Raw genomic sequence first — 57,671 nt, 5'->3', positions numbered from 1 at the left:
GAAATCAATAATTCTGTGGATCATATCCATACAGGAGAAATCAAGCAAGAAGTAATAGATTCTGATGGCAACACAGAAGATGAGCTTGATGGTGAGCCTGTTACAAATCCAGAAGATGAAGAACCATCGGAACTGGATAGTATGAATACTAAGGATTTACGTGCATATGCGAAAAAGAACGGGATTACAATTCCAGCTGCTATCCGATCTAAAGGAGATATCTTACGAACGATTGAAGAAGCAGAGAAATGAAGTACTGTGGATTTGACGGATGTCAGGTCAAGATAGAACGTGGTACCTATTGTAAGGAGCATGCACCAAGGCGAAAGACCAAAGCTAAGAAGAGTGCATACCACCATGAGAACAAGTCATTCTATCGAACACAAGCATGGCGTGATGTTTCTGATTTTGTTTATGAAAGAGAAGGTGGATGCTGTCAAAGGTGTGGTCGCTTTGTATTTGGTAGACAGGCGCATCGACATCACGTAGTACCGATCAAGAAGAACGACATGCTCAAGCTTGATCCAAACAACATCCGATTATTATGTCCAAGTTGTCACGTAATTGAAGAAAATGAAACAGACGAGAAAAAAGTTTTCCCGTCTTATTTTTGATTAACCCCCCCCTATCCTTTTCGAAAAATTTTGTTCGCCGGGAGATAGGTCAGAGGGAGTTACGCGCATCGTTTTTTTTAAATTTTTAAAAAAATAAAAGGGGGGTACGTATAAAAATGACGACGAAGGCGCAACGTAAAGCGATTGTTGATGAAAAAGTAAGTGCAGAAAAAGCACGAATTTTATTGATTATGCGGGAGTCTGATATTTATATGATTACTTTAGACCCCTTGATTGAATCCTACTTGGATATATTTGAAATTTATCAATATAAGTTCTTGGCGTGGAAAGAAAAAGGATTTCCTGAAACTCAAAAATACACCAATAAATCGGGAGCAACTAACCAAACAAAACATCCATTGGCCCAACAAGTTGAATTTTGGTCAGATAAAAAAATGAAGGCTCTTGATTATTTAGGACTGACCAATAAAGCTACAGTTGGTAAAAAAGTCACTGGCGGATCTACTGCAAGACAAAATGAAGAAATCACACGACCGGAAGAAAAGCCAGTGGATGAATTAGCCAAACATCGGAATAAATGGCGAGTAAAAGCAGGTGGTAATTCATGATTGAACCCGGTATAAATTACGCTGACTTATTTGCTAAAGGTGTTCGTAAAAATCCGCACAAGTATCCGAAAACAGTTCGTTTGGCTATTGATCGATGGTATCGATGGAAGAAACGTAAAGACATTTGGTTTGATGTTGATCGTGCGAATGAAATGATGGATTGGGTTGAATCGTTTATTGTGCACACCAAGGGTGATATGGTTGGCAAACCTTTTCTTTTAGAACCTTGGGAAAAATTCATTTACTCATGGATTTACGGTTGGGTGAAGAAAAACGAAAAGGGCCAAACAGTTCGGGTCACTCGTGAAGCTTATGTACAGATTCCCAAAAAGAATGGTAAAACGTTGATTGGTGTGGGTTCTTTAGGATATGCGATGTACGGCGAAGGTGCTTTATCTGTCAATTGCTATGCATGTGCTTCCGATTATGCTCAAGCGCAATACGCCGCACAGCCATTCGCTGACACGATTTTGAATAATGAAGTGCTGCTTGATGGAACGAAAATTTTTAAAGGCCCCAAAGGAACCGTAGCAAGTGTCACTTATCGATATATAGTCGATAATATGGCTTATACAAATAAGTTTATCGTTCAAACCAAAAATATCGAAAACATTGAAGGATCAAATCCCTATTTCATTGTAAACGATGAATTGCATAAGCAAGAAAAAATGGAGCAATACGACAACTTCAAATCCGCTCAAATCTCTTTGCCGCAACCTTTGATGTTTAACATTTCAACCGCTGGTAAAGGATCGTCTTCGGTCGGCATGCGTGTTTACCGTGAAGCCAAAGAAGTGTTGAAAAAAGACGATAACGATTCGAACTTTGTTTTGATTTACGAACCAAACAAAAACTATGATTGGACTGATCGTAAAGTTTGGGAAATGTGCAATCCTAACTGGGGCATATCTGTTGACTTGTCAGCTTTGGAATCAGCTTTTAAAACGGCTCAACGTTCTGCCCATTCAAAAGCTGAGTTTTTGACCAAGCATTTGAATGTGTTCGTCAATGGTGCTGATAATTTCTTTGAACAGGATCAAGTAGAACCTTGCTTAGTATCTAGTAAAGAACTAGGGGATCTTCAAAATGAACCTTGCTATATAGGTTTGGATCTATCGAAAACACGAGATTTAACTTGTGTTTCTCTCAATTTCCCAACATGGGATGAAAATGGAAAATCAATTTTAAAAGTTAAACAGCTCTATTTTATTCCGAGTGAAGATTTAGATTTCCGAGAAAAAGAAGATAACGTACCTTATCGAGAGTTGGAAGAACAAGGGTTTGTTGAATTTTGTGATGGAAAGATGATTGATCAAGAGCAAATACTTCAGTTCATTGAAGATTGTATGGAACTATACGATATCCAGCAGGTCAATTATGATCCGGCGATGAGTGCCAAGCTTATCGATAAGCTGGAGAATCTAGGACTTGAATGTATTGAGGTGCCACAGTATCCCAAATACTTGAACGGTCCATTCGACGATGTCGAGCGACTTTTCTATGAAAAAAGAATTTTATTCGATAATCCACTTATGCTGTACTGTACATTAAATGTCGTGGCAGTAACCAATATGAGTGGACAAAAAGCGCCAAGTAAACGTCAGTCAAAAAAGAAGATTGATGGTTTCGTGGCGTTTTTATGTGCCCACAAGGAAACGATGAATCAAATGACAGATTTTGATGATGGGCAGTTGGCAGATTACTTGGGAAGTATTTACAGATAGGAGAATAGTAGATGAAATTAAAAGACTATATTGATCAAGGATATACAGTCCTGACATTCGGACGACTGTCTCAAAAAATAAAAGAAAAATATCCCAATGCATTAACACATGATCAAGATTTTATAGGATCGGATAAACTTTTAATTGATGATGCTGTAAAAGGAACTCTCGCTTTTAAAGAAATAATTGATGGAGCAAGCGATATATCTTTTAGGAAATTTACGCGTGAATTTTGTGGTGATTTTCCAACTGAAAAACCAAAACCGTCCAAATCACGCATTAGGAAGGCCCAATCCTTGACCCTTGAAGGAAAACAGTTAGATCTTATCGTTGATGTAATATTTGAATTGATAGATGTTTTTTCTAAAAGCTTTGAAACAAACGACGATGCGTGCCATAAAGAAAAAATTCGAAGTGCGGTTGGCGGATCCAAACGAATCGTTTTCTATTTTTGGAGTTATGACGAAGATTTAAAAGAAATAAAAAAGACAATTACAGATGTTTATGATGTACAAATTGTCGAATAAACAATTTATCCGTTTGAAAGGCGGTGAGACTTATTGAGATTAAGAGATAGAATTTCAAATGCAGTTTTTTCATTCATGGAAAAGCGAGGGTATCTTGAAGATATTTTCGGTAAAACCACACGTTATGGTCAAAGGTATGTTACTGACAATTCAATCATGGAATCGTCTGATGTATATGAATTAGTTCAAGATATTTCTAATCAAGTCGCTTTGGCCACTCCAATGGTAATCGGACCAAACGGCCAAGAAGTAAAAGATCATTTCTTGTTGAACATCCTGAACAACCCAAATGATTATCTAACCGGGTTTGAGTTTTCAAAATTGGAAACAAATACACTTTTGATCAATGGAGAAACATTTCCTTTGACGGATCGTGATCAACTCCATTTGGCGTATGGCGTTACTACCAAAATCAATGAAAGGCTGCAAGAAGAATTTAGTATGAATGGTCAGGATATACCTAGTCAAATGATCAGGCATATCAAAAACATTGGTACTGATTCATTAAAAGGTGCTGGAATTATCGACCTAGCCAGAAACACGCTAGAAGGCGTTCTAAGCGCCGAAAAGGTTTTGACAGATAAATACTCAAAAGGTGGATTACTTGCGTTCATGCTCAAACTGGATGCGCACATTAATCCGAATAACAGCGCACAAACTCAAATCGTTGCAAAGATTCTTGACCAGTTAGAAGGAACCCAAGACGACAACAACCACACAGTCAAGATGATTCCTTTGGGGAAAGGATATTCAATTGAGACTTTAAAAAGTCCAGTTGATGATGCAGCAATTTTGAATTACTTGGGTGTGTACAAGAAAGATTTGGGAAAATTTTTGGGGATCAATGTCGATACTTATCAAGCATTGATGAAGTCAGATATTGAAAAAGCAATGATGTACTTGCATAACAAAGCAATCAAACCAATATTGAAGAACAAGGGCGAACATTACACCGCTCTTTTTTTTATGCCTAATTCTGGCTATCGAGTGGAATGGAAAATCAATATTTTGGACTTTGTTCCTTATTCAACTAAAACAAATATTGGTTACAACATTGTTCGTACTGGTATTACAAGCCCAGACAATGTGGCAGATATGCTTGGTTTCCCTAAACAAAACACGCCAGAAACACAAGCAATCTATATTTCTAATGATTTATCGAGGATCGGCCAAAAGAATGCAACAGATGATTCGTTGCCTACTGGTGATGATCTGAAGGGAGGTGATGGAAATGAAAAAGAAGGAAATTCGGACATTTGATATCACCAACTTGAGTACGAGGGATGATACCGAAAACAATAGTCGAATCGTTACTGGTTATGCAGCAGTTTTTAATAGCCGCACACTTTTATGGGAAGGATTGGAAGAAGTGATTTCGCCTGGCGCTTTCTCAAGAGCATTATCCGGTTCTGATGTTCGCTGTTTATTTGATCATGACTGGTCCAAAGTTCTAGGACGTACTAAAAGTGGCACGCTTCGATTAGAAGAAGATGATCGTGGTTTGAAATTCGAAGTTGAATTGCCAAATACCACGGTCGCAAATGATCTGATCGAGTCTATGCAACGCGGCGATATCAATCAATGTAGTTTTGGTTTTATTCCCACAGAAGAAACATGGGATTACAACACTGACCCAGTGCTTCGTACGGTCAATGAAGTGGAATTATTCGAAGTATCAATTGTTTCTCTTCCTGCTTATCAGGATACAGAAGCAGCACTTGCTAGAAGCAAACAGGAAGTCCAGCAAGACATTGCAACACGAAAGAAAATGATCCAAAAAATTAATGGGGCGCTTAACGCATAGGAGGAAACACCATGAAAAACAAAAAATTATTGAAAAAATTACAAGCTCGTCATGAGCAACGCTTGACTGAATTACGTGGGAAAATCGAATCTGGTGAAGTACGTGAAGCTGATCTTGAATCAGTCCAAAGTGAAATTGATACTTTGATTGATGAATTAAAAGATATCAAAGATGAATTGGATGAAGGTACAGACCCAGAACCTGCGGCGGATCCAGATGGTGCAGAAGGTCGTTCTGCAGAAGGAGAAGGGGAAGACGATGTTGATCCAGAACCAGCAACTGATCCAGACCCAGGCACTAATGAAAATCGTGCTGGCATGATCACACAACAACAACGCGATGGCTTGTTGGGTAACATTCGTTCAGGGATGCAAAATCGTAGCAACGCGAACCAAGGACGTAATCAACAACAAATTCGCCGTGCATTTGCAGATTTTGTTGTAGGTAATATTAACGAATCAGAAGCACGTACGTTAGGGTTGGTAACAGGAAATGGATCGGTCACGGTACCTGATTTCTTGAGCCGCGAGATCATTACTTATGCGCAAGAAGAAAACTTCTTACGTCGCTTAGGTACAGGTGTTTCTACTAGTGAAAACATCAAATACCCTATCCTAGTCGAAAAAGCTGATGCGCAAGGGCACAAGTTAGAACGAACCACTGATATGCCAGAAACAGATATCGAATTTGACGAGATTGAACTTTCGCCATCAGAATTCGATGCCTTAGCAACTGTAACAAAAGCTTTGTTGGCGCGTACCGGATTGCCTATTGAACAAATCGTGATTGATGAGTTGAAGAAAGCTTATGTACGCAAAGAAACACAATATATGGTTCACGGCGATGAAACAGACAACGTGAACGAGGGTGCATTGTCTAAGAAAGCTGTTGAATTTACAACAACTGAAACAACTTTATACGATGCCTTGGTGAAAATGAAAAACACACCAGTCAAAGCGGTACGTAAAAATGCACGTTGGGTATTAAACACTGCTGCAGTCACTGCTATTGAATTGATGAAGACAGATGATGGTTTACCGTTATTACGTCCGCTTGATGCACCAGTTGAAGGTTGCAACTACAAGTTGTTGGGTTACCTGGTAGAAGAAGAGGATGCTGTTGATGAAACGGATCCTTCCCAACCTGTATTCTACTTTGGGGACTTCTCTAAATTCTTCATTCAAGATGTTATTGGATCGTTAGAAATCCAAAAACTTGTTGAATTGTTCGCTCGTACAAATCGTGTAGGTTTCCGTATTTGGAATTTAATTGACGGACAATTAATCTATTCGCCATTTGAAGTTCCAGTATACAAATTCTTACCAACAGTGACACCCCCTGCTGGCGGCGGTGAATAATCATGGCCGATGAACCTAAAGAATTATCTTTAGAAGAAAAGTTCAAGGCGCATATTCATTTTGAAGAGGGTATGGATGATTCCATGCTCTCTTTCTATTTGGAGATGGCCAAGGACTACGTGATGACCGCTACTGGTGGTCAAAAAGAGTATTTGATTTTATTGGTGGCTGGTATTGGTTATGAGTATCGTGTTGCTGAAGGTGAGTTGGAAGCAGCGTTGAATGCTATTACACCATTTATTATACAAGGGGTGATTCAAAATGCCGAAGCGACAGACCAACAAACTTAGGTGGAAAGCTAAATTATTGGATATCGTCGAAACAGTTGACGATCGTGATCGCCCTATCACTGAATATCAAGAAAAACGTGACCTTTGGTATCAGGATATTGGCGTGACCGCACAAGAGAAATATCTTTCACAGCAAGCCAAAACTGACGTTGTCAGACGGATTAAGGTCAGGTTGGATAAATCTATCACCGAAAAGCTAAGTGCCGTCAGAATCGATTCTGTGGCGTATAGCATTACTCGTATTTATACGAATGTTGATGATGGTGAAATGGAGTTGAGTTTGACGTATGTTAATTAATTTGGATGACTTAAAAACCGCCCTCAAAGCAACAAAATTGCCAGTTACGCGTGATAAAGCAGTTAAGGGTACGAATTATCCATATATCATTTATTCAAATGTTAGCAAAAGTAAAAAAATGGCTTCTTCAAAAGTCCATAAACGAATGCCTTATTATCAAGTGTCATTATTTACGGCAGGTACAGAACAAGATTTGAGCGTTCTGGAACATGCATTGGAAAACGCAGGTATTCTCTATGCGGATTTTGTAGGTATCCAAGGCGATGAAAATGATGATACAATCACCAATTTTTATACTTATGTGAGGTGTGTTGAAGATGCCTAGTAATAAGAATGGATTTGCTGAAATGTCTGATATATTGGGTGAATTGAGTAGGGTAGATCCTGTAAAAGTTTCTTTGGAATCATTAGAAGAAGCTGCAAATTTCTATGTCGACAAAATGTTGCCACGTATACCTAAAAGCTTAATGAAAAGAAAGCATATGCGAGACCAAATAAAAGTTGTAGTCGAGAAGGACAGAGTAAGAGTTGCTTTCGAAGATACAGCGTACTATTGGCGATTCGCCGAGAATGGGACCACTAATCAAAAAGCGCAGAACTTCGCTAGTGGGACTTACGAACAGAACAAAAATAAAATCGAAGAAATCATGACACAAAAGATCATGGATCTTTGGGGAGGTAATTAATTTGGGCAAAACAGATGTATTGTATTTTGAAGGCCTTGAGGATATCTTGATCGCTATGATGTCTCCCGAGGCACAAGATGGCGTAAACCAAGCACCAGAATATGGTGGAATTGTAAGACTACCTATTGCTACCAAACTTGCTGTGAAAGGTAACGGATCAACGTTGGAAAAATGGGCATCAAGCAAGATGTTCCGCCGTGTATCACGAGAAACAAAACACGAATTAGGAGTGAACCATGTGGGAATTCCTATTGATGTCATGGATGATTTGAAAGGTTTAATCGCTCAGAGCGGTGTAACTTTCTCTAAAAATATCGCACGCGAATATCCGTTTTTTGCATTTGGATTTATCGGCAAAATTGAAGGCGGCGGACGCAAAGCAGTATGGTATCCGAAAACTCAGTTATCTAACGTAATTGATGAAGAGTATGCAACTGAGGAAGATGAAACAAAGATCGATGATGTAACGGCAAACCTAGTAGCAACTGCCTTGAATTACAACAACGTTATGTATTCAAGTTTTGATTCAAATAGAACTACTGGATCAATTGAGTTGTTCGAAAAATTCATTGCTCAACCAATCTATTCTGAACAGCAATGGCAAACTATTGTTGCAGCTACTCCTCCAGTGGGTGGTGGCGAGTAATGGCTAGATTAGTTGACTACGGAATTAATATTGACGACTTAGGCAACTCTCGTGTGGTTAATATTAAAGGGCATGACTTTCCAGTTGTATTTACAATGGAAACGATGGAATATATTGCAGATGTATATGGGGAAGACTACTCGAAATTCGAAAATGACATGAATCTTTTGATCAATAAAAGTGACGGGGAGATCAATTCTCGTAATTTGACGCCTGCAGATTTAAAAATCATGCGTTCGTTGATTTACGGAATGCTGCGCACTGGTGGTTTAGAAGAAGATCCTCAAACTATTTTCAAATTTTTAGGCATGAACGGCGATGTATTACAGGCTTATGGGGCATGCATGGAAATTTTTAGTAATCAGAAGTTTCAGGTTGAAGACTTAAAAAAATCGAAGAAGCCACAAGATTATCAAACTCCTCAAAAGAAAAAAGGAAAAAACAAGAAGAAACACAAGAGATAGGAACTCCATGGAGCTTCTATCTCTATGTTGCCCTCACTCTACTTAATTGGAGTGAGGAGTTTTTTTTAAAAGCAACACCTAACTTGTGGCTTAAATCTTATATCCAGTGGTTGAAAAGTAATACGGAGTTTGAACCGCCGGAAACGAGAACAATGGATCAAAGCCCTTGGTGGTAGGAAAGGAGTGCTAAGATGGCCGTAAGAGAGGTAGACACAGTCTTGAATTTTAAGACAAACGGAGAAGTCAATTACTCTAAAACGATCAAGGAAATCAATCGTGAAATGAACTTAGCAGCTACTGAGTACAAAAACCAAGTGTCTGCTATGGATAAAGATGCAACAGCAACTGAAAAGCTGACTGCTGCGAAAAAGAAACTCGAAAATCAGTTGTCGCTCGCTGAAAAGCGAACAGAACTTTTGCGAGAACAATATGAAAAATCAGTAGAAGAAACTGGTAAGTACTCAGCAGAATCTGAAAAACTTTATAAGAAGATGCTTGAATCCGAAACAGGGCAAAACAAATTAAAAGCCGCCTTGGATGAAACAAATGAAGCATTAAAAGAACAAGGTGATGTATCTATTGATACAGCCAAAAAGTTACAAAAAATCGAAGAAGCTGGCGAAAAAGTTGCGGGCGTTGGCAAGAAAATGACTGTAGGCGTTACAGCGCCAATTATGGCAGTTGGAGCAGCTGGTTTAGCCGCATTTTCAGAAGTTGATGAAGCTATGGACACTATTATACAAAAGACAGGCGCAACAGGCGATGTTGCTGATCGTTTGTCTACCTCGTTTGAAAATGTTGGCTCAAACACTCACTTAGAACTACAAACAGTCGGAGAAGCAATTGGTGAAGTGAATACTCAATTTGGGTTCATGGATAAGAAACTTGAAGATTCGACAGATTACCTATTGAAATATGCCGATATCAATAATACTGATGTCTCGCAAGCAGCAATTTATGCTAGACAATCAATCGAAGCTTATGAACTATCCTACGATGATTTAAACGATGTATTAGATGTTACTACCAAAACTTCCCAGAACACAGGACAATCAGTTGATGACCTTATGAAGAAGGCGATTGATGGTGCACCTCAAATCAAACAATTAGGATTGAGTTTCGATGAAGGGGTGACCTTAATTGGTAAATTTGAGCAAGCTGGGGTTGACTCAAGCACAATGTTAAGCAAGATGTCTAAAGCTTCAGTTGTTTATGCCAAAGACAATCTATCGTTACAAGACGGATTAAAGGGAACAATCGATTCAATACTGAATGCAAAAGATGAAACAGAAGCGCTGAGAATTGCTAATGAAGTATTTGGAAAAGGGTCAGATAAAATGGTTGACGCAATCAAACGAGGAACGTTCACCTTGGATGATTTAGCAAAAGTAGCAAAAGAAAGCGGCGGTACAGTGGCTGATACATTTGCAGAAACGGAAGATCCTATTGACGCGGCTAATCGTGCAATGAATAATGCGAAGTTTGCTTTAGCAGACGTCGGCGAATCCGTTCAAATCAGCTTATTGCCTTTCTTTGAAATGGCGATTGATGCTTTGAAGAGTTTTAAAGGATGGTGGGATTCTCTCGATCAAGGCACTAAGAACTGGATTATTACACTCGCTGGTATAGCTGCAGTAATCGGACCAGCTTTGGTTGTCATAGGAACTCTTATGAGTTCCGTTACTAAGATCACCGCTGGGGTTAAAGATTTGGCCACTGTGTGGAGTGGGCTAGGCAAATTATTCGGATTATCTGGTGGATGGTTTGCCGTAGCTGTAATAGCAATAGCCGCATTAGTCGCTGGGCTAGTTTGGGCTTATAACAATGTTGAATGGTTTAGAAATGGCGTGAATGCATTTTTCCAAGGAGTTTCTGATATAGCGGTAGAAGTGTTTAACTTTATGGGCGGATACATTAGCAATATTTTTGGAGGAATCATTCAAAATTTCCAAAACTTTTTCGATGCAGGCAAGAGAATTTTCACCGGATTTATAGATTTTATAACCGGCATATTTACAGGTGATTGGGAACGAGCCTGGAACGGAGTTGTAAACATTTTCGGTGGTATCTTTGATGGAATTGCAGCCATGGCAAAAGCACCATTCAATGGGATGATTGGATTAATCAATGCTTTTCTAGGTGGTCTTAATAACATTAAAATTCCTAAATGGGTTCCTGGCGTAGGCGGTAAAAGCTTTAGCATTTCCACTTTACCTTATTTGGCAGATGGCGGTCATGTATTGAATGGCCAAGCGATCGTTGGTGAAGCTGGACCCGAATTGCTTACGAATAAAAACGGTAAGACAACTGTTACTCCGTTATCAGATGAAGAAAAACGCAAAGGCATTGGTGGCAAAGTACAGCCTTCCAAAGTGGAACAACATATTCATATTGGGAATGTCGATGCGAATAACCCAAGCGAATTAAACAAAATGAACCGTAAATTTTACCGTGCAAGCAAACAAGCACTTGCCGGTGTGGGAGGTTAGTAGGAATGTTCATGGATGCTGATACACCGAATTTTATATTCAAAGGAATCAACGCAGTTATGGATATGGATTGTATTATCGAAACTGAACTTCCTGAGATCTCTCCAAACAAACGCTACGAAGAAATCACTGTGCTAGGACGAAGCGGATCGTTGCACGAAACCTTTGATGATTACGAACCATATAACCTAGAAGTCGAATCAGTTACAATTCCGTATGATCGGTTACGCGAAGTAAAGCAATGGTTGCAAGGTCGAGGGCAATTGATTACTCATAATGATTACAATACTTATCGTGATGTTATTTGCATGATGGATTCCCCTACTGAGTTTGAAAACGAGTGGGGGTTTTTCTATACCTTCGATTTAACTTTTCGATGCCAACCTTTTAAGCGGAAAGTAAATGAGCAGTCATTGCCATTCGCTACTTCGCTGGTCTTTCATGATCCGGGTGATGAAACAGCAAAACCTTACCTTGAATTGAAACCAACAGGAGGAAACGTCAAACTTACGATCAACAGTACTGCGTTGACGATTACAAACAGCAGTACCGAAGTAATCAAAGTCGATTGCGAACACGGAAAAATTATTCAAGGTTCGAAAACACTTTTCAGCAAAGGAGAATGGCCATTGGTACGTCCGGGAGAAAACAAACTGACTACTACAGGTGTATCTAGCGGCACAATTTTAAGAAGGAGCGTGTATTTGTGAGTTTAGTTTATGTTTATGAAGAAATGCCAGCAGACTTAGAAACGAACGGTCACGCTTTGATCGATTGGGCTGATTTACCTGAAATCAATCGTATTCTGAATGGTGACTATACTTTCTATGGCAACTATTCATTAGATGGTCAAAACGTGGAATATCTCAAAGAAGATAACTTCATTCGTGCAGAAGATGAAGATGGCAAGATGAAATACTTTGAGATAAAAAAAGTAACGAAAAATCTGAATTCTTTCTCTGTTACTGGACGAGCGATCGGTTACATGTTGAGTCGAAATTTCATCGAGAGTAGTTTCACTCAAAATGGCACTGGATCAATTATCATGAGTAGATTAAAGGCTGCCCTAGCATTTGAGCAGCCTTTTTCATTTGAATCAGATATTCAAACTGTCCACCAATTCACTGTAAAACAGACTAATCCAGTTGATGCTGTGATTGGGTCAAACAATGGTAACGAGAATCTAGCGAGTATCACTGCTGGCGAATTGGATATGGACAACTATCGTTTTAGATTGCTATCTCGAATCGGGAAAGACAATGGCTATCGGGTTGATTTAGGAGTGAACCTAGAATCGATTGAGGAAGAGATAGACGGCAACTATTATAATAGCTTGTATTTAATCGGCGGCGTGCCAGAAGGCGATTACGATGAAGATAAAGAGCCAATCACGTACAAATATCTCGAATTGACTGGAGTAACCGATAAAAACCGCCGCATTGGCAAATACGAAAATTCGGAACTAACCACTGTTGCAGATTTGAAAAAATGGGGTCAAACAAAATTTGATGTCGATCGAGTACATGAGCCTTCAATCACTCATACGGTTTCAATGGTCCAACTTGAAAATACATTGGAGTATGGAGATTTATACGATGATATTGCAAGGCTGCATTTCGGTGATACTTGCTACTGTACGGTTGCAAAATTAGGCATTGAAGTAGCCGAACGAATGATTGAGTACACTTGGTACCCAACGCTTGGCAAATACAAGAGCGTGACTTTAGGCAATGATATCGAATTCTACTCCAATGCAACGGCAACCGAGACGGCGAAGCTTCGTCAAAAGGTTGAAAGTCGCACTGAATTGATGGTTGAAGCCGTTCGAAATGCTTCTAGTTGGATCACTGGAACAAAAGGCGGCTACGTTCGTATGCGACCTGAAAAAGCGCCTAGCGAAATCTTAATCATGGATAAACCGTCTGTCGCAGATGCTCAAAAAGTTTGGCGATGGAACTTAGGCGGACTTGGTTACTCGAAAAACGGGGTGAATGGTCCGTATGGTTTGGCAATGACTCAAGACGGAGCGATCGTGGCTGACTTTATCACTGCTGGCATTCTGTCGGGTATCCTCGTTCAAGGGGTGGCTTTAAAGACATTGGATGACAAATCATTCCAAGTAGTCGTTGAAGGCGGTAAAGTTTCGTTTGAAAAGAAAGTTGTTTCTACAGGTTTGGATGATGTTCATGGAGAATCACTAGGGGCTATCACATCTACTTATGGAGCAGATAGAAATATCAACGGATTTGCTATTTGGAAAGAGCCGAATTACATCTTTTCGATTAATACTGGTGATGGTGATGGGAAATCAGTTGCGGTCTTCCAAATTCCTAAAGAAAGCACACCTGATGCACCGATATATAGATTTAACGGTGAAGCGACTTTTCGTAATGGTAAAGCGACGTTCGAAGATGACGTTGCAATGGAAGGGCGTTTGGATGTCAAAGAACTTTATGTAAACGGCGTTAAAATTGATCAAAATGGTGGTGGTTCAGGCGGTAATGGTGGTGGATGGAATGGTCAATATCCTCCAGAAGTGACTAGCGACCGTGACAAACGCTACTGGCAAATCTGGGCAATGTTTATTGGTGCTGGTGGTACACAACAAGCCGCAGCCGCTTTACTAGGTAACGCTCAAGGTGAATCAGATGCGAATCCAACCGCAGATGAAGGTAACGGTGCTGCAGGGTTTGGATATGGTGTATGGCAATGGACTGATGGAACTGGTGCAACAAGCGGTCGTGTATACATGATCAACCTGATGACTAGGGCAGGAATCTCTGGTGATCCAGATACAATCACAACACAGTTTAAATTACTGATGTGGCATGCGCCGAATGGTCAGTGGATTGCAACAAGTGCTTATCCATACACTTGGTCACAGTTCATGAATATGACTGATATCGCTGTTGCTACAAGAGCGTTTGAGGAAAACTTCGAACGCCCGTTGAATGATCATCCAGAACGAATTACGTGGGCTAATGAATGGTATTTAAAATTTAAAGACCTAGATATTCCTCAATCTAGCGGCTATATTGTTCCGATTGATGCGCCAGTGACTGTAACGAGTGAATTTGGCTGGAGAACACACCCAATCACTGGTGAAGCAAATTACCACAATGGCATTGATCTAGTAAATAACAATTCGAATGCACCGATTTATGCATCTGCAGATGGTGAAGTAATTGTTGCAGGTGACGCTAATTATTTTGATTGGTATGGGAATTGGGTTGTTATCAAGCACAGTGATGGCATGTACACTGGATACGCTCACCTTAGCAGCGTAAACGTTTCTAAAGGAAGTACAGTTACACAAGGGCAACAAATCGGCGTAATTGGAACGACAGGTCCAAGTACTGGAATACATTTGCACTTTCAATTTTTCGATGAGATGTATCCAAGTTCTAATGACCACTTTTTCAATCCCCGAGACTATATTGATTTTTAGGAGTGATGAATTTGGCTACAATCACACACAAATTAATGCTATCAACAACAGAAGCAAATTTAGTTGGTGAAGTTAAAGTACGACAAGCTGATGATGAAACACAGTTATTTGAGGTGACTGTGCTAGAAAATGGAACAATTAAAAATTTCGCAGGTTTAAAACCATTTTTCTGTATTATGGCAAGAGAAGTTACTGGACAAGGAGTATCAGAAGAACCTGTAACCGCATATGACGACACTAAAGGAACATTGAAATACACATTATCAGCGAATGCGATGCAGATGGTAGGACGAAATGAAGCTTACTTCAGCTTCAGAAAAGAACTAACAAATGGTTCTTGGGCAGAACAGTTCAGCACTCGTTCATTCTTTTACACCGTCGAGAAATCTATTTACACACAACCATTTAAAGATTCTAATTATTGGTTTACATTTAAAGAATTGTATCGCTTGTTTAATGATTATATCGAATCAGGCAAATTAACTTGGGAAGATTTCATGGATACAGAATCGGATTTATGGAAAAATTTTATTAACCAGAACAGAGAAATTATTGAATCTGTAGATCCGGGCGGGCTGGTATTAACTGAATTAATTGACTCACGAAAATCTGGAGACACTACTTATCCATCACTGGCGGATAGATTAAACAATACCGATCGACAGAACAATCTAGTTAAAAGTCGTTTGTTTTTTGGAGATAATAACGTCTTGATCGGCCATCGTGGATGTAGTGGGTTTGCACCAGAAAGCTCCAAAAAAGCTTTTGAACTGGCCTATTTTCAAGGTATGGCAGGCATCGAAACGGATTTAACAAATACGAGCGATGGTGTGATTTTTTGCTATCACGATGAAACTTTAGATACCAAAACAGACGGCACTGGGAATCCACGGGAGCTAACCTGGGACTATGTAAGCACCGTTAAATTGACTAAAGCAGCTGGTTATGATGCCTATCCAAATACCAAAATAGCGACTTTGGATGATTATCTGTCAGTTGCCAAAAAATATAATTTGATTATTTTTCCGGAAGTAGCTTTATCGACGGAAGATCTGATTCACGAAGCTTTGGATAAAATTTATTTATACGGGTTACAAAGTCAATGTGTCATTTTAGTAAATAAGTGGAATTATCAAATTGTTAAAAGCTATGCGCCAAATTTAATTAGATGCTTGATACCAAGTTGGGGAGTGGCCAACACTGCAGACATTGATTTTTGCGCAACGAACGGAATTGAAATTTGTGGCGCTGCATTTTCTGCTGGATTGACTGCTGTCCCTCAATCTTTTATTGACTACGCCAACGAAAAGGGGATATATCTGTATGGCTACATCATCAATGCCACAAAAGATCTCAGTCGTATTAAAGATTTAGGTATTAAGTTTATTGGTACAGATTTTTTTGGAGGTGAGAAGTAATGTTAAAGACCAATCATTTTTTAATTGATAATGCTATCTTTTTAAAAAAGCTTCTACCAACTTTAGTGGAGACCAGTGGAGAGCCGAGCTCAAATCAATACTTGTTTGACAAAGGCAATACCAATGGACCAACGATTAAAATTAATTCTGCCGCAGGAGTGTTTGGCGCTATTAATTTCCCTGTTTTTAATCTTAAAAAAAGAGATAAAATCCGTGTCATTTGCGAGGTTATATCATATTCTGGCGTTTTACCCAAATTGGCGCTAGATAAATATTCTGGAGGCGCATTGGATAACACGAACAATACAACATACGCCACTGGTGAATGGGTGCAGTTTGATGAGACGTTTAATATCACGACTGATGATAAGGATTTTAAAGTCATGTGTGGTCTTTTTACTACTGATGTAGGTATTTTTGCCATTCGCAATTTAAAGATCATTGTCTACTCAGACACTTGTACGACTTTGCCAGACGAGCGGATTTATGCTTTCAAAAAGACGGGAGATACTTGGGAGATTGATACATCTAAGTGTTATAACAGTGGTTCCTTGACTGTTCTTAATTCTGATACTTTGCAGCTTACATTCGACAAACCGTTTAACTATTTTGGTACTCCGATAGTTTTTGACGGTCAGGAGTATTCTAGTGCGATTAAAGCGGTAACTGGTACGGTGAGTAAAGCAAATTTATTTATAAAATTTAAGGCTGCTGATGGTTCGAATGTAAAGCTCGCTGACATGCCAACTAATTATTGGTTTAATTTACGGATTTTACAGGTATATTAAAACTTTTCAGCTTGTTAAATCGATGGATGTAGAAAAGACGAAAAGCATACTCAAACGAGTGTGCTTTTTATTTTAGGAAAGTAGGTGGCTTATGTTCATTTGGGGGGAATTAGAATGAAAGAATTATGCTTAAATTATAGAAAAGGTGGTATATATGGTGATTATTGACAATGGAGTGTTACTGAATGAATTTCGAGGGTTGCTGACAAATGGATATGTCCAGTTGTTCTTATGGGTAGTAGTAGGTGATATTGTTACAGGTCTGTGTAAAGGGATTTTTGTGAAAGAGGCAAATAGCACAAAAGGGTTGTTAGGAATCGTTAAACACATGTTAGTTGTCTGCTTAGTAATTATTGCTTACCCGTATTTAAAGATTATGAGTCTTGAGACGTTTGCGACCGCATTCGTCTTTTTCTATATCGCGGTTTATGGAATTTCAATCACGGAAAACTTAGGTCAATTAGGTGTGCCAATTCCAAATTGGGTCAAAGAAAGACTGTCAAAGTTACAGGATACAAATACTAATCCAAATGTTAATAGCAAAAGTTCAGAGAAGGATTATGGCGATGGGCAGGAGTTCACTGAGCGAAAGGATGATTAAAATGAGTATTCCAAAACCAGTTATTCTAGATATTAGTGAATGGCAGACGCCAAACTCTATCAACTATGATAAGTTGGCCAGTGCTGTTGACGGTGTAATTGTTCGCATACAGTATGGATCACGGTATATCGACAAGCACTATAAGACTCACATTACAGAATTTCAAAAACGTGGTGTTCCAGTAGCGGTATATGCTTGGATTCGAGGAGTTTCTAATTCGGATATGGAGAAAGAGGCGACAGATTTCTACAATCGTGCGAAAGCGTATAGTCCAACGTTCTGGTGGCTTGACGTAGAAGAAAAGTCAATGAGCGATATGAGAACTGGGATTGAAAAGTACCGAGAAAAATTGAAATCTCTAGGAGCTAAAAAAGTGGGAGCATATATCGCTAATCATTTGTATGCAAGCTTTAATTTAGATACTTCAAAATTTGATGGTATCTGGATTCCCACATACGGTTCAAACAATGGCCAGTATAATGGTTCGAATCCGACAGCTACTTCTAACTATGATATCCATCAGTACACTAGCAACGGTAAACTGAGTGGCTATAACGGGCCGCTTGACTTAAATAGGATTGTTAGGAAAGATTTAGCTTATTTTTTCGGAACTAAAGCGGATGCGCCAACACCAAGTAAGCCAGTGACACCATTGAAACCGACAGGGGGGAAAATCAAGATGAAAACTTTAAAATTGAACACCGCTGTTAAGTTACGGAAATCCGCAAGTACTGGAGCAGGAATCATTGCAACTCTATCTGCCGGAACAAAAATCAAATTTGATGATGTGGTAATCTCAGGTGGGTATATTTGGGCTGTACAGCCAAGAGGTGATAATTTCAAAAAAGGATATATCGCTATCGGTAAAATTGATGCGTATGGATCAGTTTGTTAAGTATTACTAATTTGGAAAAATTTGTGGCAAAAAAATGGAACCCGCTCAAGATTATGAGAGGGTTCCATCAATGCAACCATAGTAATAATTGTTAAAAAGCGAGTTGCAAACATGTCGGGAACTAGGCAAGTACCAACTACAATAATGGCAATTAGCCATGCAAAAATGCTTTTATTTTTAGCTGCGTAAGAGTAAATGAGTAGTTGGTTCAGATAGAGCAAGAATGAATATAAAATTCCGCCGTGAACAGCATATTGCAGAATAGATAAGTGAGGTATTTCAAACCCTAACAAACTTGATATATAATCTCTTGAAAACCCATAGCCAACAAACGGATGTTCAAATAATAGTTGAAGCGCTGCGAGATAACCATTTGTTCGTCCAGAACTTGATAGAGCCTGTGACAAGTCTGTTTGAGGTCGTACTATCATTAATAGTTTAAAAGCCACGGTTATCAGAATTATAAACGCTATAACAGAAACAAACTTACGAACAAAGCCTTTCTGTTTTATTAAAATATACAGGAAGAGAAATACAAATAGTACATATAAACCTGTTCTAGCAGAAGTAACAGCACAACCAATCAAAGAAACCAGCATGAAAAATATATACTTATTTTTTTCCTTACCGTGTAATGTTTTTAAGAAATCGAATGCGCAGAATATAGTAAGCGCAAGGTATAATGTTCCGTGAGAAACATCAGAAAATAGATAATAGAAAAGTTCTCTGTTCAATAGAAAATCTATTTTACCAAATTCAAAACCAACGTATCTATATAAAACAAACTGTATAATCAGCATTAAAGCAGTATAGTAGCCACCTAAGATGAAAACTTTTTTAAAAGTGGTCAGATTTAATTCCGTTAATGATCTATTTCTGAATAAAGCCCCTATAACCATTATAAAATTAAATAATATTACGATAAATTGACTTACAGCCTGTGATCTGTAGGACCAGTTTGATATTACTAAAGGTAAAAATGAGTAAATCAAAGATAGAAAGGCAGTAATAAAAATAGGAAATAATCTTTTCGAGAAGTTCCAATCATGTTTTGAAAAGAATAAGCTAATTATAAACATAAAACCAAAGAGATAAAACCATGAAATTGGTAAGGAACCATAATCACCTCCAAATAAATTTCGCCATGAAAAAGGAAGTGCGTAACACATAAGTATTAGAAATCTACTACTCATTTTTGAAACATGTTTCTTCATCTTTTTGTAAGTAATAAAGAAGAACATAGCACTCACTGCAAAAGTAATGGGGAGCAATGATGGTATATTAAAAATCAATCCATGTAATAAAAAAACTAAAAAGTACATTTTAATCACCCTAACTATTCATTTAAATATGCATTATTCGTTCTTCATTATATCAAAAAAAAGAGCACTTTACAGATTTTTTTGAAAGTATCAGAAGGATATACGTGGATCTACACAAAGGACAAACGTTATATCCCTGTTCGGCCGGTTGGAAAAGCAGCGTGGGGCACATTTAAGTAATCAAAAACCCTCTTACTCAATCGAGTAGGAGGGCTTTTTTTGTTGCTCTAATTTCCACCGGGCTTATAATTAATGCTTGGATCATACTTACGCAATATTTTGTCTTGTGTCCGAACATGATCAAAAATATAGTTTTCGCCTTCGATTTTGAAGACAAACGCTATTTCCTCTGGATAGCCACTGTAGCTTGAGGGAACGGTAAAGTAAGGTTTCCCGAAATTCTCCATAGTTTGTACGAATTGCTCATAAAGAAAGTGCGCTGGTCCCATTCGTTGAATGAACTCGTAGTAGTATCTTTCTAGTGCATACGTCCGTTTATCTGCTAGCGGTATTTGCATGTTGATCACTCCTTAGGCAAAACTATTGATCGCTCTCAAGTGGTGTGTCGATTGTATTTTTTGATTCGTCCAACGGTGTGTTGAAATATAATACTTTGTAGCTATCTTTATCTGTAAATGAGTAAACCATGTCAAAATTATAAATTTTATCCTGATATGTGAAGTTACCTATTGCGCTATAAACATTCTTATATTCTTCGCCTGTTTCGGTATTTTTATCATCAGGCATTCGATATACTTTAAACGAATCGTCGGTGAAGTTAACTTCAAAATTATCGATCATATAGTGTTCTTTCAAAACCTTTTCAACGATAATTGAAGCTTCAGATTTTTCTTCGTCACTTGTATCTTTGACCTCTGAATTTGATTCGCTATAGCTTCTTGAATCCTCTGTTGAAGAAGTACTACCGCAAGCGCCCAAGAATAGAATTGATAATAACAAACCAACTGCTAACTTTTTCATATAATCCCTCTTTTATTTTTCTTTTATTGTATCAGAAAAACATATCGAGATGATATAAGTATATTAACTATATTTCATTGAAATGCTAATCGTCTTACTGATCATCAGTGTATTAGTGTTGTTGTTCGTCCCTAATTTGTCGCGTTATAGGAATCATGTAGACCAAGAAAGTCGTGAAGCGATCATCCAGTTGGTAGACACACAAAAAGAGCTCTATGCGCTTCAAAATAATGGAAGAGTTCCTACTGTGGAGGAATTGTTGAATGAAGGCTATATCAAACGAGAACATGCAGAAATCTATCAGCGGCCTTGAAGGTAAGGTTTTAGCATCAGGATATACGTTGTTTGAATCACTCTTACTGATTTTATTACTTACAACGATCCTTTCTTTTCCAGTTCTCGCATTTTCTGCATGGAAGAATGAATTGGCAGTCTATCAATTTTTCGGCCAATTTGAAAAACGAATCTATTCTACGCAAAAAATCGCTATTGTGAATCAGATCCAAACAGGCTTTTATTGGAATAGTGAAGAGAATCAAATCATTTTTCATGTTCCGAATCCAGATAAAATAAATTGGGAAGTATTAGATATTCCTGATGAGATTACCTTGAAACGCCATGCTTCTATTACTTTTGCTGCTAGAACCGGGAATGAAAGTTCACTAAAAGCTTATCAATTTTATTGGGAAGAAAAAGAGCGGACGATTACGTATCAATTCCAGATAGGGAGTGGTCGCTATACAAAAAGAATTGAATAAAACAGGATTTGTTTTGTTGGAGTCCCTTACAGCGCTTATGATCGCTTCTGTCTGTGTCTACTTAGTGAGCTTTGGCCAGCTGTTTTTGCTTCAGGCAGAAAAGAAAAGTGGGGAGGAACTGCTATTTATTCGAATGATTTATGAAGATATCAAGACGCAGCGGATGTATCACAAAAGACCAGAGCGAAGGGAAGAAATGATCCCATACGATATCCAAATTGTCGATAATAATGGAGTAATCGAAAAAGTGTTTGTCAATATGGAGAAAGAAGCGATCAGTATTGAAAAAACAAGTAATTCCAGCATTTACGCTGATTGAATGTCTAATTGGACTGATGATATTGAGCAGTCTATTGCTCACATTCAATCTTTTGATTCAGCAAACCATCCAAGTAAGTGAATTTTTGCAGCGTAAAGATCAAAAAGAGTGGCTAATATTTTTAGCACAATTAGAAGAAGAACTCAAGAGCAGTCACAATGTCTCTGTGAAAAATCAGCAACTGCACTACACGATCGAGGATAAACAGTATATCATCGAAAGATATCAGGCAATGATACGTAAAAGAAGAACTTCCGGCGGACATCAACCTATGTTAACAAGTATCACTGAGCTTCAATTATTGGAAAAAGAACACACAATTTCTTTTTATGTACACTTTGAAAATGGAGAAGATGGATATGCCATATGGACAAAAAACGATCAGTAGAAAATGTTATAAGGGCTCTATTTTATTTTCTGTCTTGCTTTTATTTCTTTTATGTACGTTTTTATTGATGGCAGCATTAGAAAGCTACCGTTTGTCAATGGATCTTAATATACGAATCAAAAATTATTATATAGCAAAAATAATGAAGCAGATGGCTTTATCGGAACAGTCTACGCTTGCCGAAAGTTCGGAAGGAGTTTTTTACTACACAACTGGATCTGTAACATATCAGTGGGTACAACAGTCCCTATTCTTAGAGGTGGAAGTCTCACCGTTTATCTTTCGGTTCACAGAAGAAGTAAAAAATGATACAGATACTAGTACAGAATGATGGAATGTTCGTGAAAACGCCCTCTTTTCTGTTATAACACTGTTTTTAATAAAAAAATGTTTGCCGTTTCACAAATAAAAAACAGTGAAAACGATTGAAATTTTGTCAATTGTTCGATAGAATTAAACAGGTGAAAAAATTGTTATAATATATCTAGAAATGAGGTGCACCATGTTACCAGAAAAAATGGAACAAGGGTTTAATCAAAACCTGGAAGCTATTCAGCTTTTACAGAATGCATTGGGAACTTCCTTTTTAGAAGCCTATGTCGAAAATGCAGAAAATTTAATAGATGATTATCAAGTACGTGTGGTGGATGGAGTGCCGACAAAAGAGACAACGCAACGGATCACAGCTCTTTATGAAGAGTTGAAGAAACTTTCTTTCGAGCCAGAAGAATGGCGCAGACTGTCTCAATTACTTTTATTGAAGGGCAGCCAGACAGAACATTTGCAGGCGAACCATCAACTCACTCCTGATAGTATCGGTTTTTTATTTGTTTTTCTTATTGAACAACTATACACAAATAAAAAAGCACCGGTTAAGATTCTGGATATTGCGGCAGGAATGGGCAACTTGTTATTAACAGTTCTTTTAAACCTATCGAATGCGGGGTACCAAACAGAAGGAATTGGTGTGGATATTGATGATACATTGTTGGCTGTCGCAGCTTCTACAAGTGATTTGACACAAGCAAATGTTCAATACTTTCATCAAGACGGGTTGCAGGAATTATTAATAGATCCTGTCGATTTTGCAATCAGCGATTTGCCAATCGGTTATTATCCGAATGACGAAAAAGCAAAAGAGTTTTTAACAAGTACCGAAGAAGGCCATAGTTATGCACATCATTTATTGCTAGAGCAATCAATGAAATATGTGAAGCCGGATGGTTTTGGTTTGTTTTTGATGCCGAGTGGATTTTTAGAAACGGATCAAAGTGAAGAAATCAAAAAATGGTTTAAAGAAGAAGGTTATCTTCAAGGAATGATTCAATTGCCAGATGAATTGTTCCGTAATAAACAATCGCAAAAAAGTATTTTGATCTTACAGAAAAAAGGACCACAAGCACAACAAGTAAAAGAAGTCTTGCTTGTGAAACTTGCTTCATTAAAAGAACCAGAGAAGGTGACGGAATTTTTCAACGAGTTTAAAAACTGGAAATCATCTGCTCTGTAATCATTCAACGAGAAGGAGAGTCATATGTCTAAAACAATTGCAATCAATGCTGGGAGTTCAAGTTTGAAATGGCAATTATATCAAATGCCAGAAGAAACCGTAGTTGCGAAAGGGATCGTCGAACGTATCGGTTTACAAGATTCTATTTTTACCATCAAGTACGGCGATAATCAAAAATTCGAACAAATCATGGATATCGAAAACCACGAAGTAGCAGTAAAAATGCTGTTAGATCAGTTGATTGAACTGCAAATTTTAAGCTCTTATGATGAAATCACCGGAGTAGGGCACCGTGTTGTTCACGGAGGAGAAACTTATGGGGATTCAGTAGTGATCGATGAGAAAGTAATGGACCGCATTGCTGAATTAGCAGAATTTGCTCCTTTGCATAATCCTGCAAACTTAATGGGGATCAAAGCGTTTAAAAAGATTTTACCTGACATTTTGAGTGTGGCTGTATTCGATACATCTTTCCACTCAACAATGCCAAAGCAAAATTATTTATATAGCTTACCGGTGTCTTATTATGAAGATTTCAAAGTAAGAAAATATGGCTTCCATGGCACAAGTCATCGTTATGTGTCGGAACGTGCGGCAAAATTATTGAACAAACCGATCGAAGAACTAAAAATCATCACTTGCCACTTAGGAAATGGTGTATCGATCACAGCAGTCGATGGAGGTAAATCCATGGATACTTCTATGGGATTCACACCATTAGCTGGGGTGACAATGGGTACACGTTCAGGTGATATCGATCCAGCTGTTCTCCCATATTTAATGGAAAAATTAGAGATTGATATTGATGAAATGATCAATGTTTTGAACAAGAAATCTGGTCTGCTAGGCCTAACAGGATTGTCTAGTGATATGCGTGATCTTGAAAAGAACTATGAAAAAGAACATATTCGTTTAGCTTATGACATTTTCGTGGACCGCATCCGAAAATACATCGGCGGTTATGTGACAACGATGAATGGTGTTGATGCAATTGTCTTTACTGCTGGTATCGGCGAGAATGACGGACATGTACGTAGTGAAATCATCAAAGGTATGTCTTGGTTTGGTTGTGAAATCGATCCAGCGTTGAATGAATTGCGTGGTGAAGAAGTAGATATCTCTACAAAAGAATCAAAAGTAAGAGTATTAGTGATCCCAACAGATGAGGAACTAATGATTGCCCGTGATGTGGAGCGTCTGCGCGGCTAAGCCAAAGCATTCGTTAGGATAAAAGATGAAACGCATGCAAGAGGGAATTCTTGCATGTGTTTTTTTTGCGGAGAAGACCGCAAAATGGTAATTTAACTTCAATTTCCCTTCTTTTTTACAGGATCTTCTTAGGGAATTTTGCTTGGAAAAGTGGTCAAAAGGGAAAAGACTGGCATTTTATTTATTGATTTTCAGGAAAATCCCAATATTTTATTTTCATTCATCTTTATAAGGGACATTACATATGTAAAAAGAAAAAACATTTTTAGATCAGCCTCGTGGGCTGTCGACTTTATTCTTCGCTTTATGTTTAGCTAGAAAACCGATCCGAAACATTCATTGATCGAATAATAAAAACTTGATTTTCCACCTGTACTTTGCCTGAATCGTGAAAGCACAGGTATGAAAATCAAGTTTTTTGTTGCGAAAAAACGTCCTAGTCAATCAGTTGGCCGAGCGGCTGGCGGCTGATCTGCTCCTGATCAATAACGAGTGCTTCTTGGAAGTGTTGCTGCAAAAAGTAGCGGTCATGGCTGACTGCTAGGAGCGTTCCTTGATAGTCTTGCAGCATTTCTTCAATTTCTTCTCGAGCATAGCTGTCGAGGTGATTGGTTGGTTCATCCAAAATCAGGACGTTGATTTTTTCTAAAAAGAGTTTCAGCAACGCCAAACGGATTTTTTCACCACCGGATAAATCTTTGATCCGTTTACCCACATCGCTTTGATAAAAGCCACTTTTGGCTAATTGCCGTCGAGCGACTTCTTCGTTTCCAGTCAATGTGATGGCGTAAGCCAGCAAACGGCTATCGGGATCGGCAAACTGCAGCTGCTGCGGCAAATAACCGATTTGCAAGCTACTACCTAATTTGATGGTGCCACCGTAAGGCTTTTCCTCACCGAGTAATAATTTGAGTAAGGTTGATTTTCCTGCACCATTGTCGCCGATGATGGCTAAATGATCTCCACGATAGACTGCAAAACTGCTGTCTTTGAATAGTACTTGATCAGCGTACTGCTGGTGCAAGTTTTGAATGATGAAAACTTCTTTGCCAGATTTTCCACCATTAGACAAGCTTTGCAGCCGATTTTTCGGGGGAGGTGGCGGTTTGACGAGTGTCAGTTTCGCCAGGCGGCGTTCCAGTTCTTTGGCTTTTTTGAAGAAGGACTCATTGTCTCCTTCATGTGCCCACTGACGAAAACGACGAATCATGACTTTCAACCGCTGGACTTCTTTTTGCTGCAGTTCGTAATTTTTTGTCAGCTCAGCCAAGCGAGCTTCTTTCAAGACTCGAAAACGGCTGTAGTTTCCGGGATACTCAATCAATGCACCTTCTTCCAGTTCCCATGTTTTTGTGGTGACTTGATCGAGAAATTGCCGATCATGAGAAACGACCAGAACCGATTTTTTTGTATTCTGTAAATAGTTTTCCAACCAGCGAATACTGTTAAGATCTAAATGATTGGTCGGTTCATCGAGTAAAAGTAAATCGGCATCGGCTGCTAAAATTTTGGCTAAAGCGACTTTAACTCGTTCGCCTCCGCTAAGTTCTGTTAACCGTGCTTCCTGACGGTGTGGAATCCCTAAGCCTTGCAAGATCGCTGCAATCCGGTCTTCTAATACGTAACCGCCTAGTTCTTCAAAGCGATGCTGCAGCTCACCGTAACGGGCCAGACACTTCTCTAAGTTTGTATCTGGTTCTGTCATCAATGCTTCGTAGCGACTCATTTGCTGTTTGAGGTCCTGTATCTCAGCGGCAGAATGGAGCAAGTAGTGGTTGACGGTCGCTTCGGAAACTGTAAGTTCTTGTTCGACCGTCCCGATCTTTAAGCCTTTTTTGCGACTGATAACACCGCTGTCGACACCTTCTCTGCCGGTCAAGATTTGTAAAAAGGTTGATTTGCCAGTTCCGTTGATACCGACTAAGGCAATTTTTTCACCAGCTTCAATTTGACAGGATAAATCCTCAAATAATGGATTCCCGCCGATTGTTTTTTTAATAGAAATTGCTTGTATGATCATGATCTCTCTCCTTGAGACCACTCAAAAAGGCCATGGTTATCCATGGCCTGTGTTATTTAAACTCAGATTATCATGAGAAAAATACCTTGAGATGGCCATTGATTTTACGTGAATTCAACTGTTTTGGACAAACTTGTCCCGTCAACAGCAACTGTAAAACCAATTGCATGGCTAAATGCGATATGGTATCGTTGGTAATTTTCATTACTTGTTATTTTAGTCATGCGCATCATAGTATTTTCCCTCCTTCGTGTAGTTGTCTTTTCCAGTGTACCTGAAAGTGTCAGAAAGTTCAACTAGCGCTGACATTTACTTAATATTTATCGATGTGTAATTCTGTCAGAGAGCTTTTTTTATCTGACTGAGGGTAATGTCTCGTGGACCACATCATTGTATTCTGAGCTAAACCAGCGTTCAGGCGAAATCATATGGTGTTTGATAAAAAACTTTGTCTACATGACTTCCTTTTGCCATTTGCTTAATACCGTTGCATTAAACTGCTCTTCTCTTTGGAAATCTCACCAACATCGCGTTCAGGAGTATCGTTGTGGTTGCAATGGCAAGCGGTAGCCTTTCATCAATTCTTGAATGATTTACCGAATGTAGCACTTGCCTTCTCGCGGTACCCGAACCCGAAATAAAATTTTAGTTTGGCGATAAAATCGGTATCCGCCATCGATACTTCATATTTTTTCGTATCAGATTCATCGGAAACTTCCACATTGACGAACCAATAAGCTTTGGCATGCTTAGGTCGTTTTAAACCACACCAGGGCGACTAATCGCCCTGGTGTTCACTTTTTTTTATTTTACTTGAACTCATTGACTGTTTTCCCTTTATTTTAAACATTATAAAGACCGATGAGTGCTTGCCGCGTCTTTTGTTTTTATCACGGTTTTTTGTGCAAAAAAACCTGCCGATAGTTGGCAGGTCGTCTACGTGTTAAGCTTTGGTGTGGTCTTTAGCTGGCAATTGGTTTTCTAAATCAGTTCGGACAACAAGCACATCGCAAGCTGCGTTTCTAATAACATATTCAGAAACAGAACCAATAAATAAACGTTCTACAGCATTCAATCCTGTGGCTCCTAACATAATCAAATCTACTTGATTATCTTCTGGGATTTCTCTGGCAATAATTTGTTTTGGTGAGCCATATTCTACGACAGAGGTTACATTATTCAAGCCAGCTTTCTTCGCATTGCTTTCATAATCTGCCAATGTTTGCTTTGCCATTTCAGTAGCTTGTTCTGCAAGCATTCCATCAAAGGATGAAACGGTTTGGAAAGAACGTGTGTCAATGACATGTGCTAATAGAAGTTCTCCGTTATTTCGGATAGCTACATTGACCGCCTTTTTAAAAGCTAATTCAGCTTCATCAGAACCATCTACGGCAACCATGATTTTTTTGTATTGTTGTAACATAAGCATTCACTCCTCAAGTCAATCGTATTGTACTCTTTTATTGTAGAACACTTTAGGGAAAAAGAGAATTATTTACTGCTTTGGTTCAGCAATTTTTTTTGCAAATCGGATACTGAAGGTGGCAGAAACAATAATTACGATCAGTAAAAAGACCAAGGCAATAAAGCGTTGATTGAAAAAAGCTGTTAAAATACCCATTACGCCTAAAACAGCATATGCAGCTCCGTAAAATTGTAGGAATCCTTGATTTTTATCATTTTTGTTGATCAATACAAAAAAGATATCCTGTTTATTAAATAAATAATAGCTAACGAATAATAATACTAAAGTGGCGATAATCATTAAAATCCTAATCATGAACAAATCCTCCAAAATAAGCAACAAATAGAAAAAGCAATTTGCCAAGAGCAAATTGCTTTATTCTTTAAAAGATGGTAATCTCCGTTAATGCCGTTGTTTGTCCTGTAGTATTGATCCCGCGAATTCAAGCAGGTGGGTCCCATGGTCGTAGCTTCGAACTACCAAATGATAAGGCATGTTACCAGCAGTGACACAAGACGGGTCCCAAGATATCAATAAAAATGTTCGGTCAACACACAAAGAGGACAATTCGAACATCACAGATTTCCCACCTCTATAGTAGCATATGAATTTAAAAAGAGCAATGAGAGAGCTCGCAGAAACAGAACCGTTTTCTTGTCTAGTTTTTTGGAGGATGCTTTTTCCACTCTTTTATACGGTAATACTGTTGACCCAGAGCCTGTTCATATTTCCCTGTATCTTTTGGCTGATAATACTGAGCATTCTTCAGTTTATCTGGTAAATATTGCTGATTGACCCAAGCCTGATCAAAATGATGAGGATACTGATAACCCACGCCACGGTTGAGTGATTTCGCACCTTTGTAATGGCTATCTCTCAAATGATCAGGAACATCTCCAGCTTTGCCCTCTCGAATATCAGCAAGTGCTGCATCTAATGCCATGTAGGCAGAATTGGATTTTGGCGACAAGCAAAGATCGACGACGACGTCTGCTAGTGGGATACGTGCCTCAGGCAATCCCAATTTTTCAGCAGCTAATACAGCGTTCACTGTACGAGCCGCAGCAGCAGGATTACCTAAACCTATATCTTCATAACCGATAACCATCAGACGCCGGCAAATACTTGCCAGATCACCTGCCTCAACTAAACGGGCGAGATAATGAAGTGCAGCATCCACATCACTTCCACGAATCGATTTTTGAAAAGCCGAAATAACGTCATAATGAGCATCTCCATTTTTGTCATGGGTAAGAGCTTTTCTTTGGACACATTCTTCAATGATCGACAGTGTAAGATGAATCCTTCCTTCTTTATCTGAAGGAGTCGATAGTGTAGCCAGTTCCAGCCCATTCAATGCACTCCGCAAATCGCCGTTCGTTGCACGCGAAAGGTGAAGAAGAGCATCTTCGTCTAACTGGATTGCTTGTTGTCCAAGGCCGCGTTCTTTATCCCTTAAAGCATGTTCGACTGCCAACTGGATGTCTTGTTCTGTTAATGGTTTGACTTCAAAGATCTGTGTACGGCTGCGGATCGCTGGATTGATGGTAATATAAGGATTCTCAGTAGTCGCTCCGATCAAGATGATTCGGCCACTTTCTAAATGAGGAAGCAGAAAATCCTGTTTTGTTTTATCTAATCGGTGTACTTCATCCAATAAGAGGATCACTGTACCACTCATTTTTGCTTCTTCCGCTACAACTTGTAGATCCTTTTTTGAATCTATAGCGGCGTTTAGCATGCGAAATGCATAATTAGTAGAGCCGGCGATCGCACTTGCGATACTCGTTTTTCCAGTACCAGGAGGTCCATATAGAATCATGGAAGAGAGCATGCGAGCATCGACCATGCGGCGTATGATTTTTCCTTCCCCGACTAGATGCTGCTGACCAACGACTTCATCGATCGTTCGAGGTCTCATGCGATAAGCCAATGGCTGTTGCATAGGATTTTCCTCCTTCTTGTTTTTACGTCCCTTAATTATATCATATTTAGCAAGATGCCTAGAAAGAACAGCCTTCTGTTGTTTTGTTTTCATAGCTTATCCAACTAATATTGTGTATGATAAAGTAGGTGAGAAAAATGACGGATAAACAAAAGATAGATGAATTTTTTTGGAATAAAACGACGCCAGAAGTGGCACGGGATTTATTGGGGATGTATTTGGAGCATGACACACCAGAAGGAAGATTAGCTGGATATATTGTAGACGCGGAAGCATACCTAGGTCCAGAAGACGAGGCCGCCCATAGCTATGGTTTAAGAAGAACACCGCGTGTGCGGGCAATGTATGAAAAACCAGGTACGATCTACCTTTACACGATGCATACTCATCGGATTTTGAACATCATTACTCAGCCAGAAGGGATTCCTCAAGGAGTAATGATACGTGCAATCGAACCCGCCGCAATGATTGATCAAATGAGTAAAAATCGTGGCGGAAAAACTGGTCCAGATATCAGCAACGGTCCGGGAAAATTAGTGGAAGCATTAGCAATTCCTCAAGAACTTTATGGTCAGTCTATAGCAGATAGTTCGTTACGCTTAGTTTTTGAGAAAAAAAAGACACCAAAAAAGATCAATGCTTTGCCTAGAATCGGTATCCCAAACAAAGGTGTATGGACAGAAAAGCCGTTGCGTTTTGTTGTGTCGGGAAATCCTTATATCTCTTTACAAAGAAAAAACCAAATCGAGAAAGATTGGGGTTGGAGGAAAGAAAATGAAAAAGAAGGATCTATTAACATATTTAGATGAAATAATTGAAAAACAAGTGACAGACTATGATGTAGCTTTAGATTGGGATACAAAAAATCATACGATCGAGATCGTTGTTCGCTTGTTTGCAGAAAATAAAGCACAATTTGAGATTGATGATGCAGAAGGGATCGTTTCGCAAGAACCAATTATCGAATTTGAAGACGGCGTACTTCTTTTTAATCCTCAGAAATCTGTTTTTGATGAACGCAATTATCTAGCAGTAATCCCTTATGAAGGAAAAAAAGGGTTGGCAAAATCAGTAGCTGATTCTTTAGTGGAATATCTAAATGAAGTATTAGCTCAAGGGCAAAGCGATTTGCTTGATTTTTTGGATGAAGACGATGACGAAGCTGTATTCGAGCTTCACTGGGATAATCAGCAACTAGCAGAATTAGTAGAAGTAAAACAGCAAAATGAAGCAGATACTTATTTACCGTACCCAAGTTATTAAGGAGTGACAGATATGAAATGGAATGAAGTAAAAGTAGAAACTGAAAGTGAAGCAGTCGAAGCAGTTGCTAATATTTTGATGGAGGCAGGGGCGAGTGGTGTCGCGATTGAAGATTCTTTAGATGTTGAACATTTTCAGTCGGATCAATATGGTGAGATTTTAGATAAAAATGATTTTACATCGCTGAAAGAAGGCGCACTAGTCATGGCTTATTTTCCGGAAACGACTTTCTTACCGGAAATCTTGCCTTTTATCAAAGATCGTATCACACAATTACCTGAGTTTGGTCTAGCTATTGGAAAAAATAAAGTAACAGTTAGTGAAGTAGAGGAAAGCAACTGGGCAACAGCCTGGAAGAAATACTATCATCCGGTGCGTATTACGCGAATGCTGACGGTTGCGCCAAGCTGGGAAAACTACCAGACAGAAGATCCTCTAGAAAAAATTATCACACTAGATCCTGGTATGGCATTTGGCACAGGCACTCATCCCACGACTTCCTTGACATTGACAGCACTAGAAACAGTCTTGCGTGGTGGTGAAACATTGCTAGATGTGGGAACTGGGTCGGGCGTGCTAAGTATTGCAGCAAAATATCTTGGTGCAAAAGATGTCTATGCCTTTGATTTAGACGAAGTAGCCGTTCGTTCGGCGAAAGAAAATATGGATATGAATGAAATAGCCAAAGATGTCCATGTATCAGCTAACGATCTTTTGACAGGAATCGAGATTGAAAGTGATGTAATCGTTGCGAACATTTTAGCAGATATCATCTTATTGATGATCCCAGATGCTTGGCGTTTACTGAAGCAAACAGGCACGCTGATCGTTTCAGGAATCATTGAAGAGAAGAAGCAAATAGTTCTGGATGCCATGTTAGAACAAGGGTTTATCGTGGATCAAATTTTCCAGCAAAAAGACTGGTATGCAATTATTTTGAAAAAACCAGAGGTGGAATAGATGCAGCGGTATTTTTTAAAAGAATCATATGAATCAAAAGACTATTTTGTTTTAGAAGGGGAAAACTATCACCACATTGTACGGGTTATGAGGATGGAACCCGAGGATGAAGTTTTTTTGGCATTCAATGATCAAATAGCCATTGTTGCAGAAATCACGGAGATTACTGAAGAGGCTGTTTATCTGAAAGAAATTAAAAAAGAAGAAAATCAAAAGGAACTGCCAAGTTCGATTACCATAGCGAGTGGCTATCCTAAAGGGGAAAAGCTGGATTGGATCGTTCAGAAATCCACTGAATTAGGAGCGCAAGCTTTTCTTGGTTTCCCGGCATCAGCCTCTGTCGTTAAATGGGATGCAAAAAAACGTATGAAACGACAACAACGGCTTGAAAAGATTGCTCAAGAGGCAGCGGAACAATCCCATCGGCAGATCGTGCCATCAGTAGAGTTATTGGAAACGAAACAAGATTTATTTGAGCGGCTAGATGATTATGACGTGGTCTTGGTTGCTTATGAGGAATCAGCAAAGCAAGGCGAAAAATCAAATGCAGCCAAAATTCTTAGTGAAACAAAACCAGATAGTCGAATCTTAGCTGTCTTTGGACCAGAAGGTGGATTATCCCGCGATGAAGTCGATTATTTTGTAGAACACAAAGGGATACTTTGTGGATTAGGACCAAGAATCCTTCGTACAGAAACAGCACCTCTTTATTTATTAAGTGCTGCTAGCTATCAATGGGAATTAATGAATCCTTCTTTCAGCTAACGTTCTTCATTAATAAAAGAGTATCGACGGAAAGAATTGAAAAAATAGTCAACAATTTGTATAATAGAAACAATTATTTATACAATGGATACGAAAAATCGTTTGAAAAAGCTTTTAAAAAGCGAACATTTCCGTAAAAAAACGTATAACTGCACGGATTTTGGGACAATTATCAAACAGATATTTGTCCCGATTCCCGTTTTACCGAAAAAAGAAAGGGGGATCGATTCCTGTGACAAAAGAAGAAATTTTAACGGGACCCGGTGTCATAAAGCTCGTTAGTCAATACATGGGTCCCGAACATGTAGCATTTGTTGAGAAAGCATGCGAATACGCGACTGCTGCACATGACGGACAGTTTAGAAAATCAGGCGAACCCTACATTATTCATCCTATCCAAGTCGCAGGTATATTAGCAGATTTAAAAATGGATCCCCATACAGTGGCTACAGGCTTCTTACATGATGTTGTTGAAGATACAGAAATCACTTTAGAAGATCTGAGAGAAGAATTTGGCGATGACGTTGCTATGTTAGTGGACGGCGTAACCAAATTAGGGAAAATAAAATATAAATCCCACGAAGAGCAGCTAGCAGAAAACCACCGAAAGATGCTGCTAGCAATGGCTCAAGATTTACGAGTTATCATGGTCAAATTAGCTGATAGACTACATAACATGCGTACGTTGAAGCACCTGCGAGAAGATAAGCAAAGAAGGATCGCTCAGGAAACTTTAGAAATCTATGCGCCTCTTGCACATCGTCTAGGGATCAGCCGGATCAAATGGGAATTAGAAGATACAGCACTTCGTTATCTAAATCCAAAACAGTATTACCGTATCGTCCACTTGATGCAGACGAAGAGAGAAGAACGTGAAAAATACGTAAGTGGTACTGTTGAAGATATTCGAATAGCAACAGAAGAGCTGGGGATTTTTGCAGAAATCTATGGACGGCCAAAACACATTTATTCAATCTATCGTAAAATGAAAGATCAGAAAAAGCAGTTCAACGAAATTTATGACTTGCTAGCTATTCGAGTGATCGTAGATTCAATCAAGGATTGTTATGCTGTATTAGGAGCAATCCACACAAAATGGAAACCAATGCCCGGCAGATTTAAGGATTATATTGCCATGCCAAAAGCTAATATGTACCAATCTTTGCATACTACCGTGATCGGTCCGGCAGGAAATCCGGTAGAAATTCAAATCCGAACACAGGAAATGCATGAAATCGCTGAATTCGGGGTTGCTGCACACTGGGCCTATAAAGAAGGAAAAAATGAAAAAGTAGAACCAGATGGTATGACGAAACAATTAAGCTGGTTCCATGAGATACTCGAACTTCAAGACGAAAGCTATGATGCTTCTGAATTTATGGAAGGCGTAAAAGGAGATATCTTTAGTGATAAAGTCTACGTCTTCACACCAAAGGGAGACGTTACTGAGTTACCAAAAGGATCCGGACCATTGGACTTTGCATACAGTATCCATACAGATATCGGTAACAAAACCACTGGTGCAAAAGTAAATGGCAAAATGGTGCAGCTTGATTACAAATTGAAAAACGGCGATATCATTGAGATCATGACTTCTCCAAATTCATTTGGCCCAAGTCGCGACTGGTTGAAATTAGTTGCTACTAGCAAAGCAAGAAATAAGATCAAACGTTTCTTCAAAGCCCAAGATCGAGAAGAAAATGTGATCAAAGGCCACGAATCCGTGGTCAAATGTATTACAGATCTAGGATTTACGCCTAAAGATATTTTGACGAAGAACAAACTGCAAGAAGCACTCGATCGTTTTAATTATCAAACAGAAGATGATCTCTATGCAGCTGTAGGGTATGGAGAAGTTAGCCCCTTGACGATGGCCAATCGTCTGACTGAAAAAGAACGTAAAGAACAAAAAATCGAGCAGCAAAAGCAAGAAGCAGAAGAAATCATGAATCAGCCGAAAAAAGAACCTGACAAAATGAAAGTACGTCATGAAGGTGGCGTTGTCATTCAAGGGGTAGAAAACTTACTAATTCGTATCAGTCGCTGCTGTAATCCGATTCCTGGTGATGATATCGTTGGTTATATCACTAAAGGCAGAGGGATATCCATTCATCGTCGAGATTGTCCGAATGTTCAGCCTGACAAACCAAATGTAGCAGAACGTTTGATTGAAGTCGAATGGGAAGATACATCGAATACACGAAAAGAGTATGATGCAGATTTGGAAATTTACGGCTATAATCGTTCAGGCTTATTGAATGATGTACTTCAAACAGTCAATGCGCTAACGAAAAATCTCAACAGCGTTGAAGCACGGACGAATAAAGATAAAATGGCGACGATCCATTTGACGGTTGGTATCCAGAATTTATCCCACCTAAAGAGTATCGTGGATAAAATCAAAGCAGTACCTGATGTCTACAGTGTACGCCGGACGAATGGATAGGAGGACAGATATGAGAGCAGTTGTTCAACGGGTAAGTAAAGCTGCTGTGTCAGTCGATCAGCAAGAAATTGGAAAAATTGGCTACGGCCTACTTGTTTTATTAGGCATTCATGAAACCGATACGCAAAAAGATGTGGACTATCTGGTAAAAAAAATTGCACAAATGCGTATTTTTGAAGATGAACAAGGAAAAATGAATATTAGTGTAGAAGATGTGGGAGGACAAATTTTAAGTATCTCTCAATTCACACTGTTTGCGGATACGAAAAAAGGAAATCGACCAAGCTTTGTGGAAGCCGCACGACCAGAAACAGCTATTCCTTTATACGAATCATTCAATGAAGGAATCAGAATTCGCGGCATCACAGTCGCTACCGGACAATTCGGAGCAGATATGTCGGTTTCTCTCGTCAATGATGGACCTGTAACGATCATTATTGATTCTAAAAACAAATAAAGTAATCTGGTTTTCACTAGTAAAAACTATGAAACACGTCGCTTAAGTTAGACTGAAAAACTCTAACTTAAGTGGCTTTTTTGTCTGCAAAAAGCGCTTCTTTTGTCAGCAGTCGGAAAAAAAGTTAAGCTTAAATTATACAAGTTATTTTTTATAGGAGGTTGCTGAAGATGAAAGAAGTACCAGTAGTAGATATCAAAATCACAGATTTAAAAAAATTGTATCAAAAAGGATACAACATGTTGGAGGAGTTACGCCATGAAGCGGACGCTCCCGTCGTCAAAGCAAAGATTTTCAATAAAGAAGCTATCACGATCTACGGATCATCAGCAGCAAAAGTATTTTATGATCCAAGGAATTTCAAACGAAAAGGTGCTATGCCAAAATTAGTATTGAAGACACTTTTTGGTCAAGGTGGAGTACAGACTTTGGATGGAGCTGCTCATCACCATCGGAAAAATATTTTTATGGATCTAATGACACCGGAAAGAATGGAAGATTATCATCGTATCTTAGATAAGAATCTGACACAAGCACTTGAAGCACAGCATGGTCAATTTGAACTATTTGATTTAAGTAAGATGGTTTTCTTTACATCTATTTGCGAGTGGGCAGGTATCAATTTATCAGCGATTTCTAAAGATGAGGTCGAAAAATTAGCAGAATATCAAATCTCTATGATCAGCGGAACGTTTACTTCTCCGATTGATCACATAAAAGGTGTCGAAAATCGCAAAAAATCAGAAAAATGGGCGCAAGGCTTGATTGAAGAAGCTCGACAAAATCCTGTGGCTGGAAAAGAAAATGTGGCATTATATGCTTTTGCCAATGCCACAGATTTAGATGGTCAGCTTTTACCTCTGGAAGTGGCAGCTGTTGAATTATTGAACATCATCCGTCCAACGGTTGCTCTAACTGTGTGGGCGGCATTGATGGGACATGCACTTTTCAGTAGACCAGATTTGTATCAGCAATTAAAAAATGACTTTTCGACGTTGCAAGATCCGTTTATTCAAGAAATGAGACGCTATTATCCTTTCTTCCCAATGCTACCTGCGATTTCGCTGAAAGAAGTAGAAGTAGATGGTTATCGTATACCAGAAGGCAGTTGGGTTATTTTAGATTTATATGGAACAGACCATGATGAACGAACAGTTGAAGCGCCAGATTCCTTTATGATCAAACGGTATGTAGGGAAAGCAAAAGATATTTCCTATAAAGAAGAATATGAGATGATTGCACAAGGCGGGGGAGATTTTCGACAAATGCATCGCTGTGCAGGAGAATGGATCACTCTTCATAGTCTACGTGTGTTTTCCGATCAGCTAGTAAATAAGTTTGAGTTCTCTGTACCTGAACAAGATTGGACGATTCCATTCAATCAGTTTCCGACTTATCCGAATAGCCGAGCGCTACTTTACAAGAATTAGATTAGCATAAACTTATCGAAAAAAGGAAGATCAAACAGTGCTGATCTTCCTTTTTTCATATTACTATAAATTGATAAGGTCAATTGATCAAAATCCACGAAATGCTTCATCAATGGTTTGATAATCTTCATTGGATAAATGCAAATCTAAAGCTTGGACATTGTCAGATACTTGCTCTGGACGCTTAGCTCCAGGTATAACTACAGACACTCGTGGATTCTTCATGTACCAAGCTAAAACAAGTTGCGCAGGAGTGGCTTGGTATCTTTTAGCAATGGGGCGAAGTACATCGACAGCGGTTAAAATTTCTCTGAAACGTTCTCCTTGGAAATCTGGATTTCTTTTTCGATGATCTCCTTCACCAAATTGTTTTTCCTCACCAAGTTCATATTTTCCTGTCAGCAAACCGGAAGCAAGAGGAAAATAGGGAACAAAACTGATTTTGTTTTTTTCAAGATAAGGGAATAATTCTTTTTCAGCCTGCCGATGGATCAAACTGTATTTATCTTCTACTACATCGACATATCCATCTGCATTCGCTTCTTTCAATTGTTCTAACGTGAAGTTTGACACACCGACTGCTCGGATTTTTCCTGCTTCTTTTAATTCATGCAATGTAGCAACTGATTCATTTTTTGGTGTGCTTTCATCCGGAAAGTGGATATAAAAAATGTCGATGTAATCAGTTTGCAGACGTTTTAGTGCATCTTCCACCGATTGTTTGAGAAACTCAGGAGAATTATCAAATGTTCGCCCTTTATTTGGTACATGAGCAGCTTTTGTAGCGATGACGACACGTGAGCGATCATATTCTTTTTCCTTCAGTACCTCGCCAATCAGTTCTTCGGAACGGCCGTTTCCGTAAGCATAAGCGGTATCGATCAAATTGATCCCGCTATTCAAAGCTGTACGAACTACTTGTTTTCCTGTCTCATCTTCCAAACCGTCAAAAAGATTATGTCCTCCAACGGCATTTGCTCCTAATCCAAGCTGTTCTGCGTAGACTTGTGAATGTCCGATTCTTATTTCTGCCATAGCTGATTCCTCCTTTTTGTCTAGTCTAAAACAAAATACCAAAAAGCTGAACTAAAACGTTTTTGTGAGGGGAAATAGTCAGATATCTCTTGACTTTGAGACTGGTTTTTAGTAGGTTATAAGTAATATCGAATGTCAATGAAAGAGCGAGTAAGTTTTTGAAACTTTACAAGAGAGGATCATCTAGGCTGAAAATGATCTAAAGTTTCATTAGCCTAAAGACACTCTGGAGATGGACGAGTGAAAAGCCGTCCCGCGTACGAGCGTTATTCGTAAGAGGAAAGAGAAATCTTTCAAAATTAGGTGGTACCGTGTATGAATTTCATTCACCCTTGTTCATGATGAACAAGGGTGATTTTTTTATTTACATAGCTAAGAAAGGGAGAGAAAACTATGAGTTTCCAAAGACCAAAAGGAACAAATGATATTTTGCCAGGCGAATCAGAAAAATGGCAGTTTGTCGAAGAAACAGCACGTTTATTATTCAGAGATTATCAGTATAATGAAATGCGTACACCGATTTTTGAACACTATGAAGTGATATCCCGAAGTGTAGGGGATACAACGGATATCGTTTCAAAAGAGATGTATGATTTTTATGACAAAGGGGAACGCCATGTGACGCTTCGACCAGAAGGTACAGCACCAATCGTTCGTTCTTTTGTTGAGCATAAATTGTTCGGCCCAGAGTATGCGAAACCGTTCAAAACTTTTTATATGGGACCAATGTTTCGCTACGAACGCCCTCAAAAAGGACGGTTACGTCAATTCCATCAAATCGGAGTAGAAGCATTTGGATCAGAAAACCCTGCAACTGATGTGGAGAGCATGGTGATGGCACTTGATTTCTTCAAACAGTTGGGGATCACGCAAATCCGGCTAGTCATCAATTCATTAGGTGATAAAGAAACGCGTCAAGCCTATCGTCAAGCATTGATCGACTATCTTTTACCTTTTGAATCAGAGCTGAGTGAAGACTCTAAACGCCGCCTTCATGAAAATCCATTACGCGTATTGGACAGTAAAGACAAACGAGATCAAAAATTTGTGGCAGAAGCTCCATCTATCTTAGATTATCTAAGCGAGCCTGCTCAAAAACATTTTGATACCGTTGTTTCCATGCTGGATGCATTGGCTGTTCCTTATGAAATCGACAGTAATATGGTTCGCGGACTAGATTATTACACACATACGATTTTTGAAATCATGAGTGACGCACCAAAAATGGGGGCACAAGCAACGATTTGCGCAGGCGGACGTTATGACAATCTAGTGGAAGAACTAGGTGGTCCTTCAACACCTGGCTTCGGATTTGCAATGGGTATCGAGCGATTACTCTTGACTATGGAGGCAGAGGAAGTAGTTATCCCTGCATTTAATGAGTTGGATGCTTACGTGGTCGCACTCGGAGACGAAACAAATATCGAAGCATTGAAAGTGGTCCAAGCGATTCGAAACTTTGGTTTTTCAGCTGACCGCGACTTCATGAACCGTAAAGCAAAAGCGCAATTTAAGACAGCAGATAAAGCGAATGCCAAATTAGTATTGGTGATCGGTGAAGATGAGCTTGCTAGTCAAACGATTAATGTCAAAGCAATGGCAAGCCGAAAAGAAAAAAGTTTTCCATTAGAAGAGATATATGAACATTTTGATGAAGTCTATGATGAAATGACTTTATTCGAGTAGGAGGAAAAAAATAAATGGCACAAAGAACGATCTATTGCGGATTAGTTTCCGAACAACAATTAGAACAAACAGTTACATTAAAAGGATGGGTACAAAAAAGACGAGACCTTGGGGGAGTAATCTTTATCGACCTACGTGATCGTGAAGGAATCGTTCAAATCGTCTTTAATCCTGAAATCAACAAAGAAGCATGGGAAATCGCGGATAAATGTCGCAGTGAATACGTGATCGAAGTGACTGGGGAAGTTAGAAGACGCGGAGAAAATGCAGTAAATCCTAAAATGGCCACTGGTGAATTCGAAGTGATTGCAAGTGAAATCGTGATTTTGAATCAAGCAAAAACCCCGCCATTTCAAATTGAAGATGATCAAGCAATCAGTGACGAAATACGTTTGAAATATCGTTATTTGGATCTGCGTCGTCCAAAAATGACTAAAAACATCAAATTAAGAAATGCGACAACAAAAGCGATTCGTCATTATTTAGATGATAATGACTTTCTCGATATCGAAACACCTTACCTAGGGAAATCTACACCAGAAGGCGCAAGAGACTACCTAGTTCCTTCACGTGTCCATGCTGGACATTTCTATGCGTTGCCGCAATCTCCTCAATTGTTTAAACAATTGCTGATGAATGCTGGATTCGACCGTTATTATCAAATCGTTCGTTGTTTCCGCGATGAAGATTTACGTGGAGACCGTCAGCCTGAATTTACGCAAGTAGATATTGAAACAACGTTCTTAACAGCAGAAGAAATCCAAACTTACACAGAGGGATTGATTGCGAAGGTAATGAAAGAAGTTCGCGGTATCGAAGTCACATTGCCATTTCCTCGTATGACCTATGATGAAGCAATAGCTCGCTACGGCAGCGACAAACCGGATACACGTTTTGACATGGAATTGATCGATCTAAGCGATACAGTCAAAGAAGTAGAATTCAAAGTCTTCCAAATGGCTCTTGAAAACGGCGGTGTCGTGAAAGCATTGAATGCTAAAGGCGCTGCAGATCGCTACTCACGAAAAGACATGGATCAGTTAGGTCAATATGTAGGACAATTCGGAGCTAAGGGGCTTGCATGGCTGAAAGTAGAAGAAGACGGATTGAAAGGTCCAATTGCTAAATTCATGGGAGAAGCAACAGAAGCAATCATTAAAGCAACAGATGCAAAACCAGGTGACTTGCTGATGTTTGGCGCAGATAAAAGTGAAATCGTCGCTGCTGCATTAGGTGCTATCCGGACACGTTTAGGAAAAGAATTAGGACTAATTGATGAATCGAAATTCAATTTCTTATGGGTAACTGATTGGCCACAATTTGAATTTTCAGAAGAAGAAGGTCGATATGTCTCTGCTCACCATCCATTCACGATGCCAAAAGAAGAAGATATCCCGTTATTGGCTGAAGACCCTGCAAAAGTCTATGCAGAAGCTTATGATATCGTCTTGAACGGTTATGAACTAGGCGGAGGTTCTATCCGTATTCATACTCGTGAGCTTCAAGAAAAAGTACTAGAAACTCTAGGCTTTACAAAAGAACAAATGGAAGAACAATTTGGTTTCTTGTTAACAGCTTTAGATTACGGATTCCCTCCACATGGCGGTATTGCATTAGGATTGGACCGTTTTGCAATGTTATTAGCCGGAGAAGATAATATTCGTGAAGTCATTGCCTTTCCTAAAAACGGAAAAGCAGCCGATGTGATGAGTGATGCACCAAGTATGGTTTCGCCTTTACAATTGTTCGAATTGAATATTGATGTAACGAATATAGAAGAATAGCCGATAAAAAGGTAAAAAGGATTTGTCGAATACGCTTCTTTTGACAACCTTGATTTAATTGAAAAACACTTTATAATGAAGCCATAACATATAAAGCGGGGCTTTTCCATGAAAAAAACATTCGAAAATTGGGCTTATCATGATTACACGACCAAGCTTTCGGTATCTATCGTTTATGCGTTGATCGCATCAGTCGCATTGAATTTCTTTTATCAGCCAGGACATATTTATTCAAGTGGTATTACTGGTCTAGCTCAGATTTTGACGACTTTGTCAAAATCACTGATAGGATTCGAAGTACCGGTATCAACAACTTTGTATTTACTGAATATACCTTTGTTTGTATTGGCGTGGTTAAAAATCGGGAAGAAGTTTACAATTTTCACTTTTATCACAGTCACTTTGACCTCCCTTTGTATCCATATTTTACCGGAAACAGTCCTATCTACCGATCCAATCATCTGTGCGTTGTTTGGGGGGGCTGTGATGGGACTAGGTATTGGGCTAGCGTTGAGAAACGGCCTATCATCGGGCGGTCTAGATATCGTGAGTATCACGATTCGTAAAAAAACAGGAAAGTCGATTGGTTCTATTTCGATCTACTTCAATGCATTGATCGTTTTTGTTGCCGGAATTCTATTTGGCTGGCAATATATGTTTTACAGTACGTTGTCTATTTTCGTCAGTGGAAAAGTAACTGATGTCGTTTATACAAAACAAAAGAAGATGCAGGTAATGATCGTAACGAAACATCCAGAAAAAGTAGTAAATGAAATCCAAAACTGTATGCGTAGAGGGATCACGATCATCAATGAAGCAGAAGGTGCTTATAAGCATGATAAGCAGACAGTATTGATGACGATCGTTACACGATACGAACTGCCTCTACTTAGAGAAGCAATGAAAGCTTCTGATCCACAAGCTTTTGTAAGTATTGCAGAAAACGTCCAGATACTTGGTCGTTTCTATGAGGATGGCATTTAGATCGAGTTTGACAAAAATTCATGAAATACTGCTGTAGACAGACGTTCGTTTGTCTGCAGTTTTTTTCTACCATAGTAGAATCAGCAAAGAAAAACTGCTTTTTTATTTGAAATTTTCTTAAAGTTGAAAAAAAGCATGTTTATTTTTTTAAATTTATGGGATGATAGAAAAAAATAGTAGAGAAAGGACACGATTCTACTTGCTATTTTCACTTAATACCCGTATATTACGAATGAAAAAAGTTTATGAAAAGTTGGAATATTGAATGGAAAAACAAAAAAGGTTAAAAAACAGCCGCTACATCACTGGGTTTGATGGGCTCCGTTCATTAGCTGTGGTGGGTGTTATCTTATATCACCTTCTGCCAACTAGTATGAAAGGCGGCTATTTGGGCGTTCCGATTTTTTTCGTCGTATCTGGTTATTTGATCACGGATCTGCTGCGGCAGGAATGGGAACAAAATGGAAAAATCAATATTTGGCAATTTTATGTCAGAAGAATGAAGAGACTCTATCCGGCACTTGTTTTTATGCTTGTGACAGCTTCGGCTTATATTACTTTGTTTCAGCGAGGGCTGTTAAACAATCTTCGAGGAGTTGTGGTCAGCAGCTTACTGTATGTCAACAACTGGTGGCAAATCAATAACGGTTTATCTTATTTCGATCGATTTGCTAATGAGTCACCGTTTACGCATATCTGGTCTTTAGCAGTAGAAGGTCAAAACTATTTGGTTTGGCCGATCTTATTTGTATTGTTGATGGTATTTGTTCGTAAAAGAAAATGGATCTTTTATACTGTGTTAGGTACATCCTTCCTCTCCGCCATCTTGATGATGATCTTGTATACACCAGGAGGCGATCCAACCCGTGTTTATTACGGTACCGACACTCGTCTGTTTTCTATATGGTTGGGAAGTGCGCTTGCGTTTGTATGGCCAAGTACGCGTTTAAAGAAAAACATCCCGAAACAAGCGAAAAATATTCTGAATATCGCTGGAGGAATCTCACTTTTGGCACTGATTCTTTGTTTCTTCTTTTTAGATGATCATTACAATTTCATCTATTACGGAGGAATGCTCCTAGTGAGTCTGTTATGTGTAGTGCTAGTTGCAGTGACAGCACACCCTGGAGCAAGTTTGAATCGATGGCTGACAAATCCAGTATTTACTTGGATTGGCAAACGAAGCTATGGCATTTATCTGTATCAGTTTCCAGTTATGATTTTTTATGAAGCAAAGGTGACTGATATTGCCGATCATGTTTTGTTGCATACTTTAGTGGAAATCACATTGATTCTAATCATCAGTGAACTTTCTTATCGATATGTGGAGCGTCCGCTAGCACGTTTTGATTATGGTCGTACATTCCAAGTGATGAAAGGATGGTTCAGCAAACCGATCATCAGTAAGAGCAAACCATGGGTTGTTCCAGGCACATTACTTGTAGCAATTGCACTCGTTGGTTTCGTTACGGCACCGAAAAACGCTGTAACAGCCGATCAAAAACAACTGCAGGCAAAAATCGCTGAAAGTAAAAAACTAGCAGAAGAAACCAGAAACAATTCAGAAAACACCACTAGTTCGGTTGACCAAGCGATCCTTGATAAGTACGAGTTGTCCAAGGCACAAGGGAATAAGGCACAAAAATTAGAACTAACGGCATTTGGTGATTCAGTTATGTTGGATGCTGCAACGGATCTACAAGAACTTTATCCAAAAGTAGTGGTAGATGGAGATGTCGGACGACAATTATATGCCAGTGTACCGTACATTGAAAAATTAAAGGAGCAAGATTTGTTGAAAGACACTGTTCTGATTGGACTAGGAACGAATGGCTCATTCTCGGAAGCTCAGTTTGATAGTGTGATGGATGCAATCGGTGATCGAAAAGTATACTGGGTCAATGTCCGAGTACCGACGAAGCGCTGGCAAAATGACGTGAATGCGATGCTTGAACAGATGACGAAAAAATACGACAATATGACGCTGATTGATTGGTACAGCTACAGTAATGACCATAGTGACTGGTTTTATGATGATCAAGTCCATCCAAATCCTGAAGGGATGACACATTACATTCACTTAGTCAGCGAAGCCTTGCTAGGAGGAAGTTCAAGTACGAACAGCAGTGAGACAAACGTGACAGAATGATAGCTACAAAAAACTTCAGGCAAAAACATTTGTTTTTGCCTGAAGTTTTTTTATATTTATCGTGTTTTTAACATTCCTATAGATTCAGGAAGCAAAACGGTTGAGTGTGTCTGTAAATAACGTTCTTTTTGTTTTCGGGTGAGTTTTTTGAATGCAGCTTCTGCTTTTGTTGCTTCGCTTCTTGAAGAAAATACTTCTGCATGGATCATCTTAACAGGTCTTCTTTTTTGAAGACGAGTATATTTAGCACCAGTACCATTGTTATGTTCCTCTAATCGTCTAGAAAGATCGGTTGTATATCCACCATAAAATGTCTGATCTTTACAGAATAATACGTAAAAATAATGTTCATTTGCCATAGAGCATCTCACGAATCTCTACAGTGTATTCTCCATCCATATTGTAAGTGATCAATGGTGGAGCGACTTTGAATCCGTCTAATTTGCCTTCTTTGATTCCTTCAACTAACAAAATATTTGCCTCTTTTCCAGGTTTTGGGTAAACAAATTGGATCCTTTTAGGTGCAATTCGATAGTCTTCCATGACCTGAATGATTTCTAAGAACCGATCAGGACGATGGACCATAGTAAAGCGTCCATTTGTTTTTAGTAGCTTACTTGAAATATCGATCACTTCTTCTAACGTCGTATGAATCTCATGACGGGCGATTGCCAGGTGTTTATTAGGGTTCGTTTTATTTGTTGGCAGCCCTTTGAAATAAGGTGGATTACAGACGACTAAGTCACAAGAATTATGTCGAACGACAGATAAGCTGTCTTTCAGATCGATGGTGTGGACAGTCATTTGTTCATTTAAATGGTTAAGCGCGATACTACGTCTTGCCATGTCTGCTAGACGAGGTTGAAGTTCGATAGCGTCGATAGCCGCCTGGGTTCGTTTACTTAAAAAAAGTCCAACTGCGCCATTTCCTGCACAAAGGTCAACAATCTTCCCTTTTTTAGGTACACGGGAAAAGTGAGCAAGCAGCACAGCATCTAAAGAAAAAGAAAACACTTTGGAACTTTGGATAATCTTGATATCTTCTGCGTATAATTGGTCGATTCGTTCGTCTTCGTGAAGCATGGATTCCCTCCAAAATGAAAAAAATAGTCGTCTGTATTATACTATTTTTATTAAAAAGAACCAAGGTGGCTTGTCAAACCTCTATTTTTTATGCATACTATGACCATAAGAAGGGAAAGGAAGAGACTATGTTTTATCGATTTATGCGCGGGGTAGTTCGAGTACTATTAGCCTTAGTTAATGGAAATGCCCGCTATGAGAATAAAGAAGTTTTACCGCAAGATGAGAATTACATACTAGTTGCTCCCCATCGTACTTGGTGGGACCCATTATATCTGGCGGTAGCTGCAGCACCCAAGGAATTCAGCTTTATGGCAAAAGAAGAACTGTTCAAAAATCCAGTTCTGCGATTTATATTAACTCGATCCAATGCTTTTCCAGTTAAAAGAGAAAATCCAGGACCAAGCGTCATTAAAACACCTGTAAAGATTTTGAAATCGACAAATTTGAGTTTGATCATGTTTCCCAGTGGGACAAGACATGCTACAGAACTTAAAGGCGGAATGGCATTGATTTCCAGAATGTCTAAAGCGAAAATCGTGCCAGCTGTATATCAAGGTCCGTTGACACTTGGGGATCTGTTCAAGCGTCAGAGAGTGACAGTGCGTTTCGGTGAACCAATCGACTTATCAGATATCAAGAAAACGGATAAAGAAGGTATGGCGGAGATCGAACGACGAACACAAGCAGCTTTTGACAAATTGGACAAAGAAGTGAACCCTGATTTCAAATATGAAGTCAAAAAAAAATAAAATGATAAGTTTATGCGTGGGCGGTCTTTTGAATCTACTGTCCTGTTCAGTTCAGACTTTTTCAATGAAAACGAGGGAGAGACGTCAAGTCTGCCCTCTTTTTGCGTTCCAATATGTAAAATAGAAGACAGGTGTCATGTAATGGATCAAAGTGTTATAATAATTAGAAGGACATTTTTTGAGGTGATTGAATGCGTTTTTTACATACAGCCGATTGGCATATCGGAAAAAAACTACAAGGTTATGACTTGATTGAAGACCAGCGTCATGTACTATCTTCTATACTAGATATCGCGAAAGAAGAAAAAGTAGAGGCAATCGTGATTGCCGGAGACTTATATGATAGGAGTGTCCCAGCTGTTGATGCCGTAGAATTATACAATGAATTGATGGTCGATTGGAATTTAAAGGAGAAGATCCCGATTTTTGCTATATCAGGAAATCACGATAGCAGTACGAGACTTTCAGCGGGTACGCCATGGTTCAGTTATTCGAACTATTTTTTGCGAACACAGCTAGCAGAAGCATTTGAACCAGTCGAGTTTAAAAACGTACAATTTTTCTTTCTTCCTTACTTTGAACCAATTGCAGCGAGATTATATTTTGAAGATGACAATATCCGAACGATCAAGCAAGCGGTAGCCAAGGTGATAGATAAAATGCAGGAGCTATTTGATTCAGAAAAAAAACAAGTATTGATTAGCCATTTTTTTGTAATGGGAAGTGTAAAATCTGATTCGGAAACGAAAATCGAAGTAGGCGGGTTGGATTCGATCCCTGGTGAACTACTTACACCGTTTGATTATGTAGCACTAGGACATTTGCATAATCAAGCTGCTTTGAGACAGGATAATGCTCGCTATAGCGGTTCCCCATTGAAATTCTCTTTATCTGAGATCAACCAAAAAAAAGGCGTATGGATCGTTGACCTGACAACAGGCCTGGAGTTGAATTTTAGGGAGATCGAACCCCTGCATGATATTGAAGAAATAACAGCGAGTTTCAAAGAATTGCTGGATCCTGCCTTTTATCAGTCCGTCAATCGGGAGAATTACATCTATATCTATCTCACTGATAGAACGATCATCCCGAATATGATGAACCAGCTTCGGCAAATATATCCTCGTATTTTGGGGATTGAACGGGCAAACGGTCGAGCAGAACAAACAAAGCGCAAACGAAAAGTACTAGAAATGAAAGATCCTCAAAAATTAGCAGAAGCATTTTTTAGTGAAATGACGGAAGAGCAGCTAACTGCAAACCAAGAAAAATGGCTCGGAGAAACGTTGCAAGAAATCATGGAAATGGAATGATCAAGAATGAAACCGAAAAAATTACAACTTAAAAATTTTGGTCCTTTTATCAATGAGACCGTAGATTTTTCACGTTTGACAGAAGCACCGCTTTTTTTGATCAGCGGGAAGACAGGAGCTGGCAAAACGACGATTTTTGATGGGATCACCTTCGCACTTTTTGGTGAAACTTCCGGAAGACTTCGCTCTGGAAAAGAGATGCGTTCTTTGTTTGCTACACCAGACGAAGAAACAAGCGTGACTTTTTCTTTTGAACATCAGCAGATGAGCTATGAAATCGAACGAAAACCAGAACAAGTTTTAGCAAAACGAAAAGGAAACGGAACAAAAAAACAGGCAGCCAAAGTAACGTTGACCATTTTTGATGGGAAAGGAAAAGAAATAAAACAAATCACAAAACGTACAGAAGCAGATCAGTTGATCAGAGAACTGATGAATCTCGATGCGAAACAGTTTTCTCAAATCGTTTTACTACCCCAAGGAGAATTCCGTAATTTTTTGGTTTCATCAAGCAGTGATAAAGAGACTGTTTTACGTCATTTATTCGGTACTCAATTTTTCCAACAGTTCAATGAGCGATTAAAAGAAAAAGCAAAACAACAGCAACAAAAATTGGATCATTTAGAGCAAGAGCTGCATCTTCTGCAAAAAAGGTTTGTTTTAGTCAAAGAAGAGGAACCAGCAGCAGGGTTTGAAGCCGTTTTAGCCCAATGGACAAACCATCAGGCAATACTCGAAAAACAAATCACGGAAGAAAAAGAAGCTCTAACGGAACTTCAGGAAAAACAAAAGCAACTAGAAAATTCCTACTATCGTTTTGAAAGCTTGAAAAAAAGTTATGAAGAAAAAACGATATTAATAAACAAGCAAAAGGAATTAGCTGCTCAAAAAGACGAAATAGAGGAAAAGAAACGATGGATTGGGTATTATGAATTTACGCAACGATTAGTCGAACCAATCCAGCGCCTACAAGAAATAAAAGCTGAAAAAATAGAACTGTCACAAAAAAGTAGTGAGCAAACAAAGAAACTAGCGATGACTACGCAGAATTATGAAGAGTGGCAAAAAAATGAAGCAAACCGCGTACGCCGACAAACAAAAATCAAAGAAGCTGCTCAAAAACTGCAAAACAAACAGATGATGGTGCCAATTGTCGAATCCTTACGTAGTAAAAAACAAGACGCAGAACAATTAACAATTTCATTGGATAAAGAAGAATTGAATGCCGAGAAGCTGTATCAAAATCTCGCTATCTATCAGGAAAGAACTCGAATTCTTCAAGAAAATTTACTGGATCAGGAAAAACTGCAAGAAGATCGTCTTGCTTTTGGACAGTTAAAATATCTAGATGAAAAGCAGCAAGAAATAGAAAAACAAAAAGCAAAAGACACTGGGTCGCTCGCACAGATAAGAGAAGAACTCAAAAAAGCAACTGAAGAAATAACAAAAAATAGTCAGCTATTGAAAGAACAGACAGAACAAGCAGAACAGCTGAAAAGCCAATGGGCAAAGCAGCAAATTGCTCGTCTTCAGCTTTTTTTGCGTCCAGGGGAGCCATGTCTTGTTTGTGGATCAACGGAACACCCCATACAACAATTAAAACACGAACAGCCAAATAAGGAAGATATCTTAAAAGTAGAACAACAACTGGCAGAAGCTGAGTCTGCTGTAGAAAGAACTCAGCAAATCATTGCCAAAAGTGAAGCACATGAAAATAATCTTCAACAACAATTATCAGATTTAGAACAAAAAATCATGGCAACGAATATACAATTGGCTGAACAAGAAGAACACTTGCAACAGGCTTTGAAAAAGGCATTTCCTGAGATAACAGAACAAAAAACAAAAACAGCTCTTGTAGTAATCGAACAATCTTTAGATAGACGAAAAAGCAAGATGGCCAATGCAAGAATAGAGCTGGAAGAAATAAGACAACAAGCAGAAAAGCTCGAACAACAATTAGCTGTCTACAAACAGCAGCAGACAGAAAAAAATAATCAGCTCCAGCAACTGCAAGGAGAAATCAAAAGTTTAGAACAACAATTGCAAGATACGGATAGTAACTGTTTAGAAGAGGAGATACGACGACTTGAAAAACAGTTAGAAGAAGACTCGAATCAACTAGCTGTTGAGCAGAAAGCAGGAGTGCAATTGTTGCAAGATCTTCATACGCTTCGGACACAGCTTGATCTTCAACATGAACAAATAGAAAAAATAGATGAAAAAATAGAAAAGGAACAAGAAAGAATAGCTAAAAAGTTAGAAAGCCAGTCGTATTTTTCAACAATTGAAGAAATCTGTGCATTTGCACAACAGCAAGCACAATATAAAGAAAACCAACGTACAGTTACTTCTTATCATGAAGAGCAATTAGTGACAGCTGACCGGCTGCGTCAATTAGAAAATATCCAGCTAACTGAGACATTCCCAGATACAGAAGAGATCAGCCAACAGTTAGAAGAAATAAGACGTATGATCGAAATAAAGCAAGAAAAGATATACGGTTTACAAGAACAAAAAATTAGTAATCAAAAAATCTACGATGAATGTCTTTCGATTTATCACACAAGCCAGACGAAATTAGATGAGCTTACGCAATTACAGCAGCTTTCGCAAACATTCAACGGAGAAAATCCTAAGAAGACTAGTTTGGAACGGTATGTGCTTCAGGTTTATCTTCAAGAAGTGTTACAAGTAGCAAATGATCATCTCCAACGTTTAACGAAAAATCGTTATCAATTTGAGCTAGCGGATACCATTGGCAGTTATCGAGGGAAAACCGGATTAGAAATCAATATCTATGATGATCAGGCAGGTATGTCTCGAAGTGCGCATACCCTGTCTGGCGGTGAGAGTTTTATTGCAGCACTTTCTTTAGCATTAGCTCTTGCCGATGTGATCCAGACACAAGCTGGTGGTGTAGCAATCGATGCATTGTTTATTGATGAAGGATTTGGGTCATTAGATGAAGAAGCTTTGGAAATGGCAATGGAAGCTTTAGAAACGATCGAAAGTGAAGGAAGAATGATCGGCATCATTAGTCATGTAAGAGAATTGAAAGAACGAGTATTACAACAAATAAGAATTGATACAGAAGGTAGCGGACAAAGCAAAATACGCTATCAACTTGGATAAAAAGGGAGATTGGTAACTATGAAATGGAGTATTCCAGAAAAAGTCATTGCACGTGGACGTCAATACTTGCAAGAAGGCCGAGTGTTATCGGTTGTCCCTGACCAAGAAGAAAACGTGTGGCATGCAGAAGTCTTGGGCAGTGAATTGTATATGGTTGATTTGGATGGTACAGCAAAAGAGATAGATTACTGCCAATGTCCTTATTGGGAGGAACATAAATATTGTAAGCATACAGTTGCTGTGGAACTTTATTTACGGTCGAAAAATCTATCTCGTATCATGAAAAAAGACCAGCCAATGCTAGAACCGGTAAAAGCAACAAGTGAGGGAGAAATCATTGCAAAAGGTTTTTCTCGTCTAAAAACACAAAACAATCCTCAAGCGGTGCAACCTTTGATTATTGAATACCAAGTAGAAACGATTGAGACTAATCAGTATCACCCAGAGCTTTCTATTTTGGCACTTTACTTGCGTATCGGTTCATTGGCATCACCGAAAAAAACATATATCGTAAAAAACATCTATGATTTTTTACAAGCTTACGCAGAAAAAGAAACTTACACTGTTAATAAACAGTACCAGTTTCGTCTAGATAAACGGGCGTTTCAAAAAGAAGATCAAAAAATACTCACGCATCTTGCAGGAAGTGCTCAGACGCATCAATTATTAGGTACGAACGGCTTACAAGTCAAAGGAAAACTAGATAAAAGATATCTGCTTCTCCCAGTAGAACAAGCCCGCTTCCTGTTAGAGCAGATGAATCAGACTACACGTTTGCATCTGCAGATAAATGAACAAAACGATCAAGGAATACAATTTTCCGATCAAAACAAACCTTTATCATTCAAAGTGGAAAAATTTGGAGAAGATTATTTGCTGCAAGCATTGAATGATTTTGATTTTTTCTTTATGCATTATCAGTGGGGAGTTATCCAAGGGACATTTTATTCTCTGACGAAATATCAACAAACGGTTTATCAAACTTGGAAACAATTGATTCGCCGATTGGAGAAACCAGAAGTAGTGTTCAAGAAAAAAGAATTACCGTCTTTGTTTAAAGAGATTATCCCTCTGCTTTCAGAGATCGGTGACGTAGCTATTGCCCCTGCAGTAGAAGAGGAAGTAGCAGATATCCCCGTCGAATTTATTTTCTTTTTCCGAAAAGCAAAAGGAAAAATCCAAGCTCGAGTCGATTTCGTCTATGGCGAAGTCATCTATTCGACTGACCCGAAGCATGAGGTCTCGACAGATAAGACTTTTCAGGTGTTACGTGACACAGTAGAAGAGAAACGAGTACTTGATCTATTCAGAATGTATCGCTACCAGAAAAATGAAACTGGTTATGAACGTCCATTGCCAAGCGGGGAAGAACTATATGCCTTTTTCCGCACAGAACTATCTGTCTTCCGTCAGTTTGGTGAAGTCAGACTTGGAAGAAAATTGCGAGAGTTGTATTTAGATGCGCATAAACATCAACCGAAAATCGAAGTAACCGAGACCGGTTCATGGCTCGATATTCGATTCGATGTGACAGGGATAGAGGAGCAAGAAATCGATCATGTCCTGCAAAGCTTGCTGAGAAATGATGCTTTTTATACATTAGAAAATGGTCAGGTTCTTTCTTTTGATTCAGAAGAATTTCAACAAACAAGCCAAGTGTTGCAACAATTACGGGAATCGATACGTACAGAAGAAGGAACGATCCATGTACCTAAAAATCAAGGATTGATCATTCAAAATCAATTGGAAAAAAGCAATGCTACTTTTAGTGAATCGTTCCAAACGATGGTACAAGATCTCATTCATCCAGAAAGATACCAGGCACAGCTTCCCAAAGGATTGAATGCAACGATGAGAGATTATCAAAAGCAAGGTTTTCGATGGTTGAAGATGTTAGGTCATTATCAGTTTGGCGGTATTTTAGCCGATGAAATGGGACTTGGGAAAACACTACAGACAATTGCCTTTTTACTTTCGGAAAAAGAAGAACGGAAAAGCTTCTCTGCTTTGATCGTAGCGCCTGCGAGCTTAATTTACAACTGGCAGGCAGAGGTGAGAAAATTCGCCCCTTCTTTAAGTATCCAAGTAATCAATGGGAATAAAAAAGAACGTGAAGAATTACTGGCTAAAGACACAGATATCCGAGTGACTTCTTATGCCAGCTTAAGACAGGATCTAGCTAATTATCAGTCGCAAAAAATTGATTATTTGATTCTTGATGAGGCACAAATGGTCAAAAATAGCAGTACGAAAACTGCACAAGCATTGAGAGAATTAGCTGTACCTCAGCGGTTTGCACTGAGTGGGACACCAATCGAGAATAATTTAGAAGAATTGTGGTCATTGTTTGCAACGATTATGCCAGGATTTTTCCCGACTAAAACAAAATTCAGGGAACTTGCCGCAGAAGAAATTGCGCAAATGATTCGACCGTTTATTTTACGGCGAGATAAACAAACTGTGTTGAAAGACTTGCCGGAAAAAACAGAGATGAATCTATATTCTGCACTTACAGAAGAACAAAAAACTGTTTATTTAGCTTACTTGCGTCAAATGCGTGAAGAAATCACATCAATGGATTCTGAAGCATTCAAGAAAAACCGGATCGGGATACTTGCTGGTCTGACAAGACTGCGACAAATTTGCTGCGATCCTCGTCTGTTTATTGAAGATTACCAAGGCGGTTCCGGCAAGCTCGAACAAGTAAAAGATCTACTGGTAGCTGCCAAAGAGAACAAACGAAGAGTTTTGCTGTTTTCTCAATTTACAGGGATGCTGACTATCTTGCAAGAAGAGTTAGCCGAGCTAGGGATCTCGACATTTTATTTAAGAGGCAGTACGAAACCACAAGATCGGTTAAGTATGGTAGACGCATTTAATGCTGGCGAAAAAGATGTTTTTCTGATTTCCTTAAAGGCTGGGGGAACTGGATTGAATCTCACGGGAGCAGATACGGTCATCTTGTATGACCTTTGGTGGAATCCTGCCATTGAAGAACAAGCTGCTGGACGTGCACATCGGATCGGACAAAAAAATGTGGTAGAAGTGTGGCGTATGATCTCTGAAGGAACGATTGAGGAACGCATGGATTCACTCCAGCAAGAAAAACGCGAACTGTTCCAAAAAGTGATCCAAGGTAATGAAGAACAGTTGACGAAACTGACTGAAGAAGACATCCGCATGATTTTAAGTGTAGGAGAAATCGAGGAGTAAGAGACTCGAAAAAGCGTTCAGTAATGGGTAAGAAAGTCTTTCTAAAGAAGCGATTGTTTATTTGATTTAAAAAATAGCAAGGAGGCTGGGATTCCATTTTATCCCAGCTTCCTTGCTATCATTTTTTTATTTCTATTTTTAAAGGTTATACAAAGATTGTCTTCATTGTCTCTAACAGCTGATCAAAAGAAGAAATCTCGATATCGCAAATTGGAGTCTGTTCAATTTTGCGTTCTCGATGGTTGAACCAAAGCGCTTGCCAGTTAGCACTTTTTGCACCTAGAACATCATTGTCGTAATTATCGCCAACGTATAAGGTCTCTTCTGGAAGCATATGAAATTCTTTCTCAGCCAGCTGAAAAATCTCTTTTTCTGGTTTTTGGAAACCTGTTGCTTGAGAAATGAGCATATTGCGGGAAGGAATCCAATTGTTCAATTGAAGTTGCTTCAGTTTTTTTGTCTGATGGTCAGTCGGCCCATTTGTGATAATTCCTAATGGGACATTCTTTTCCTTCAAGAAATCGAGGGTTTTTTTGACCTCCTCATGCAAGCAGATATTATCAAGTTCTTCCTCGTAAATTTTTTGAAATAAGAGGCCATCTTCTTCCGTAATATGAGGGTAGTCTAAATCTTTTAGTGATTGGCTGATCCGATGTGCTCGCATATATTCTAGTGTCCAATCTCCTGCCATTACTTTTGGGAAGTTTTCATCACTATGATGGCGGAACCGGATATATAGTGGATGCATATCTGCATCTGAAACAAGCGGAACGACTCTTTTGACCGCGTTTCGAAATGGCTGCTGCTGATCATACATCGTATCATCAACATCAAACACAACTGATTTAATCAAAATTTTACACGCCTTTCGGTTTTCATTGATTTTTTCACAAATCCTTGACTATTGTAACAGAAAAAATTGTCTAAAAAAGCTGATAAATAAAGGTTTTTCTTACTATATTTCTATTTCCTTGACAGAATAAGGTTTTTATATTTCAGTTTTTTTCACTAAAAATCGTGAAACACGTCAATAAGTTTGATGAACAAATTAATCATTATGGTAGAAGTCGATTGATTTATTTTAATGCAATCTCTGTGGAATTTTCGAAAGATTTATTTTTTTAATACAGTCTCAATATAACTATTCAAACATAAAATAACGTTATTTGATTTATTTGTTTATAGTAAATTTTATTTAGTAATCATTGCTTTAAAATACTACGCTTATATAACAGAGAAAATAAGCGTTATGATAAAGAACAGTATTATTTAAAATGACAGAAAACATTACTATTAAAGAAATAAAAAACATAAAAAATCTTAAGAAATCGGTTTCATTTAGCTTTTGAGATAAAATAATAGTACAGTTTTATACGCTGTTTCATATGTTTAGAAAATTTGAATTAGATTTGAAAACTCTAATTTTTAAATGATAAAAAAAGCGAGAATGCTGGTTTTACTGTATATTAACCTTAGATAACTTTCATTTTTTTAAAAAAATTATGAAAAAAAGGTAGCTATTTAAAAGTTGATTATGTATAATAGAAACAGATAGGAGATTATTATGATCTTCTGTTACAAAAAAGTGATTCTTATCACGAAAAGGAGTGGTGCACGTTGTTAACATTATATACTTCCCCAAGTTGTACTTCCTGCAGAAAGGCTCGTGCGTGGTTGCAAGAACATCAGATTCCATTTGTTGAACGTAATATTTTTTCAGAACCATTGAACAGTTCTGAATTAAAAGCGATTTTACAAATGACAGAAGACGGAACAGAAGAAATCATCTCGACACGTTCCAAAGTATTCCAAAAACTGAACATGGATTTAGATGATCTGCCGTTACAAGAATTATTGGAACTTGTGCAAAACAATCCTGGATTGCTTCGCCGTCCAATCATGATTGATGATAAACGTCTGCAAGTTGGTTTTAATGAAGATGAAATTCGTCGGTTCCTACCGCGCGATGTACGACAATTAGAATTACGTCAAGCACAATTGATGGCTGGATTATAGAAGGATAATACGAAACTTGGAAAAGACTATTACAAAGATAGTTTTTCCAAGTTTTTTTGTTTACAAAAAGTATTCTTGATTAGATGTATAAAAAGGTAGTAGAAGATGATGATTGCACGAAAAATAGAGAGGAAAAATTAGCTGAAAAGTCGGCTATATAGTATTCGTCTGCCAAAAATGTTATAGTTAAATAAGATAGCTTGAAAGGTTGAAAAATCCGCTGGTTTTATTAAATTCACTTAACAGCGAGATTTTTTTTCTTTACATTTAAGCTGATTTCGCTACAATGAATCTATATTAAACATTGTGGCAAAGTGAGGTGTAGCAAAATGGAAATGGAACATATTAATGAAAATACGATCCGTGTACTAATTGGTCATGAAGATTTAGAGGAACGGGGCGTTTCATTTTTGGATTTACTTGGCAATCACAAAGAAATCGAAAATTTCTTTTATAGTATTTTGGAAGAAGTTGATATCGAAGAGGAGTTCCGAGGAAGCGAAGCTGTCACTTTCCAAGTTTTGCCAAAAGGAGACGGATTAGAACTGTTTATCAGTAAAAATCTTCCGGATGAAGAAATTTCTCAATCAGAAGATTCTACTGTTGATTCAGAAGATGTGAGTGACTTTCTTCGTCAGCAGATTATTGGCAGCGATCCGGAGGA

58 protein-coding genes and 1 other RNA gene (2 of these 59 only partly in view) are annotated in these 57,671 nt (G+C 38.7%); 45 read left to right on the top strand and 14 right to left on the bottom strand.

Features of this window, described 5'->3' with window-relative positions; all coding sequences use genetic code 11:
• From IGJ87_RS10715 to IGJ87_RS10615, 21 genes are all read left to right on the top strand, one after another.
• Nucleotides 1-252, top strand: the 3' portion of a protein-coding gene (locus tag IGJ87_RS10715) for a hypothetical protein (protein ID WP_430609425.1). 213 nt of this gene lie to the left of the window's left edge; 252 of the gene's 465 nt are visible here — the last part of the coding sequence; the start codon falls outside the window, past its left edge; the stop codon is at nucleotides 250-252.
• Nucleotides 249-614 (top strand): HNH endonuclease, encoded by a 366-nt coding sequence (locus IGJ87_RS10710; RefSeq protein ID WP_086269578.1) that lies wholly within the window; start codon nucleotides 249-251, stop codon nucleotides 612-614. Before IGJ87_RS10715 ends, IGJ87_RS10710 begins: the two co-directional genes overlap by 4 nt.
• 116 nt (nucleotides 615-730) lie before the next feature.
• Complete coding sequence (locus IGJ87_RS10705; RefSeq protein ID WP_430609423.1) at nucleotides 731-1,183, top strand: P27 family phage terminase small subunit; 453 nt, start codon at nucleotides 731-733, stop codon at nucleotides 1,181-1,183.
• A complete protein-coding gene (locus IGJ87_RS10700) occupies nucleotides 1,180-2,907 on the top strand; it encodes a terminase large subunit (protein ID WP_430609421.1) in 1,728 nt (575 codons plus the stop codon). Before IGJ87_RS10705 ends, IGJ87_RS10700 begins: the two co-directional genes overlap by 4 nt.
• Nucleotides 2,908-2,918: 11 nt before the next feature.
• Complete coding sequence (locus IGJ87_RS10695) at nucleotides 2,919-3,434, top strand: hypothetical protein (protein ID WP_430609419.1); 516 nt, start codon at nucleotides 2,919-2,921, stop codon at nucleotides 3,432-3,434.
• A 75-nt stretch (nucleotides 3,435-3,509) separates the two neighbouring features.
• A complete protein-coding gene (locus tag IGJ87_RS10690) occupies nucleotides 3,510-4,694 on the top strand; it encodes a phage portal protein (protein ID WP_228160368.1) in 1,185 nt (394 codons plus the stop codon).
• On the top strand, nucleotides 4,666-5,238 hold the full coding sequence (locus IGJ87_RS10685; protein ID WP_430609417.1) for an HK97 family phage prohead protease: 573 nt from the start codon (nucleotides 4,666-4,668) through the stop codon (nucleotides 5,236-5,238). The genes IGJ87_RS10690 and IGJ87_RS10685 overlap by 29 nt, the downstream gene beginning before the upstream one ends.
• Before the next feature lie 11 nt (nucleotides 5,239-5,249).
• On the top strand, nucleotides 5,250-6,596 hold the full coding sequence (locus IGJ87_RS10680; protein ID WP_430609415.1) for a phage major capsid protein: 1,347 nt from the start codon (nucleotides 5,250-5,252) through the stop codon (nucleotides 6,594-6,596).
• A gap of 2 nt (nucleotides 6,597-6,598) precedes the next feature.
• Nucleotides 6,599-6,886, top strand: a complete 288-nt coding sequence (locus tag IGJ87_RS10675; protein ID WP_430609413.1) for a head-tail connector protein — start codon at nucleotides 6,599-6,601, stop codon at nucleotides 6,884-6,886.
• The gene (locus IGJ87_RS10670; protein WP_430609411.1) at nucleotides 6,858-7,184 is read left to right on the top strand and encodes a phage head closure protein; all 327 of its coding nucleotides are present in this window, start codon (nucleotides 6,858-6,860) and stop codon (nucleotides 7,182-7,184) included. Before IGJ87_RS10675 ends, IGJ87_RS10670 begins: the two co-directional genes overlap by 29 nt.
• Nucleotides 7,174-7,509, top strand: a complete 336-nt coding sequence (locus IGJ87_RS10665) for a hypothetical protein (protein ID WP_430609409.1) — start codon at nucleotides 7,174-7,176, stop codon at nucleotides 7,507-7,509. Before IGJ87_RS10670 ends, IGJ87_RS10665 begins: the two co-directional genes overlap by 11 nt.
• Nucleotides 7,502-7,870: an HK97-gp10 family putative phage morphogenesis protein gene (locus IGJ87_RS10660; RefSeq protein WP_430609407.1), complete on the top strand. Its 369-nt coding sequence runs from the start codon at nucleotides 7,502-7,504 to the stop codon at nucleotides 7,868-7,870. Before IGJ87_RS10665 ends, IGJ87_RS10660 begins: the two co-directional genes overlap by 8 nt.
• Nucleotide 7,871: 1 nt before the next feature.
• Nucleotides 7,872-8,516 (top strand): major tail protein, encoded by a 645-nt coding sequence (locus tag IGJ87_RS10655; protein WP_430609405.1) that lies wholly within the window; start codon nucleotides 7,872-7,874, stop codon nucleotides 8,514-8,516.
• Complete coding sequence (locus tag IGJ87_RS10650; RefSeq protein WP_086269598.1) at nucleotides 8,516-8,980, top strand: hypothetical protein; 465 nt, start codon at nucleotides 8,516-8,518, stop codon at nucleotides 8,978-8,980. Before IGJ87_RS10655 ends, IGJ87_RS10650 begins: the two co-directional genes overlap by 1 nt.
• Nucleotides 8,981-9,171: 191 nt before the next feature.
• Nucleotides 9,172-11,469, top strand: a complete 2,298-nt coding sequence (locus IGJ87_RS10645; RefSeq protein WP_430609403.1) for a phage tail tape measure protein — start codon at nucleotides 9,172-9,174, stop codon at nucleotides 11,467-11,469.
• A gap of 5 nt (nucleotides 11,470-11,474) precedes the next feature.
• Entirely contained in the window at nucleotides 11,475-12,179 is a 705-nt protein-coding gene (locus IGJ87_RS10640) for a phage tail protein (RefSeq protein WP_430609401.1), read from the top strand.
• Nucleotides 12,176-14,917 carry a phage tail tip lysozyme gene (locus IGJ87_RS10635; protein ID WP_430609399.1) on the top strand — a complete coding sequence of 914 codons (2,742 nt, stop codon included), beginning with the start codon at nucleotides 12,176-12,178 and terminating at the stop codon, nucleotides 14,915-14,917. Before IGJ87_RS10640 ends, IGJ87_RS10635 begins: the two co-directional genes overlap by 4 nt.
• An 11-nt stretch (nucleotides 14,918-14,928) precedes the next feature.
• Nucleotides 14,929-16,335, top strand: a complete 1,407-nt coding sequence (locus IGJ87_RS10630) for a BppU family phage baseplate upper protein (protein ID WP_430609397.1) — start codon at nucleotides 14,929-14,931, stop codon at nucleotides 16,333-16,335.
• Nucleotides 16,335-17,123 carry a hypothetical protein gene (locus tag IGJ87_RS10625; RefSeq protein WP_430609395.1) on the top strand — a complete coding sequence of 263 codons (789 nt, stop codon included), beginning with the start codon at nucleotides 16,335-16,337 and terminating at the stop codon, nucleotides 17,121-17,123. The genes IGJ87_RS10630 and IGJ87_RS10625 overlap by 1 nt, the downstream gene beginning before the upstream one ends.
• Before the next feature lie 154 nt (nucleotides 17,124-17,277).
• Nucleotides 17,278-17,724 (top strand): phage holin family protein, encoded by a 447-nt coding sequence (locus tag IGJ87_RS10620; protein ID WP_430609393.1) that lies wholly within the window; start codon nucleotides 17,278-17,280, stop codon nucleotides 17,722-17,724.
• A 1-nt stretch (nucleotide 17,725) separates the two neighbouring features.
• Nucleotides 17,726-18,619, top strand: coding sequence for a GH25 family lysozyme (locus IGJ87_RS10615; protein WP_430609391.1), 894 nt, complete (start codon nucleotides 17,726-17,728; stop codon nucleotides 18,617-18,619).
• On the opposite strand, the gene IGJ87_RS10610 is transcribed toward IGJ87_RS10615, so the two are convergent.
• The 3 genes from IGJ87_RS10610 to IGJ87_RS10600 form a co-directional block, all read right to left on the bottom strand.
• On the bottom strand, nucleotides 18,616-19,941 hold the full coding sequence (locus IGJ87_RS10610; RefSeq protein WP_430609389.1) for an O-antigen ligase family protein: 1,326 nt from the start codon (nucleotides 19,939-19,941) through the stop codon (nucleotides 18,616-18,618). The genes IGJ87_RS10615 and IGJ87_RS10610 overlap by 4 nt on opposite strands.
• 227 nt (nucleotides 19,942-20,168) lie before the next feature.
• Nucleotides 20,169-20,459: a DUF5960 family protein gene (locus tag IGJ87_RS10605; protein WP_096741788.1), complete on the bottom strand. Its 291-nt coding sequence runs from the start codon at nucleotides 20,457-20,459 to the stop codon at nucleotides 20,169-20,171.
• A 22-nt stretch (nucleotides 20,460-20,481) separates the two neighbouring features.
• On the bottom strand, nucleotides 20,482-20,922 hold the full coding sequence (locus IGJ87_RS10600) for a hypothetical protein (protein ID WP_430609387.1): 441 nt from the start codon (nucleotides 20,920-20,922) through the stop codon (nucleotides 20,482-20,484).
• An 82-nt stretch (nucleotides 20,923-21,004) separates the two neighbouring features.
• Between IGJ87_RS10600 and comGC the strand changes: the two genes are divergently transcribed.
• The 7 genes from comGC (at nucleotide 21,005) to IGJ87_RS10565 (ending at nucleotide 25,106) form a co-directional block, all read left to right on the top strand.
• Nucleotides 21,005-21,235, top strand: coding sequence for a competence type IV pilus major pilin ComGC (gene comGC, locus IGJ87_RS10595; RefSeq protein ID WP_050426661.1), 231 nt, complete (start codon nucleotides 21,005-21,007; stop codon nucleotides 21,233-21,235).
• Nucleotides 21,210-21,680 carry a competence type IV pilus minor pilin ComGD gene (comGD, locus tag IGJ87_RS10590; RefSeq protein WP_002317395.1) on the top strand — a complete coding sequence of 157 codons (471 nt, stop codon included), beginning with the start codon at nucleotides 21,210-21,212 and terminating at the stop codon, nucleotides 21,678-21,680. The genes comGC and comGD overlap by 26 nt, the downstream gene beginning before the upstream one ends.
• Entirely contained in the window at nucleotides 21,652-21,999 is a 348-nt protein-coding gene (locus IGJ87_RS10585; protein ID WP_002286177.1) for a hypothetical protein, read from the top strand. Before comGD ends, IGJ87_RS10585 begins: the two co-directional genes overlap by 29 nt.
• Nucleotides 21,962-22,387: a competence type IV pilus minor pilin ComGF gene (gene comGF, locus IGJ87_RS10580; RefSeq protein WP_002325315.1), complete on the top strand. Its 426-nt coding sequence runs from the start codon at nucleotides 21,962-21,964 to the stop codon at nucleotides 22,385-22,387. The genes IGJ87_RS10585 and comGF overlap by 38 nt, the downstream gene beginning before the upstream one ends.
• Nucleotides 22,359-22,718 (top strand): competence type IV pilus minor pilin ComGG, encoded by a 360-nt coding sequence (gene comGG / locus IGJ87_RS10575; protein ID WP_002293655.1) that lies wholly within the window; start codon nucleotides 22,359-22,361, stop codon nucleotides 22,716-22,718. Before comGF ends, comGG begins: the two co-directional genes overlap by 29 nt.
• A gap of 171 nt (nucleotides 22,719-22,889) precedes the next feature.
• Complete coding sequence (locus IGJ87_RS10570; RefSeq protein ID WP_002286175.1) at nucleotides 22,890-23,897, top strand: class I SAM-dependent methyltransferase; 1,008 nt, start codon at nucleotides 22,890-22,892, stop codon at nucleotides 23,895-23,897.
• Between the two features lie 24 nt (nucleotides 23,898-23,921).
• Complete coding sequence (locus IGJ87_RS10565; RefSeq protein ID WP_002286171.1) at nucleotides 23,922-25,106, top strand: acetate/propionate family kinase; 1,185 nt, start codon at nucleotides 23,922-23,924, stop codon at nucleotides 25,104-25,106.
• A gap of 436 nt (nucleotides 25,107-25,542) precedes the next feature.
• Here the strand turns inward: IGJ87_RS10565 and abc-f are convergent, their stop codons facing one another.
• From abc-f to IGJ87_RS10530, 7 genes are all read right to left on the bottom strand, one after another.
• A complete protein-coding gene (abc-f, locus tag IGJ87_RS10560; RefSeq protein WP_002286153.1) occupies nucleotides 25,543-27,126 on the bottom strand; it encodes a ribosomal protection-like ABC-F family protein in 1,584 nt (527 codons plus the stop codon).
• Nucleotides 27,127-27,230: 104 nt separating this feature from the next.
• Nucleotides 27,231-27,359: a hypothetical protein gene (locus IGJ87_RS10555; protein WP_002293651.1), complete on the bottom strand. Its 129-nt coding sequence runs from the start codon at nucleotides 27,357-27,359 to the stop codon at nucleotides 27,231-27,233.
• A 344-nt stretch (nucleotides 27,360-27,703) separates the two neighbouring features.
• Nucleotides 27,704-27,847: a portal protein gene (locus IGJ87_RS10550; protein ID WP_002293650.1), complete on the bottom strand. Its 144-nt coding sequence runs from the start codon at nucleotides 27,845-27,847 to the stop codon at nucleotides 27,704-27,706.
• Between the two features lie 222 nt (nucleotides 27,848-28,069).
• Nucleotides 28,070-28,549 carry a universal stress protein gene (locus tag IGJ87_RS10545; protein ID WP_002293649.1) on the bottom strand — a complete coding sequence of 160 codons (480 nt, stop codon included), beginning with the start codon at nucleotides 28,547-28,549 and terminating at the stop codon, nucleotides 28,070-28,072.
• A 72-nt stretch (nucleotides 28,550-28,621) separates the two neighbouring features.
• Nucleotides 28,622-28,906: a hypothetical protein gene (locus IGJ87_RS10540; RefSeq protein ID WP_002293648.1), complete on the bottom strand. Its 285-nt coding sequence runs from the start codon at nucleotides 28,904-28,906 to the stop codon at nucleotides 28,622-28,624.
• Nucleotides 28,907-28,983: 77 nt separating this feature from the next.
• Nucleotides 28,984-29,178, bottom strand: a non-coding RNA gene (ssrS, locus tag IGJ87_RS10535) — 6S RNA.
• A 71-nt stretch (nucleotides 29,179-29,249) separates the two neighbouring features.
• Nucleotides 29,250-30,536 carry a replication-associated recombination protein A gene (locus IGJ87_RS10530; RefSeq protein WP_430609379.1) on the bottom strand — a complete coding sequence of 429 codons (1,287 nt, stop codon included), beginning with the start codon at nucleotides 30,534-30,536 and terminating at the stop codon, nucleotides 29,250-29,252.
• Nucleotides 30,537-30,673: 137 nt separating this feature from the next.
• Here IGJ87_RS10530 and IGJ87_RS10525 point away from each other — a divergent pair, with 137 nt between their 5' ends.
• From IGJ87_RS10525 to IGJ87_RS10495, 7 genes are all read left to right on the top strand, one after another.
• On the top strand, nucleotides 30,674-31,345 hold the full coding sequence (locus IGJ87_RS10525) for a DNA-3-methyladenine glycosylase (RefSeq protein WP_002289090.1): 672 nt from the start codon (nucleotides 30,674-30,676) through the stop codon (nucleotides 31,343-31,345).
• The gene (locus IGJ87_RS10520; RefSeq protein ID WP_002289091.1) at nucleotides 31,311-31,799 is read left to right on the top strand and encodes a DUF3013 family protein; all 489 of its coding nucleotides are present in this window, start codon (nucleotides 31,311-31,313) and stop codon (nucleotides 31,797-31,799) included. Before IGJ87_RS10525 ends, IGJ87_RS10520 begins: the two co-directional genes overlap by 35 nt.
• A gap of 12 nt (nucleotides 31,800-31,811) precedes the next feature.
• Nucleotides 31,812-32,759, top strand: coding sequence for a 50S ribosomal protein L11 methyltransferase (prmA, locus tag IGJ87_RS10515; protein ID WP_002301283.1), 948 nt, complete (start codon nucleotides 31,812-31,814; stop codon nucleotides 32,757-32,759).
• Entirely contained in the window at nucleotides 32,760-33,524 is a 765-nt protein-coding gene (locus tag IGJ87_RS10510; protein ID WP_002289095.1) for a 16S rRNA (uracil(1498)-N(3))-methyltransferase, read from the top strand.
• Nucleotides 33,525-33,756: 232 nt separating this feature from the next.
• On the top strand, nucleotides 33,757-35,970 hold the full coding sequence (locus IGJ87_RS10505; protein ID WP_002289096.1) for a RelA/SpoT family protein: 2,214 nt from the start codon (nucleotides 33,757-33,759) through the stop codon (nucleotides 35,968-35,970).
• 10 nt (nucleotides 35,971-35,980) lie between these two features.
• Nucleotides 35,981-36,427, top strand: a complete 447-nt coding sequence (gene dtd / locus IGJ87_RS10500) for a D-aminoacyl-tRNA deacylase (protein ID WP_002328122.1) — start codon at nucleotides 35,981-35,983, stop codon at nucleotides 36,425-36,427.
• 170 nt (nucleotides 36,428-36,597) lie between these two features.
• Nucleotides 36,598-37,857: a cytochrome P450 gene (locus tag IGJ87_RS10495; protein WP_002301280.1), complete on the top strand. Its 1,260-nt coding sequence runs from the start codon at nucleotides 36,598-36,600 to the stop codon at nucleotides 37,855-37,857.
• Between the two features lie 87 nt (nucleotides 37,858-37,944).
• Here IGJ87_RS10495 and IGJ87_RS10490 read toward each other — a convergent pair whose 3' ends face one another.
• Complete coding sequence (locus tag IGJ87_RS10490; RefSeq protein ID WP_002301279.1) at nucleotides 37,945-38,892, bottom strand: aldo/keto reductase; 948 nt, start codon at nucleotides 38,890-38,892, stop codon at nucleotides 37,945-37,947.
• A gap of 393 nt (nucleotides 38,893-39,285) precedes the next feature.
• Here IGJ87_RS10490 and hisS point away from each other — a divergent pair, with 393 nt between their 5' ends.
• The 4 genes from hisS to IGJ87_RS10470 all read left to right on the top strand — a co-directional run bounded on the left by hisS (nucleotide 39,286) and on the right by IGJ87_RS10470 (nucleotide 45,495).
• Complete coding sequence (hisS, locus tag IGJ87_RS10485; protein WP_002289103.1) at nucleotides 39,286-40,578, top strand: histidine--tRNA ligase; 1,293 nt, start codon at nucleotides 39,286-39,288, stop codon at nucleotides 40,576-40,578.
• A 14-nt stretch (nucleotides 40,579-40,592) separates the two neighbouring features.
• Complete coding sequence (gene aspS / locus IGJ87_RS10480; protein ID WP_002301278.1) at nucleotides 40,593-42,362, top strand: aspartate--tRNA ligase; 1,770 nt, start codon at nucleotides 40,593-40,595, stop codon at nucleotides 42,360-42,362.
• Nucleotides 42,363-42,470: 108 nt separating this feature from the next.
• Entirely contained in the window at nucleotides 42,471-43,346 is an 876-nt protein-coding gene (locus IGJ87_RS10475; RefSeq protein WP_002293644.1) for a YitT family protein, read from the top strand.
• Nucleotides 43,347-43,611: 265 nt separating this feature from the next.
• On the top strand, nucleotides 43,612-45,495 hold the full coding sequence (locus IGJ87_RS10470) for an acyltransferase family protein (protein ID WP_002301277.1): 1,884 nt from the start codon (nucleotides 43,612-43,614) through the stop codon (nucleotides 45,493-45,495).
• A gap of 56 nt (nucleotides 45,496-45,551) precedes the next feature.
• Here IGJ87_RS10470 and IGJ87_RS10465 read toward each other — a convergent pair whose 3' ends face one another.
• Nucleotides 45,552-45,854, bottom strand: a complete 303-nt coding sequence (locus tag IGJ87_RS10465) for a GIY-YIG nuclease family protein (RefSeq protein ID WP_002325319.1) — start codon at nucleotides 45,852-45,854, stop codon at nucleotides 45,552-45,554.
• Nucleotides 45,844-46,578, bottom strand: coding sequence for a tRNA1(Val) (adenine(37)-N6)-methyltransferase (locus tag IGJ87_RS10460; protein WP_002301657.1), 735 nt, complete (start codon nucleotides 46,576-46,578; stop codon nucleotides 45,844-45,846). Before IGJ87_RS10460 ends, IGJ87_RS10465 begins: the two co-directional genes overlap by 11 nt.
• A 128-nt stretch (nucleotides 46,579-46,706) precedes the next feature.
• Here IGJ87_RS10460 and IGJ87_RS10455 point away from each other — a divergent pair, with 128 nt between their 5' ends.
• The 4 genes from IGJ87_RS10455 to IGJ87_RS10440 all read left to right on the top strand — a co-directional run bounded on the left by IGJ87_RS10455 (nucleotide 46,707) and on the right by IGJ87_RS10440 (nucleotide 54,991).
• The gene (locus IGJ87_RS10455) at nucleotides 46,707-47,330 is read left to right on the top strand and encodes a lysophospholipid acyltransferase family protein (RefSeq protein WP_002288956.1); all 624 of its coding nucleotides are present in this window, start codon (nucleotides 46,707-46,709) and stop codon (nucleotides 47,328-47,330) included.
• A gap of 191 nt (nucleotides 47,331-47,521) precedes the next feature.
• Nucleotides 47,522-48,643 (top strand): exonuclease SbcCD subunit D, encoded by a 1,122-nt coding sequence (locus IGJ87_RS10450; protein WP_002288955.1) that lies wholly within the window; start codon nucleotides 47,522-47,524, stop codon nucleotides 48,641-48,643.
• 6 nt (nucleotides 48,644-48,649) lie between these two features.
• Nucleotides 48,650-51,778 carry an SbcC/MukB-like Walker B domain-containing protein gene (locus IGJ87_RS10445; RefSeq protein WP_002301654.1) on the top strand — a complete coding sequence of 1,043 codons (3,129 nt, stop codon included), beginning with the start codon at nucleotides 48,650-48,652 and terminating at the stop codon, nucleotides 51,776-51,778.
• 18 nt (nucleotides 51,779-51,796) lie between these two features.
• Complete coding sequence (locus tag IGJ87_RS10440; protein WP_002338641.1) at nucleotides 51,797-54,991, top strand: DEAD/DEAH box helicase; 3,195 nt, start codon at nucleotides 51,797-51,799, stop codon at nucleotides 54,989-54,991.
• Nucleotides 54,992-55,136: 145 nt separating this feature from the next.
• Here the strand turns inward: IGJ87_RS10440 and IGJ87_RS10435 are convergent, their stop codons facing one another.
• Entirely contained in the window at nucleotides 55,137-55,844 is a 708-nt protein-coding gene (locus tag IGJ87_RS10435) for an HAD family hydrolase (RefSeq protein WP_002294563.1), read from the bottom strand.
• A gap of 764 nt (nucleotides 55,845-56,608) precedes the next feature.
• Between IGJ87_RS10435 and spxA the strand changes: the two genes are divergently transcribed.
• Both spxA and IGJ87_RS10425 read left to right on the top strand, forming a co-directional pair.
• Nucleotides 56,609-57,007: a transcriptional regulator SpxA gene (gene spxA / locus IGJ87_RS10430; RefSeq protein WP_002296384.1), complete on the top strand. Its 399-nt coding sequence runs from the start codon at nucleotides 56,609-56,611 to the stop codon at nucleotides 57,005-57,007.
• Nucleotides 57,008-57,336: 329 nt separating this feature from the next.
• Nucleotides 57,337-57,671, top strand: partial view of an adaptor protein MecA gene (locus IGJ87_RS10425; RefSeq protein ID WP_002299370.1) — the 5' portion only. 319 nt of this gene lie beyond the right edge of the window; only the first 335 of its 654 coding nucleotides appear in the window; its start codon is at nucleotides 57,337-57,339; its stop codon lies beyond the right edge, outside the window.

Origin of the sequence: Enterococcus sp. DIV1411a (assembly GCF_050531945.1) — a bacterium.
Taxonomy (GTDB): domain Bacteria; phylum Bacillota; class Bacilli; order Lactobacillales; family Enterococcaceae; genus Enterococcus_B; species Enterococcus_B faecium.
This window is presented reverse-complemented; position numbering and strand designations above follow the sequence as displayed.

What these genes read in the sequence shown, in the direction of transcription:
- IGJ87_RS10640 (WP_430609401.1), top strand. Translation starts at nt 11,475, where the DNA reads ATGTTCATGGATGCTGATACACCGAATTTTATATTCAAAGGAATCAAC.
- IGJ87_RS10700 (WP_430609421.1), top strand. Translation starts at nt 1,180, where the DNA reads ATGATTGAACCCGGTATAAATTACGCTGACTTATTTGCTAAAGGTGTT.
- IGJ87_RS10650 (WP_086269598.1), top strand. Translation starts at nt 8,516, where the DNA reads ATGGCTAGATTAGTTGACTACGGAATTAATATTGACGACTTAGGCAAC.
- IGJ87_RS10545 (WP_002293649.1), bottom strand. Translation starts at nt 28,549, where the DNA reads ATGTTACAACAATACAAAAAAATCATGGTTGCCGTAGATGGTTCTGAT.
- IGJ87_RS10695 (WP_430609419.1), top strand. Translation starts at nt 2,919, where the DNA reads ATGAAATTAAAAGACTATATTGATCAAGGATATACAGTCCTGACATTC.
- IGJ87_RS10660 (WP_430609407.1), top strand. Translation starts at nt 7,502, where the DNA reads ATGCCTAGTAATAAGAATGGATTTGCTGAAATGTCTGATATATTGGGT.
- IGJ87_RS10600 (WP_430609387.1), bottom strand. Translation starts at nt 20,922, where the DNA reads ATGAAAAAGTTAGCAGTTGGTTTGTTATTATCAATTCTATTCTTGGGC.
- IGJ87_RS10520 (WP_002289091.1), top strand. Translation starts at nt 31,311, where the DNA reads ATGAAAAAGAAGGATCTATTAACATATTTAGATGAAATAATTGAAAAA.
- IGJ87_RS10570 (WP_002286175.1), top strand. Translation starts at nt 22,890, where the DNA reads ATGTTACCAGAAAAAATGGAACAAGGGTTTAATCAAAACCTGGAAGCT.
- IGJ87_RS10440 (WP_002338641.1), top strand. Translation starts at nt 51,797, where the DNA reads ATGAAATGGAGTATTCCAGAAAAAGTCATTGCACGTGGACGTCAATAC.
- IGJ87_RS10525 (WP_002289090.1), top strand. Translation starts at nt 30,674, where the DNA reads ATGACGGATAAACAAAAGATAGATGAATTTTTTTGGAATAAAACGACG.
- IGJ87_RS10490 (WP_002301279.1), bottom strand. Translation starts at nt 38,892, where the DNA reads ATGGCAGAAATAAGAATCGGACATTCACAAGTCTACGCAGAACAGCTT.
- IGJ87_RS10710 (WP_086269578.1), top strand. Translation starts at nt 249, where the DNA reads ATGAAGTACTGTGGATTTGACGGATGTCAGGTCAAGATAGAACGTGGT.
- IGJ87_RS10495 (WP_002301280.1), top strand. Translation starts at nt 36,598, where the DNA reads ATGAAAGAAGTACCAGTAGTAGATATCAAAATCACAGATTTAAAAAAA.
- IGJ87_RS10690 (WP_228160368.1), top strand. Translation starts at nt 3,510, where the DNA reads ATGGAAAAGCGAGGGTATCTTGAAGATATTTTCGGTAAAACCACACGT.
- IGJ87_RS10675 (WP_430609413.1), top strand. Translation starts at nt 6,599, where the DNA reads ATGGCCGATGAACCTAAAGAATTATCTTTAGAAGAAAAGTTCAAGGCG.
- IGJ87_RS10670 (WP_430609411.1), top strand. Translation starts at nt 6,858, where the DNA reads ATGCCGAAGCGACAGACCAACAAACTTAGGTGGAAAGCTAAATTATTG.
- IGJ87_RS10620 (WP_430609393.1), top strand. Translation starts at nt 17,278, where the DNA reads ATGGTGATTATTGACAATGGAGTGTTACTGAATGAATTTCGAGGGTTG.
- IGJ87_RS10645 (WP_430609403.1), top strand. Translation starts at nt 9,172, where the DNA reads ATGGCCGTAAGAGAGGTAGACACAGTCTTGAATTTTAAGACAAACGGA.
- IGJ87_RS10685 (WP_430609417.1), top strand. Translation starts at nt 4,666, where the DNA reads ATGAAAAAGAAGGAAATTCGGACATTTGATATCACCAACTTGAGTACG.
- IGJ87_RS10510 (WP_002289095.1), top strand. Translation starts at nt 32,760, where the DNA reads ATGCAGCGGTATTTTTTAAAAGAATCATATGAATCAAAAGACTATTTT.
- comGG (WP_002293655.1), top strand. Translation starts at nt 22,359, where the DNA reads ATGCCATATGGACAAAAAACGATCAGTAGAAAATGTTATAAGGGCTCT.
- IGJ87_RS10475 (WP_002293644.1), top strand. Translation starts at nt 42,471, where the DNA reads ATGAAAAAAACATTCGAAAATTGGGCTTATCATGATTACACGACCAAG.
- IGJ87_RS10680 (WP_430609415.1), top strand. Translation starts at nt 5,250, where the DNA reads ATGAAAAACAAAAAATTATTGAAAAAATTACAAGCTCGTCATGAGCAA.
- IGJ87_RS10705 (WP_430609423.1), top strand. Translation starts at nt 731, where the DNA reads ATGACGACGAAGGCGCAACGTAAAGCGATTGTTGATGAAAAAGTAAGT.
- hisS (WP_002289103.1), top strand. Translation starts at nt 39,286, where the DNA reads ATGAGTTTCCAAAGACCAAAAGGAACAAATGATATTTTGCCAGGCGAA.
- abc-f (WP_002286153.1), bottom strand. Translation starts at nt 27,126, where the DNA reads ATGATCATACAAGCAATTTCTATTAAAAAAACAATCGGCGGGAATCCA.
- IGJ87_RS10605 (WP_096741788.1), bottom strand. Translation starts at nt 20,459, where the DNA reads ATGCAAATACCGCTAGCAGATAAACGGACGTATGCACTAGAAAGATAC.
- comGC (WP_050426661.1), top strand. Translation starts at nt 21,005, where the DNA reads ATGCTAATCGTCTTACTGATCATCAGTGTATTAGTGTTGTTGTTCGTC.
- dtd (WP_002328122.1), top strand. Translation starts at nt 35,981, where the DNA reads ATGAGAGCAGTTGTTCAACGGGTAAGTAAAGCTGCTGTGTCAGTCGAT.
- IGJ87_RS10470 (WP_002301277.1), top strand. Translation starts at nt 43,612, where the DNA reads ATGGAAAAACAAAAAAGGTTAAAAAACAGCCGCTACATCACTGGGTTT.
- IGJ87_RS10555 (WP_002293651.1), bottom strand. Translation starts at nt 27,359, where the DNA reads ATGATGCGCATGACTAAAATAACAAGTAATGAAAATTACCAACGATAC.
- comGD (WP_002317395.1), top strand. Translation starts at nt 21,210, where the DNA reads ATGCAGAAATCTATCAGCGGCCTTGAAGGTAAGGTTTTAGCATCAGGA.
- IGJ87_RS10445 (WP_002301654.1), top strand. Translation starts at nt 48,650, where the DNA reads ATGAAACCGAAAAAATTACAACTTAAAAATTTTGGTCCTTTTATCAAT.
- IGJ87_RS10530 (WP_430609379.1), bottom strand. Translation starts at nt 30,536, where the DNA reads ATGCAACAGCCATTGGCTTATCGCATGAGACCTCGAACGATCGATGAA.
- aspS (WP_002301278.1), top strand. Translation starts at nt 40,593, where the DNA reads ATGGCACAAAGAACGATCTATTGCGGATTAGTTTCCGAACAACAATTA.
- IGJ87_RS10540 (WP_002293648.1), bottom strand. Translation starts at nt 28,906, where the DNA reads ATGATTAGGATTTTAATGATTATCGCCACTTTAGTATTATTATTCGTT.
- IGJ87_RS10615 (WP_430609391.1), top strand. Translation starts at nt 17,726, where the DNA reads ATGAGTATTCCAAAACCAGTTATTCTAGATATTAGTGAATGGCAGACG.
- IGJ87_RS10455 (WP_002288956.1), top strand. Translation starts at nt 46,707, where the DNA reads ATGTTTTATCGATTTATGCGCGGGGTAGTTCGAGTACTATTAGCCTTA.
- IGJ87_RS10465 (WP_002325319.1), bottom strand. Translation starts at nt 45,854, where the DNA reads ATGGCAAATGAACATTATTTTTACGTATTATTCTGTAAAGATCAGACA.
- IGJ87_RS10565 (WP_002286171.1), top strand. Translation starts at nt 23,922, where the DNA reads ATGTCTAAAACAATTGCAATCAATGCTGGGAGTTCAAGTTTGAAATGG.
- IGJ87_RS10460 (WP_002301657.1), bottom strand. Translation starts at nt 46,578, where the DNA reads ATGCTTCACGAAGACGAACGAATCGACCAATTATACGCAGAAGATATC.
- IGJ87_RS10665 (WP_430609409.1), top strand. Translation starts at nt 7,174, where the DNA reads ATGTTAATTAATTTGGATGACTTAAAAACCGCCCTCAAAGCAACAAAA.
- IGJ87_RS10450 (WP_002288955.1), top strand. Translation starts at nt 47,522, where the DNA reads ATGCGTTTTTTACATACAGCCGATTGGCATATCGGAAAAAAACTACAA.
- IGJ87_RS10625 (WP_430609395.1), top strand. Translation starts at nt 16,335, where the DNA reads ATGTTAAAGACCAATCATTTTTTAATTGATAATGCTATCTTTTTAAAA.
- IGJ87_RS10610 (WP_430609389.1), bottom strand. Translation starts at nt 19,941, where the DNA reads ATGTACTTTTTAGTTTTTTTATTACATGGATTGATTTTTAATATACCA.
- prmA (WP_002301283.1), top strand. Translation starts at nt 31,812, where the DNA reads ATGAAATGGAATGAAGTAAAAGTAGAAACTGAAAGTGAAGCAGTCGAA.